Source organism: Sphingobium sp., from assembly GCF_033795625.1.
In the GTDB taxonomy this organism is placed as follows: domain Bacteria; phylum Pseudomonadota; class Alphaproteobacteria; order Sphingomonadales; family Sphingomonadaceae; genus Sphingobium.
Map to the genome: position 1 here is coordinate 1 of NZ_JARYGI010000019.1, position 54,224 is coordinate 54,224.

Consider the following 54,224-nt stretch of genomic DNA (forward strand, 5'->3'; position numbering starts at 1 on the left):
CCAGCGATTGGCCAAGATCCCGGGTGTTGGACCGATCGGCGCTTCCTTTCTGATGATGAAGACGCCCGATCCGCGGCTGTTCAAGTCCGGGCGCGATTTTGCGGCCTGGATGGGGCTTACGCCTAAAGATCATTCGACCGCTGGCAAGACCAGGCTTGGGGGCATCACGCGGGCCGGCGATGAGTTGCTCAGAAGCACACTGATCGTCGGAGCGACCGCGGTCATTGGCCATGTTCGCCGGACGCGGGGCCGGAACGCCTCTCCCTGGCTCCTGGGCTTGCTCGATCGGAAAAAGCCGAAGCTTGTAGCGGTGGCTCTCGCTAACAAAATCGCTCGGATCGCGTGGAAGATGATGGTGAGTGGCGAGCAGTATCGTCGAAGCACTACGCGGGCAGTTCAGGCCGTCGCAGCGTGAAAGGAATCAGCCAGGCACGATGAGCAAATCCTAGACGCTATCGTGTTGGCCTGATGCCGGATCTTGCAAGAAACGAGTAGATGGTGTGATCGATCGATCCAAGGCCCAAGACAATCCGTAACCGGCAATGGCCTTCTAGGCCGCGGCAGTGTTAGGAGCTTGTGCTGCGGAAACCATCTTGGCCAGTGGTCCTCAGTGACCGCAACAAAAGGCCGGACATATGATCGCAATCGATCCGATCAAATTATCCTCTCAGCCTCTTGCAAGAGGGAGCCGTCCACATATGCCGGTTGGCGCCCTCAAGGAATATCTGCGAGTCGAGACGGCGGCGGAGGATGCGTTGCTGGAGCGGTTGCTGCGCGCGGCGGCGGACCTGTGCGAGCGGTTCGTCGGGCAGTGGCTGATGCAGCGGGACGCGGAGGATGTGGTGCCGGTCTCCGCCGCCTGGGTGCGGCTGGAGGCCCGGCCGGTGGTGGTTATCGAGAGCGTGATGGGCGTGCCCGCGGAGGGGGCGGAGTTTGCGCTGCCGGTGGGGGCCTATGCGGTGGATATCGACCGGAATGGCGACGGCTGGGTGCGGGTGACTGTGCAGGGGTCTGCGGGGCGCGTGAGGGTGCGGTATCGCGCTGGACTTGCGGCGGAGGTGGAGGCGGTGCCGCAGGGGCTGCGGCATGGCATCATGCGGATGGCGGCGGAAATGCATGTGCAGCGGGAGGGCGACGCGGCGGTGCCGCCTGCCGCTGTGACGGCTTTGTGGCGGCCCTGGCGGCGGATGCGGCTCTCTTGAAGGGGCTGGTCGAGCGGGGCGTGGCCCTGGGCGAGCGGGCGGCGGCGCGACGGCGGGAGATGGTGCTGGCGGAGGCGCGGGCGGTGCCGGGCGTTACTGCTTCGGTCGAGGGCGAGGACGTGGTGATCGAGGGGCGGGCGCTGCTGGGCCGCTGGGTCGAGGATGTCCGGCTGCGGTATATCGGGAGGGGCGGATGAGCGCGGAGATGGCGGTGCGCGCGGGCGTGCTGGCGGCGTTGCGGGAGGATGCGGCTTTGGCGGCCATGCTGAACGGGGTGTGGGATGGTGCTCCGGTGAAGGCGAGCGCGCCGTTCGCGGTGGTCGGCGAGTGTCTGGGGAGCGAGTGGGGGACCAAGGATCACGCCGGGCGTGAGGTGCGGATTGGCCTCACGGTGCAGGACCGGTGTGAGGGCGGCGAAGGGCTGGCGGAGATGCTGGCTTTGGCGGATGCGGCGGTGAAGCGAGTTGTCGTGCCGGGGTATGAGGTGGGGACTGTGGCGGTGCTGCGCTCGCGGATCGTGCGGGGGCGGGAGGATGGCTGGCGGGCTGTGGTGGATTATCGGGTGCGGGTTTTGGCAGGGTAGATTTGGTGGGCCGATTTGCGCTCCTTCTTCCCCGTTCGTGCTGAGTAGAGCCTGAGCTTGTCGAAGGCTCGTATCGAAGCATCATGCGCAGCGCTTGATCCTTCGATACGCCATTTCGACTTTGCTCAATGGCTACTCAGGACGAACGGATGTTGTTCGAGCGGGGCGGCTCCCTCAACTCGGCTTGCTGGCGTCGTCATAGTCGCTGCCGAAGCGGTCGAGATAATCCTTGATCTGTTCGTCGGCGTCGGCGGTGGCGTCTTTCTCGTTCATGCCGTCCTTCTTGTCCGACGCGATGATCGCGGCGCGGAAGGCGGTTTCCTTGGCGGCGCAATTGTCCTTCAGCGCGACCTTATAGTCGGCGGACGGCATCTTGCGGTCGAGCGCGTCGGTCATGAACGCGGCGAGGCAGCCGGCGAAATCCTGGCGCGTCTTCGCCATCGAGTCTGCGGGGGCCCCTGCGAGCATCACCATCAGTGCGGATGAAAAAGCGAGCATTTCGGGGGTCCTCTCCGTGCACGTGCGGCCTTTGGGGCCGATGTTTCTAGAAAGGAAGTTTGCGACATGGCAGTGGAAAAGGGAAGCGCATTTTTGCTGAAGGTGGGCAATGGCGGGAGCCCGATCGCCTATGCGACGGTGGCCGGTTTGCGCACGACGCAGATGTCGGTCAGCGGCGAGGCCGTCAACATCACCAGCAAGGATAGCGGCGGGTGGCGGGAGCTGCTTTCGGGCGCGGGCATCCGGGCGGTGAGCGTGTCGGCGGCGGGGCTGTTTACTGGCTCGGCGGCGGAGGTGCGGCTGCGCAATCATGTGCTGGCGGGCACCATCGACGATTATGAGCTGAGCTTCGAGAGTGGCGAGCGGATGCGGGGGCGGTTCCTGATCACGCGGCTGGACTATGCCGGGGACTATAATTCGGAGCGCAATTATACGCTGAGCCTGGAGAGCAGCGGGCCGGTGGTGAGCCTGTGAGCGCGGGCTTGGCGAACGGTGCGCGGGGCGAGGCGGTGTTGCTCGTGGGGGAGCATGCGCTGGTGGTGCGGCCGAGCTTTGCGGCGCTGGTGGCGGCGGAGGCGGAACTGGGGCCGCTGTTCGCGCTGGTCGAGCGGGCGGCTGCGGGGGAGTTGCGGTTGGCCGAGATGGCGGGGCTGTTCTGGCACTGCCTGCATGCGCGGCCCGAGGGGCTGACGCGGGAGGATCTGGGAGAAGCTGTGGTGGCGAGCGGCTTGGCGGCGGCGATGCCGGTGCTGCGCTGCGTGTTGCGGCAGGTGCTGGCGGGGCGATGATTTAGGCCTTTTCCTCCGTTTGCCATGAGCTTGTCGAAGGGTTCTGCTGAACGGAGTGAAGTGCCTTCGCCTTCGCTCAGGCTAGCCCTTCGACAAGCTCAGGGCGAACGGAAGAGGGGTGTGCGTATGACTTTCACCGAATGCGCGGTGCGGTTGTCGGGGGTTGTCGCCTGGGCCTTGGGGTGGACGCCGGAGGTGTTTTGGGCCGCCACGCCAGATGAACTGGCGGCGGTGTTTGGGGCGGCCTCGGGTGAGGCTGGTGGGGGGGCTCCGCCGGATGCGGCGACGCTCACGCGGTTGAGGGAGATGTTTCCGGATGGATGAAGAAATCGAGCGGCTCGTGGTGAATGTGCGGGCGGATGTGCAGGGCTTTGCGCGGGATGTGGATGCAATGCGCGGGGGCCTTGAGGGGCCGCTGGCGGCGGGGGCTGAGCGCGCGGGGAAGGCGATCGAGAGCGGGCTGCTGCGTGCGGTGCGGACGGGGAAGTTCGGGTTCGAGGATCTGCGGCGGGCGGCTTTGGGCGTGCTGGACGAGATTGCGCGCAGTTCGCTGCAGGCGGGGATCGGCGCGATTGGCGGCGGGGGAACAAGCGGATTGCTGGGGATCGGGGCTTCGTTGCTGGGGGGCGTGCTGGGCCTGCCGGGGCGGGCGACGGGCGGGCCGGTGGCGCCGGGGCGCGGCTATCTGGTGGGCGAGCGGGGGCCGGAGGTTTTCGTGCCGACAAGTAGCGGGCAGGTCGTGGCGGCAGGTTCCGGCGGGGCGCGGGAGGTTCGGGTGGTCGTGAACGTGACGGGCGCTGGCGGCGATGCGCCGAAGGCTCTGGCGCGGAGTGCGCGGCAGGTGGCGAAGGCGGTGCGTGGGGCTTTGGGCGACTGAGCCGTCCATCCGTTCGCTCAGCCCGAACGGGAATAGAGCGCTGGTATTTTACTGCGGTCGCTCGGACCGTGAGTTGAGGATTTCTCATGCAATATTGGTTGGCGGATGGGCGGCGGGGGCAGGACTCCGGCGTGGTGAAGCGGTTTGCGCCGGCATTCTGGACCGTGAACTTCCCGCGGCCGATGATGGCGAGCGTCGTGACGACCGCGGCGGACGCCTTGCGCGTGGACGCGGTGTTCTATGGGTCGGGGGATCTGGCGGGGCTGATCTGGGACGCGGAGGACAAGTGGGATCATCCTTTGCTTAGCTATGCGACGGATCGGGATTTTCGAGACTGCGTGCTGCGGTTTCGCTGGCGCAGTTCGGGAGTGCGGCGGCTGGATGAGACGCATGGGGCGACGCTGACGATCGAAGGGCGGGATGCTTCCGGGGCGGCGCGTAGCTGGTATGTGCGGTTGTGGAACTATGCTAGCGATGGTCCGGAAGATGCTGAGATCGTGCTGGATTTCTCTGCGATCGATGGTGGTTTCCTGTTGCCGGGGGAGGCTGATCCGGTCTGGGCCGGGGATGTGGACCGGATGTTCATCTCCATCGTGCCGCCGGATTATGATGCGGGGGATACGGCCTTTGCTGCGCCGGTCGAGGGGTGGGTGGAGGTCAGCGCCATCACCTGCGTCGGGGCGGGGTCGGTGCTGGAGATCGGCGACGTCATGGTGCCCGAGCATGGGCTGAGTATCGCGACGGGCTATGACGATTGCTTCAACCAGACGCCGGAGCGGGTGCTGCGGCAGGCACTGGCGCTGGGGTATCGCGGGGACATCAATCATTATGTGGGGATGAGCCATTACTTCGCTCTGGCGCGGAGTGGGAGTGACTGGCTGGCCGGTGGCGGGCTGAATGCAGCGTGTGTAGCTTGGCATCGGGACTTCGCAATGCGTGCCAAGGTATTGGATTTTGGGGTGATCTGGTCGCTGTCTTATGAGTTGCTGGATGCGCATTGTCCGGCAGGCTGGAAGCAACGTGCGGAGAATGGCGATCCGGCGCTGACGGGGTGGGTGCCGCCTTCGACATTGCTGTCTCCCGCGCAGCCGCAAGCGATGGCGTACTTGCAAGGGGCGGCGGCGGCATTTGCCGGGATCGCGGTTGAGGCTGGGTTGGCGGTCAAGTTTCAGGTGGGAGAGCCCTGGTGGTGGGTGATGCCTGCCGACGGGCGGATCTGCCTGTATGACGATGCGGCGCGGGCGGCTTTTGGGGCGGGGCCGGTGTCGATCCCGGACGTGCGGGGCGAGAAGACGGCGGCGCAGAAGGCTTTGCTGGATGCGGCGGGGGTGCTGTTGGCGGCGTCTACGGCGGCCTTGTGTGACGCCGTGCGGGCGGTGGCGCCGGGGGCGGTGACGCATTTGCTGGCCTATCTGCCGACCATCCTCGATCCCGACGCGCCGGAGGCCAAGCGCGCCAATCTGCCGGTGGGGTGCGCCTCGCCTGCGTTCGATGTGTTGCAGCTTGAGGATTATGACTGGGTGACGGAGGGGCGCTCCGCCTTGACGGTGCGGGGCTTGGCGGAGGCTTCGGCGCGGCTGGGCTATCCGGTGGGCGAGCAGCACTACCTCGCCGGATTCGTGCTGCGGGCGGAGGACGCGCCTGTGCAGTGGGCGCGGATCGCGGCGGCGGCGGGCGCTTCGGTGGCGCGGGGGAGTGCGGCGACGTTCGTGTGGGCGCTGCCGCAGGTGGCGCGGGATGGCTTTACGGCTTTCAGGATCGATGGGGAGGATGAGATGCAAGCCTTTGACGATGTGCTGTTTCCTCTTGCGATCGGGCGAGAGGCGAGCGTGTCGCCCGCCTTTTCCACGCAGACGGTGGAGAGCCTGTCCGGGCATGAGCGGCGGAGCAGCGACTGGGCGGATGCGCGGCTGTCGTTCGATGTGGGTCCGGGTGTGAGGTCCGAGGCAGATGTGATGGAACTGATTGCATTTTTCCGGGCGCGGCGGGGGGCGGCGCGGGGGTTCCGCTTTGCAGATCCCTTCGATGATCGATCGGGGAGTGGCGGGCCGCTCGACCAGTTTCTTGGGGTTGGCGACGGGGCGGTGAGCGCGTTTCAGCTTTGCAAATATTATGGAGAAGGCGCGGAGGCGCAGCAGCGGGTGATTACGCGGCCGGTGGCGGGGACGATCCGGCTGGCGGTGGATGGGGTCGAGGTGCTGTCGGGCTGGGCGCATGTCGCGCTAGGGGTGATCGCGTTCGATGTGGCTCCGGTGGCGGGGGCGGCCCTCACGGCGGGGTTTCGGTTCGATGTGCCGGTGCGCTTTGCGGAGGATCGGCTGGATGTGAGCCGGGCGACCTTTGCGGCGGGGGACGTGCCTTCGGTGCCGCTGGTGGAGCTCAGGGCATGAGTGTTGCCGAGGTGTTGGGGCAGGAGTTGGCGGCTCTGGCGTTTTGCTGGCGGTTGGAGCGGCGGGATGGGGTGACGATCGGGCTGACCAGCCATGACCGGGACTTGCGCGTGGGCGGCGTCACCTATCGGGCGGCGCCGGGGCTGGTGCCGTCGGCGGTGCGGCAGGGGTCTTCGTTCGACATCGACAGCATGGATGTGCGCGGCGCGCTGTCGAGTGACGCCATTACGGCGCGGGATCTGGAAGCGGGGCGCTGGGACGGGGCGGCGGTGGCTTTCTTCCTGACGGAGTGGACGGCTCCGGGGGCTTTGTGGCTGGCGCTGTCGGAGGGCGAGATCGGCGCGGTGGAGCGGGAGGGGGATGCCTTTACGGCCGAGCTTGTCGGGCGGGCCGCGGTGCTGGGCGGACCGGTCGCGCCGGAGACTACGCCGGACTGCCGGGCGGCGCTGGGCGATCGGGACTGCCGGGTTGATTTGGCGAAGCATCGGCGGGTGGTGCGGGTGAGCGGGGTTTCGGGGGAGGACGTGGCGGTGGTTGGCGGGGTTGCGGCGGAGGCGTTTGCCTTTGGGTCGCTGCGGTGGCTGACGGGGGCGAATGCGGGGATTTCGCAGGCGGTGGTGGCGAATGATGCTGCGGGCGTGACGTTGGCGGATGCGCCGACTTTTGCGGTGGAGGCGGGGGCGTTGGCGCTGCTGACCGAAGGGTGCGACCGGCGGATGGCGACCTGTTTCGGGCGGTTCGGGAACGCCGCGAACTTTCGGGGCGAGCCCTATCTGCCGGGGAATGATCTGCTGACGCGCTATCCGGGAGGTTGAGGGCGGCACATCGGTTCGGGGGTCAAGGTCATGAAAAGAAGCGAGAAGATCGTGCGGGCGGCGCGCGAGATGGTGGGTGCGCCGTTCCGTTTGCAGGGGCGCTCGAGCGAGACGGGATTGGATTGCGTGGGTCTGGTAGCGTGCGCCTATCGGGCGGCCGGGCATCGGGGCGTGGCTCCGGAGGATTATGCCTTGCGTGGCGGGGATGTGGCGCGGTTCTCCGGCTGGTTGCACGCCGCGGGACTGCGGCGGGTGCGGATCTGCAAGCCGGGCGACGTGGTGCTGGTGCAGGCGGGCGCGGTGCAGTTTCATGTGATGCTGAAGGTGCCGGGCGGGTTCGTTCACGCCCATGCCGGGCTGCGGCGCGTGGTGGAGATGCCGGGGGAAGCGCTCTGGCCGGTGGTGGGGTGCTGGCGGTGGGGGCGATGACGTATTGGGAGGCTGAGACATGGCGACATTGATCCTGGGTGCGGTGGGGACGGTGCTTGGCGGGCCGATCGGGGGTGCGATCGGGGCGTTGGCGGGGCGCGCGTTCGATTCTGCCGTGCTGCTGAAGCCCAAGGGGCGGCGGGGGCCGCGGCTGCAGGATCTGCAGTTGCAGACGTCGAGCTATGGCAGCCAGATCCCGAAGCTGTTCGGCACTATGCGGGTCGCAGGGACGGTGATCTGGGCGACGGACTTGCAGGAGAGCAGCGCGCGCAACGGCGGCGGCAAGGGGCAGCCCAGCGTCACGACCTACAGCTATTCGGCGAGTTTCGCGGTGGCCTTGTCGGCGAGGGCGGTGCTGTCGGTGGGGCGGATCTGGGCCGACGGGAACTTGCTGCGCGGGAGTGCGGGGGACTTCAAAACGGAGCTGGGCGCGTTCCGGCTGCATCACGGCGGTGCGGATCAGGCCGTCGATCCGCTGATTGCGGCGGCGGAAGGGATCGGCGTGACGCCTGCGCATCGCGGCATGGCTTATGCGGTGTTCGAGGATTTGGCGCTGGGGGATTTCGGCAATCGCATACCGTCGCTGACGTTCGAGGTGGTGGCCGATGAGGGGGCCGTGACGACTGGCGCGATCGCGGCGGCGGTGAGTGATGGGGGACTGGGCGGCGTCGGTGGGTTGGTCGGCGGCTATGCGGCGAGCGGCGATGATGTGGCGAGCGCCTTGCAGCCTCTGGTGGAGGCGCAGGGGCTGGTGCTGGCGGACGCGGGGCTGGGCTATCCGCAGGCGGCGGGAGCGGTGGCGCGGGGAAGTCTGGCGGCGCGCATCAATGGCGACGCGCAGCTTGCCGTGAAGGCGGCGCGCGATCCGGCGGGCGATGTGCCGCTGCGGCTGTCGGTGCGGCATTATGAGCCCGAGCGGGATTATCAGGCGGGGATACAGACGGCGGTGCGGCCGGGGGTCGGGCGGGCTCTGCGGTCGCTTGAGGTGCCTGCTGCGCTGGCGGCTGGCGAGGCGAAGGGGTTGGCGCAGGTGCGGCTGGGCGATGCTTGGCGAGGGAGGTCGCGGCTGGAGCTGAGCTGTGGGTGGGACGCTCTTGTGCATCGGCCGGGAAGTGTCGTTGCGGTGGAGGGTCTTTCCGGCCTGTGGCGTGTGGTGACGCTGGAGTGGGAGGCGATGGGCGTGCGGCTGGAACTGCGCGGCTGGCGGGGCGGGGAGGTCGTGCCGGTGCCTGCTTCGGCGGGGAGTGCGGTGAGGCAGCCGGATGCGCCGCATGGGGCCACGGTGCTGATGATTGCGGACTTGCCGGTGCTCACGGACAGTGCGCCGGGCGAGGCTGTGGTCGTGGTGGCCGCTGCGGGCGCTTCGGCGGGGTGGCGCAAGGCGGCCTTGTTTACCGTGGAGGCGGGGAGCGGGGCCGCTATGCCGATGGGCGGGACGGCCGGGGCGGCGGTGATGGGGACGGTCGTGGTGCCGCCCGAAGATGCGTCAGCGGCGGTGTTCGATCTGGCCTCTTTTGTCGACGTGCAGTTGCTGTCTCCGGGCGAGAGCCTGTCGAGCGTGGATGAGGGCGCGTTGCTGCGGGGTGCGAATATGTGCCTGCTCGGGCGGGAGCTGATCCAGTTCGGGTCGGCGAGCGCCATTGGGCCGGGCTTGTTCCGACTGCAACGGCTGTTGCGCGGGCGGCGGGGGACGGAATGGGCGATGCGCGGCCATGTCGCGGGCGAGGCGTTCCTGTTGCTGGACGCCGAGCGGCTGGCTCCGGTGCCGCAGGCGGCGGCGCACCCGGGGACGACATGCAAGGTGATCGGCATCGGCATCGGCGACGCAGTGCCTGCCGAGGCGGAACTGGAATTGACCGGAGAGGCGTTGATACCGCTGGCGCCCGTACATCTGTCGGTCGCGAGCGATGGTGCGGGCGGCGTGGCGATCCGCTGGATACGCCGCAGCCGTGCCGGATGGGCATGGAACGATGGCGTCGATGCGCCGCTGGGCGAGGAGCAGGAGCGCTATCTGGTCGAGCTGCTGGACGGCGAAACCGTGGTGCGGTCGGTTGAGGTGGCGGTTCCGGAGTGGAGCTATAGCGCAGCGATGGCAATGGAGGACAGTGCGGCCGGGCCGCTTTCGGTGTCGGTGCGGCAGGTCGGGACGTACCGGCTGGGGCGGGGGACGCGGGTTGCGTTCGACGTCTGAACATCCATAGAGAAGAAGGAGTGCACGATGGCCGACGGAATGACCGATCGCCTGGCCTTGCCGCTGTTGATGGCAGGGCAGGCGCAGAAGGAAGTGACGCATAACGAGGCGCTGACGCGGCTGGACATCGTCAGCGCGTCTGCGGTCGAAAGCGCGGATCTGGCGGTGCCTCCGCTCAGTCCGGCACCGGGGCAATGCTGGATCGTGGCGGCGGGTGCGACGGGAGCCTGGGCAGGTCGCGAGGGCGAGGTTGCGGGGTGGACCGGCGGCGGCTGGCGCTTCGTGCAGCCTCGCGAGGGCATGGAGACGTGGGTCGCCGACCGGGGCTGCGCGATGCGCTGGAGCGAGCCGGGCTGGCAGGAGGGGGCCGTACGCGCCGACGGACTTTACCAGAACGGCGTCCGCGTCGTTGGCGGCAGGAGTACGGCTATCGCAGACCCGGCGGGTGGGGGAACCGTGGACGCGCAGGGCAGGATCGCCATCGAGGCAATACTCGACGCGTTGCGCGAACACGGGCTGATCGCCGCGAGCGCGTGAAAAGCGCGGCTTTGAGGCACCGTTCCGTCAAGAGAACAAAAAAAATTGATGTGGCTGAATCATTAGTAACATGCGTGTTTTCAACGAATTCGGAGGATGCACTCGGCTGTAAAACTGCGGCATTTTGGCAACAGTTTCGCTGATTGCGCACTTGCCATGCAACTTTCCCCCAGCTAGACGGTTTCCGCAGTCCTTCGTGACCATTTTGAAAGGGGAATAATATGCGGAAGCTTGCCCTCGCAGCAGCACTCGCTACCACCGCCTTGGCTACACCAGCCATGGCGCGTGACGACGCCTGGTACATCGGCGTAGATGCCGGCGCCATGATCGTTGAAGACATCGATCTGAAGATCATCAACCCAGTTGCAACCGCCAACTACAACACCGGCTACGATGTCGATGGCGTAATCGGTTACGACTTCGGTGGTTTCCGCCTTGAATCGGAAGTCGCGTTCAAGCGCGCCTACACCGACGTGGTGAGCTACGCTAATGGCGTTCAGAGCACGCGCGGCAACGTTCGTTCGCTGAGCTTCATGGTCAACGGTTTGCTGGACTTCGGTGCAGACGACGGCCTGCAGGGCTTCGTCGGCGGCGGTGTCGGCGTTGCCCGCACCTACCTCTACACGCTGACGACCGACGATTCGGACACTGGCTTCGCATGGCAGGCTCTGGCCGGCGTGCGCTATCCGCTGACCGACAAGCTCGACCTGTCGCTGAAGTATCGCTTCTACAACGCGGTTGACCTCGGCTACATCACGACCAGCACGGAAGGCGGCAACGCGCTTAATTCCGACGTCGATGCAAAGCTGCGTACGCACAGCTTGCTCGCAGGTCTGACCTACAACTTCGGCGAACCGGCTGCACCTCCGCCGCCCCCGCCGCCGCCTCCGCCGCCTCCCCCGCCGCCGCCTCCGCCGCCCCCGGCAGTGGAATGCACGCCTGGACCGTACATCGTGTTCTTCGAATGGGATAAGTCCGACATCACGCCTGATGCCGCGACCATCCTGGACAACGCGGTATCGGCCTACAGCAACTGCGGTTCGGCTCAGGTCATGCTGGCAGGTCACGCCGATAAGTCGGGTTCGCCCTCTTACAACGTGGGTCTGTCGCAGCGCCGTAACGACGCGGTCAAGGCATACCTGGCTTCGAAGGGCATTCCTGACGGCGTCATCTCCAGCGAAGCGTTCGGTGAAAGCCGTCCGCGCGTCGAAACCGCCGATGGCGTTCGCGAGCTGCAGAACCGTCGCGTGGAAATCACCTACGGTCCGGGTTCGGGCCAGTAAGGGTTGCCATCGGCCCCTTGGGGTTGATGCAAATGAGGGGCTGGTCGCAAGACCGGCCCCTTTCTTTTTGAGTCCTGGCGTCGGCAGGTCGAGCGGTCCGCCTTGTGGCCTAGCTGAGTTCATGGTGAGCGGGCTTGCGTCGCCGTGATGCGTCTCGCGGGGCGGAGGCCAGGGGATCTGATGCTCATCCCTCCGTCCAGCGGCCGTCGATGCTTTCAAATCGGCCGGGGCGGCGTTTCAAGGCGTGACAAACCTATTCGGGAGAGCAACAAAGCGGCACGCTCGGCGTTTAGATCGGGTCCAGCTTCAAGAAGGTAACGCGCCATGAAAACTTCCTTCCTCCTCTCGTCCGCCGCCCTGTTGGCGAGCGTGTCCGCCTGCTCCATGTCGGGCGAGTCTCCATCTCCCGCAGCTTCGGGCGGGATGCCGACGGCGAAAGCGACGTTGCTGGACGCGACGGGTGCGAGCCGCGGCACGGCGCAGATCGTGCAATCAGCGGAAGGATTGAAGGTCTCGATCAACGCGACTGGGCTGACGCCGGGCGTCCATGCCGCTCATGTGCATATGACAGGCGCGTGTACGGCGCCGGACTTTGCGAGCGCCGGGGGGCACTGGAACCCGACTGCCCGGCAGCATGGCATGCAGAACCCTATGGGCAGTCATATGGGCGACATGCCGAACATGACCGTGGGCGCCGACGGAAGGGGATCGCTGAGCTACACGATCCCTGGCGCGACGCTGGCGAGCGGCACCACGCCGCTGCTGGATACCGATGGCGCGGCAGTTGTGGTTCATGCCGATCCCGACGATTACAAGAGCGATCCGGCGGGCAAGGCTGGCGGGCGGATCGCCTGCGGAGTAGTGACACCGTCCTGATCCAGGCTACGCGCCTTAGTCGGTGAGCGGATAACGTTCGGCCAGGTGATAGACTGCGCCCTCGCGGCCGAGGATGCTTTTATACAGGCCGAACTCTTTCGCGGTGAAGCTGGGGCCGGCGTAGCCCGCATTGGCGGCGAGGTAGCTGTCGACTGGCGGCGCGTGGCGGCCGAAGCGGGCCAGCGTGATGTGCGGCAGATAGGCGCGGCCTTCGGGCGGGAGGCCGACCGAAATGCAGGCGCGGTCGATCTTCCGATGCAGCGCCGCGAGCGGTTCACGCCGCGTGACGCCCGCCCACAGAGCATCGACATTGCCGCGGCGGTCGAACGTGCCGATGCCCTGCGGGGCGAGCGTCATGGGCGGGGCGGCAACACGCGCCAATGCCGCCGCGACATCGCTCGCGCCGTGACGGTCCACTTCGCCGATGAAGCGCACAGTGATGTGCAACTGGTCATCGTCCTGCCAACGCGCGCCGATCAGGCCGTGCATCAGTGTCTCAAGATGCTGGCGCACGGTGGCAGGCGGGCGGATGGCGACGAAGAGGCGCGGCATGGAAGCAGGCTATGGCATTGGCTGGCGAGGGGAAAGCGGCTTTTGGTTGATCGGCGATAAGTTGAGCGACGTCTGGTCCAGCCCTCGCGGCGATAGGCGCGGGCAGTTCAATCCTCCACAAACATTGCTGGGTTATTGCTAAGCGCTTTATTTGAGGCTTTCGACCGACACCGTCCGGTTTTCCTTGAATAAAGCCGCCGCCATCCGATATTATGGAGCATGTCGGCAGTATTGCCGATCCAAAGGAGACGATTTAAAATGGCTAACTGGTCTGATCCCCGGACGCCGGACACCGGTTTTCGCACGGGCTTCGGTGCTGGCGTCGAGACACGCGGCGCTGCGTTCGACGCGGGGCTGCGGTCCTATATGCTGTCCGTTTACAACTACATGGCAAGTGGTGTGCTGCTGACGGGTATCGTCGCGCTGCTGTTTTCGTGGGGTGGGCAGGCTTCGCCCGCGTACCAGATCATGGCGGGCCCCGGTATCCTGAAGTACGTCATCATGTTCTCGCCGCTGATCTTCGTGATGGTGCTGAGCTTCGGCATCAACCGGCTGTCCACGGCGACCGCGCAGATGCTCTTCTGGGCCTATGCGGCTGTGATGGGCCTGTCGCTCTCGACGATCTTCCTGGTCTATACCGGCACGTCGATCGCGCAGACCTTCTTCGCGACGGCAGCGGCTTTTGCCGGGCTTAGCCTGTTTGGCTACACCACGAAGAAGGACCTGTCGGGCTTCGGCACGTTCCTTATCATGGGTGTGGTCGGCCTGCTGGTGGCCTCGCTGGTCAACATCTTCCTGAAGTCGAGCGTCATGGACCTCGCCATCAGCGCCATCGGCGTGCTGCTGTTCGCGGGCCTGACGGCTTACGACACGCAGAAGATCAAGAGCATGTACGCACAGGTCGCGGGCACGGACTTCATGGGCAAGTCGGTGGTGATGGGCGCGCTGACGCTGTACCTCGACTTCATCAACATGTTCATGTTCCTGCTGCGTTTTATGGGCAATCGCGACTGATCGCGGCTGACATCCAAGCATAGGGAGACCCGGCGGAGCGATCCGCCGGGTTTTCTTTTTATGTGCGGGCGTCAGCCCTCCGCCACCGGGACCAGGATGGTGATCGTCGTGCCCTTCCCGACGATGCTGGTGATGTCGAGGCGGCCACGATGGCGTTCGACGATGTGCTTGACGATGGCGAGGCCGAGGCCCGTGCCGCCCATGGCGCGACTGCGGCCGGAATCGATGCGGTAGAAGCGCTCGGTCAGGCGGGGGAGGTGATCGGGCGCGATGCCGTCGCCTTCATCGGCTACGGTGAGGCGCACCATGCCGGAGGAGCCGGGCGTCAGCGCGACGGTGATCGGCGTCCCCGGACGCCCATATTTGGCGGCATTGCCCACCAGATTGTGCAGCAGCTGTGACAATTGCGCGCGGTCGCCCTGAACCAGCGGCACGGCGCCGTCGATATGAGCGACGACTTCCTGCCCGCGCTGGCCATGGCTGTCGCGGAAGACCGCAACGACTTCGGCAGCCAGCTCGCGCAGGTCCACGGCGGCGTCAGGCGTGCGGTACTTCTCCGCCTCGATGCGGGAGAGGGACATCAGGTCCTCGACCAGGCGCTGCATGCGGCGGGCTTCGCCGTCCATGATGCGCAGAAAGCGGCTGCGCGTTTCCGCGTCCTCGCCCGCCGTGGGATCGGTGAGCGTCTCGATGAAGCCGATGATCGCGGCAAGCGGCGTGCGCAATTCGTGACTGGCGTTGGCGACGAAATCGACGCGCATCCTCTCCGCGGCATAGCTGCCGGTGCGGTCCATCAGATACACGAGACGGCGGTTTTCGGGGATGCCGCCGCCCGGTGGCGACGTGAGCGGCGCGATCCGCATCTCCCAGCGCTGTTCGCGGGTTCCAAGGCCGACGAGATTGATCGAGATCGGCTCGACCAGCGCGCCGGGACTGGCGAGGCGCTCGGCAGCGGCGGGATGGCGGATGGCGATGCGGACATCTTCGCCGACGATGTGCGTACCGAGCAGGCGCAGGGCAGCGCGGTTGGCGCGGGCGACCTTGCCACGGGCGGCGACCAGCACGGGTTCGGCGATCCCCTCCAGCAAGGCGTCGAAATCCGGGCTGGCGAGGATGTCGTTGCCTTCGCCGGGAGCCGGATCGCCTATGGTGGTGGCGGTCGGCGGAGGCGCGCGGTCCGCGACGATGAACAGGGCCAGCAGGCCCGCCGCCACCGAGATGGCGGCGCTTTGCCAGTTGCCGCCGAACAGAAGCGTACCCGCAGCGCCCGCCGCGATCACGACAGCGGCGACGATGATCTGGAGCAGGCTGGTGCGATTCATGGTTACTGGCCTAGATTATTCGGGCGATTGCTGCGATGAATAATCGCGATGAGCGACGAAGAAGCACAGATCGAGGGTGCGCAGCCCGAAGCCGCTGAGGCGGCCGGGGGGCTGCCGGTGCCGTCGCGTCGCCAGCTTCTGATCGGTGGCACGGTAGCGGCTTCGGCCATCGTGTCGATCCGTCCGGCGCTGGCGCAGACGGCAGCTTCTGTGCTCAATTGCCAGATTCCGGTGCCGGACCCTTCGCGTGCGAACAGCTATGTTTCTGCGGAGGGTGCCTTGGTGCCGGTGGGGACCAACGGCGCGTTTCCGGGGCCGGCGCGGCCATTCTCCGGCGAGGATGTGAAGGCGGCGCTGGGCGGCAGGCGGTTGCCGGGCACGACCTACGAGCAGAGCCGCGCATATCTCAACTACATCAGGCGGCTGCAGTCGGGGACCAGTGGGTTCACCTGCTACGCGTCGCTTCAGATGCCGCGTTAGGGCGCTGGCGCTTTTTTAACGCGGGCGGTGTAGGGCTGGGGCACGATGACCCGTCCTGCCCTTTATCGCGCCGAACCGGCCATCGATCTCCTCATTCGTACGCTCGACGATATTACCCTGATCTATCATCGACGGTCGGGGCAGACGCATATGGTGATGAGCCCGGTGCCGGAAATCCTGGCGGCTGTGGGTGCTGGCACGGTCGGCGCGGGGGAGGTGCTGGCGGCGCTGGCGCGTGATTTCGACATGGGGGACGCCGAAGAGGCTCTGGCGGCAATCGAGGTGCATCTGGACGAGATGGCAGCGCTCGGGCTGGTGCATCGGATATGAGGTACGCGATCGGCCTGCGGATTGGGCCCGCCAGTTTTCGGGTCGGGTCGGCCTGGGAAGCGCCGATTGCGCAACTGGCGCGGTTGTATAGGGATTATCCTGCGCCAGAGGACGGGATTGCGGATTTTACCGTGCGGCTGGAGCCGGCAAAGCCGTGGCGGCGGTTCGTGCGGCCTTCTGTGTTCATCACCGGAGATCATGGGCTGGCCGATGCTGCGCCGATGGCTTTGGCGCATGGGCTGCTGGCGGCGGAAATGGGGATGAATTTGCAGATGGCGCTGGGCTGGCGGCGGCATCTGCTGCTGCATGCGTCCTGCGTGGAGAAGGACGGACGGGCGCTGGTGATGACAGGGGAGTCCGGGTCGGGCAAGTCGACTTTGGCGGCTCTGCTGGGCGAGCGCGGCTGGCGGCTGATGGGGGACGAGTTCGCGCTGCTGGATCTGGTGACGGGAGAGGTGTTCGCCTTTCCGCGTCTGATTTCGCTGAAGAACGCGGCGATCGCAGTGATGGAGGCTGAGGTCGAGGCTGGCCGGTTCGGGCCTTTGCTGAAGGCTACGGCGAAGGGGGGTATCCGGCATCTGGTGCCGCGTGGCGATGCGGTGGCGCGTATGAACGAAGGCGCGGTGCCTGCCTTGCTGCTGTTCCCGCGGTTTGGTTTCACGCCCGAGGTGCGCGGGGTGGGGCAAGGCGAAGTGTTCATGCGGCTTACGCAGGCTTCGACCAACTACACGGCGCTTGGGGAAGCGGGGTTTCTGGCGCTTAGCCGGTTCGTGGGAGAGGTGCCTGCGTGGGCTATCGATTTTTCGAGCGGAGATGAGGCGATTGCGCTGGTGGAGCGGCTGTGGGGGGATGTTGCGTGAGCGCCATGCTGCTCATCCGTGCCTTGCGTGATCCGGATTCTATAGCAAGTCTCTCCGGCGATGCGTGGAACGGACTGATCGCGGCGGCGCGGGCGGAGCGGCTAATCGGGACGCTGGCGTTTCGGCTGGAGGGCATTGCTGTGCCGGATGCGGTGCTGCCCATCCTTGACGATGCGCGGGCGGAGGCGGCGCGGGAGCGCGCCCTGACGCTTTGGGAGGCGGATCGGGCGCGGGTGGCGCTGGCGCATCTGGGGGTGCCGGTCGTGCTGCTGAAGGGAACGGCCTACGCGGCGGCGGGCCTGTCGGCGGGGCGCGGGCGCTTTATCGGGGATCTCGATATTCTGGTGCCGCGGGATGCGCTGGATGACGTCGAGGCGGCGTTGCTGGCGGCGGGGTGGGAGTGGGTGAAGCCCGATCCCTATGACGACGCCTATTACCGGCAGTGGATGCACGAACTGCCGCCGCTGATCCATCGCGAGCGGGACCGGATGATCGACGTGCATCACACCATCCTGCCGCTGACGGCGCGGCAGACTCCTGATGCGGCCGCGATGCTGGCGGATAGCGTGATGCTGGAAGACGGTTTGCGGGTGCTCTCGGCGGAGGACCGGATATGTCATGCGGCGGCGCATATGCTGGCGGATGGCGACCTTGCGGGCGGCCTGCGGAATTTATGGGATATAGACTGCCTGCTGGCGGAGTTGCCCGAGGGTGCGCAGTTACAGGAGCGGGCGGCGCGGCATGGACTGCGCGCGCATGTCCGCCAAGCGGTGCGGCTGGCGGCGCATGTCTATGGCGCGGGGGCGGCTTTGCGGGTGGCGGATCGGATGATCGTGGCGCGATTGCTGGCGCGGAACGGGTGGGGGCAGGAGACGCGCAAGATTCTGCGGTTCGGGTTTTATCTGCGGTCGCACTGGCTACGGATGCCGCCGGGGATGCTGGCGCGACATCTGTTCACGAAATGGCGCAAAGGGCATCGGCCGGGTTGAGGCGAGTCAGTTTCGCCGGTTTCTGAAAGCTGCCACGCGGTCGGCGAATTCCTCGCGAGCGAAGGCGTCGCGGAACAGGGCGAGGGTTTCGCTGTCGTCGTCGGCCTGGCCGTCCAGGATGCGGCGGACAATGGCTTTGGTGGCGCGTACTGAGTGCTGGGCGTTGATGGCAATGGTTTCGGCAATGGCCAAGGCGCGGGCCAGCGGGTCTTCGGCGATTTCCTCGATCAGGCCGATGCTCAGCGCTTCGGGTGCGTCGATCAGGGCGGCGCTGAAGAGCAGGCGCTTGGCTTGGCCGGGGCCGACCAGATCCACCAGCAGCTTCGTATCGAACAGCGAATAGACGATGCCGAGCTTAGCGGGCGTGATGCCGAGGCGCGCGTGCGGCGCGGCGATGCGGATGTCGCAGGCCATGGCGAGGCCGCAGCCGCCGCCTATGCAGTCGCCGTCGATGGCGGCGATGACGGGCTTGGACGCGTGGGCGAGCGCTGCGTGGCTGGCGCGGATTGCCGTCTGGTTAACGGCGCGCCATTCCTCGCTGGTGCTGTGATCCGCAAACTCTCCGATGTCTGCGCCCGCACAGAAGAAGCCGGGCGTGGCGGAGGTGAGGATCAGCACCTTGATGCCGTCATCGCGCATCGCCTGATCGACGAGCGCCGGAAGAGCGGCCCACATTGCCTGGCTCATCGCGTTGCGTTTGTTCGGGCGGTCGATGAGGAGGCGCGCGACCGCACCCTCCGTTTCGAGGCGCAGGGTCATGTGGGCCAGCTTTCCAGGGCCGGCAGCAATTCGTCGAAATGGTGGATGACGGCGTCGGCTTCCAGGGCTTCTATCGGGCCTTCGAGAAAGCCGAAACCGACTGCGATGCTGGCGATGCGGGCGTTGCGCGCGCCCGCTATGTCGTTGATGGTGTCGCCGACGAACGCCGTGCGGCCGCCGCCTGCGCGGGCGATCATCTCATGAATCGGGGCGGGGTCGGGCTTGGCGATACCGACCGTGTCTCCGCCGATGATCGTGGCGAAGCGGTCGGAGAGGCCGATCTGCTCCATCAGCGGCACGGCGAACCGCTCGGCCTTGTTGGTGCAGATGGCGAGCTTTATCCCGCGCGCCGCCAGTGCATCTAGGGCAGCGACGCAGCCAGGATAGGGGATCGAATGGATCGCCAGGTTCTGCTGATAGTAATCGAGCAGGACCGGGAGACGATCGTCCAGGAGCGCCGGCGTGCATTCTCCCGAAGCCGTCAGCGCGCGCTCCAGCATCACCCGCGCGCCGCGCCCGACGAAGGGGCGGATCGCATCGGCCGGAAAGGCGGGGCGGCCGATCTGCGTGATGGCGTGGTTCACCGCCGCGGCAAGGTCTCCGCTGGTGTCGAGCAGGGTGCCGTCGAGGTCGAAGCCGACGATGTCGAAAGGAATGTCTGCCATAGGCGCTGCCCATGCCCGTTGCGCTGTGGCCATTGCAAGCCAAACATGGCAGGGAAGATGGTGATATTAGATAGTACACCTACCGCCGTTCGTGCTGAGTAGGGCTGAGCGAAGCCGAAGACCTGTATCGAAGCATTTGCGCTGCACTGATCCTTCGATACACCACTTCGGCAAGCTCAGTGGCTACTCAGGACGAACGGGTTGATCTAAATGCAGGATTGCCGACTTTGACACGCCCTATCGCCGCCATCATCCTTGCCGCCGGGCAGGGGACTCGCATGAAATCCGCGAAGCACAAGGTGCTGCACCCTGTAGCGGGACGGCCGATGCTGTTGCATCTGCTGGCCAGCCTGTCGGACTTGAAGCCCGAGCGGCAGGTCGTGGTGGTCGGCGCGGGGCGTGAGCAGGTCGAGGCGGCAGTCGCGGGGAGCGGAGTCGCCATCGCAGTGCAGGGCGAGCAGCTTGGCACCGGACATGCCGTGGCGCAGGCGCATGATGCGCTGGCCGGGTTCGTGGGCGATGTGCTGATCCTGTATGGCGATGTGCCGCTGATCAGCAGCGCGACGATGCGAGCCTTGCTGGACCGGCTGAACCGGGGCGACGATCCGCGGGCGGTGGTGTTGGGCTTCCGGCCGGAGGAGCCGGGCGCTTATGGCCGGATCATCGCGGACGGACAGGGCATCATCGAGAAGATGGTCGAGTATAAGGATGCGACCGAGGCGGAGCGGGCGGTGACGCTGTGCAATTCGGGGCTGATGGCGACGCGGTCGACGGACCTGTTCGTGCTGCTGGACAAGATCGACAATGCCAATGCGGCGGGCGAATATTATCTGCCGGACATCATCATGCTGCCGGGGCAGAAAAGCGCGGTGGTGGAGACGGACTCCTTTGAGGTGGCGGGCGTAAACAGCCGGATCGAGCTGGCGCAGGTCGAGGCGGCATGGCAGGCGCAGCGGCGGATCGCGGCGATGCGGGATGGGGTGACGCTGGTGGCGCCCGAGACAGTGTTCTTCGCCCACGACACTGTGCTGGGCCGCGATGTCGTGGTGGAGCCGCATGTGGTGTTCGGGCCGGGTGTGGTGGTGGAGGACGATGTCACGATCCACGCCTTCTCGCACCTGGAGGGAGCCACGGTGCGGCGCGGGGCGGAGATCGGGCCTTATGCGCGACTGCGGCCCGCTGCGGACATTGGCGTCAACGCCAAGGTCGGGAATTTCGTCGAGGTGAAGAAGGCGACGTTGGGCGAAGGCGCGAAGGCCAATCACCTGTCCTATATCGGCGACGCGAACGTGGGCGCCGGTGCGAATATCGGTGCGGGGACGATCACCTGCAATTATGACGGATATCTGAAATATCGAACGGAGATCGGCGCGGGGGCGTTCATTGGGTCGAACAGCGCACTGGTCGCGCCGGTTTCGATTGGCGCGGGAGCCATCGTCGGCGCCGGATCGGTGGTGACGCGGGATGTGGCTGCGGGTGATCTGGCGCTGGCGCGAGGGAGCCAAGAAGCGCGGTCCGGATGGGCGACAGCGTTCCGGGTGAAAATGGCGGCTAAGAAGGCAGCGAAGTAAATGTGCGGAATTATCGGGATTGTCGGGGCGGACGATGTTGCGGATCGGCTGGTCGATGGGCTGAAGCGGCTGGAATATCGCGGCTATGACAGCGCGGGCGTCGCGACCATCCATGACAACGCGATCGAGCGGCGACGGGCGGAAGGCAAGCTGCTGAACCTCGTGCGCGAATTGCGGGACGAGCCTCTGCCGGGCGTCACCGGGATCGCGCATACCCGCTGGGCGACGCATGGCGCGCCGACGACGAGCAACGCGCATCCGCATGCGACCAACGAAGTCGCGCTTGTACACAATGGCATCATCGAAAATTTCAAGACGCTGCGTGACGAGCTGATCGCGCGCGGGCGGCAGTTCGATAGCGAGACGGACACCGAAGTCGTTGCGCATCTTGTGAGCGAGCAAGTCGAACAGGGCCTCCACCCGCGCGAGGCGGTGGCGGCAGTGCTGCCGAGGCTGCATGGGGCGTTTGCATTGGCGATCCTGTTTCGCCGCTATCCCGACCTGTTGATCGGGGCGCGGCTGGGGTCGCCGTTGGTGGTGGGTTATGGGGATGGAGAGACCTATCTCGGGTCGGATGCGCTGGCCTTGGCACCGTTGACGCAGCGTATCGCCTATCTGGAAGAGGGCGACTGGGTGGTGATCACTCGTGAGGGGTCGGAGATCTTCGACGCGGCGAATAATCCGGTCGAGCGGGCGGTGACGATTTCCGGCGTGTCGGGCGCGCTGATCGACAAGGGCAATCATCGCCACTTCATGCAGAAGGAGATCTATGAGCAGCCGGTCGTGGTGGCGCAGACACTGCGCTCTTATCTGCGGCGGATGGAGAACCAGGTGTCGCTGCCCGACATGGACTTCGACCTGGGCGGCGTGAAGCGCATCACCATCGTGGCGTGCGGGACCAGCTATTATGCGGGGCTTGTGGCGAAATACTGGTTCGAGAAGTTCGCGCGCATCCCGGTGGATATCGATGTGGCGAGCGAGTTCCGGTATCGCGATCCGGTGCTGGAGAAGGGCGGGCTCGCGCTGTTCATCAGCCAGTCGGGCGAGACGGCGGACACGCTGGCGGCGCTGCGCCATGCCAAGGCGGGGGGGCAGATCATCGCAGTCGTGGTCAACGTGCCGACCAGCTCAATGGCGCGGGAGGCGGACCTGCTGCTGCCGACGCATGCAGGGCCGGAGATCGGGGTGGCGTCGACCAAGGCATTTACCTGTCAGCTTGCGGTGCTGGCGGCATTGGCGGCGAATCTGGCGCGGGCGGCCGGGCGACTGACGCCTAAGGAGGAGGCCGACATCGTCTGGCACTTGTCCGAAGCGCCCGCCGCGATGAATCAGGCGCTGAACCACGATACCGAGATCGAGGCGATGGCGCACCTGATCGCGCCGGCGCGGGACGTGCTGTATCTGGGGCGCGGGCCGGACTATCCGATGGCGCTGGAAGGGGCGCTGAAGCTGAAGGAAATCAGCTACATCCATGCCGAGGGCTATGCGGCGGGCGAGATGAAGCACGGACCTATCGCGCTGATCGACGATGCCGTGCCGGTGATCGTGATCGCGCCTTCGGGGCCGCTGTTCGAAAAGACCGTCAGCAACATGCAGGAAGTGCAGGCGCGCGGCGGCAAGGTCGTGTTGATCTCCGACGCGGAAGGCATAGCTCAGGCAGGCGAAAACTGCATGGCGACCATCGAAATGCCCAAGGTGCATCCGCTGATCGCGCCTCTAGTCTATGCCGTGCCGGTGCAATTACTGGCGTATCACGTGGCGGTACTGAAGGGTACGGACGTGGATCAACCGCGTAACTTGGCGAAGTCCGTTACGGTAGAGTAACGGGAGGAAACGCCAGCCGGTTTAACTGACCAACGCTCGCGCGATCGAAGTCTTCGTGTAACGAGCAGGGCGATGTTACAAGCAGTTCTAGGTAGCGGGGGTAACGAAACAACAGCATCAGGGGGATGCTGCAGGATGCGACGAGCGGCCGTTCGATATCCTGACCACCGATCACCTGATGACGGAATGTCCGGCGGCGAACTCGCGCGGAAGGTCAAGGCGCGCTGGCCGGACCTCCGCGTGCTGCCGGCGTCTGGCTATGCGGAGGAAGACGTGGAGCCGGCACTGCCGCGGATCAACAAGCCCTTCCGGCAGGTCGAGCTCGCAGATGTCTTGGCGAAGATGAGGTAGATCGTCAGTCGATCCGGGTAACGCTGACGGTCTGGGATTCCAGCGTGGCGTTACCGAACGCAGTCATGAAGGCGATGTCGGTGGCGTCGCGCCCAACCGCCATGCGCACCATGCCTTCGCGTGGAGCAAGGCCCGTTGCGTCCACGATATGCCATCCCTTGTCCAGCCAGACTTCTACCACCGCATGGAAATCGGGAGGATCGAGCCGCCACGCGTAGACTGAGGCCACTCTGGCCGGGATGTCGTGGGCGCGGACGATGGCGGCGGTCAGATGCGCGAAGTCGCGGCAGACACCCTGCCGTGAGAGGAACGTGTCGGCGGCCGTTGTCGTCACGTCGGAGCTGCCGCAGACGTAACGGATGTGATTGCGTACCCACTCGGCGGCTGCGTTGACGAAGTCGCCGCCCTGCAGCCTGCCGAATTCCTGATGCGCAAAGCTGTAGAGACGGTCGGCCTCGCAATAACGGCTGGGCCACAGGAACGGCACGACCTCGGACGGGAGCGCCGCGAGGGGGGAGGCCGGAAGGCCAACGACAGTGCTGGGCGGGCGCTCGACTTCCATCGTCGCACGATAGTTGGCGTTGAACGCGCCGATGCCCGTCCTCGTCCAGGTGCGGCGTCCTACGCGGTTGCCGCCGGGAATGGTGGAAAGCGGGCCGGCGCCGGTCACGGTCATCCGGTCCTCGATGATGCGCTGGTCCGGCAGATGGGCCGCTTCGATGGCGAGCAGCACATCGGTCGGCTCGCTGAAACGATAATTGAGGTCTGCTTCGATCTGCAGGCGCATTAGGGTCTTTCAGGAACGAGGAACGCCCGCAGGGATGCGCGAGAGCATCCCTGAAGCGCTGGACGGCGAGGTTGGTTCCGGTCAGGCGGCGAGCATTGGTTTTAGATAATGGCCGGTGAAGCTGGCTTTGGTGGCCGCGACTTTCTCGGGCGTCCCTTCGGCCACGACCATGCCGCCCTTCACGCCACCTTCGGGACCCATGTCGATGATCCAGTCGGCGGTCTTGATGACGTCGAGGTTATGTTCGATCACGACGACGCTGTTGCCCTGATCGACGAGCGCGTGCAGCACTTCGAGCAGTTTGCGGACATCATCGAAATGGAGGCCGGTCGTGGGTTCATCGAGGATGTAGAGCGTGTTGCCCGTGGCCCGCCGGGAGAGTTCCTTGGCGAGCTTGACGCGCTGCGCCTCACCGCCGGAGAGGGTGGTCGCCTGCTGGCCGACCTTGACGTAGCCAAGCCCGACTTCGACCAGCATCGCCATCTTGTCGCGGATCGGGGGCACCGCCTTGAAGAACTCGACCGCGTCCTCCACCGTCATGTCCAGCACGTCGGCAATGGACTTGCCCTTGAACTTTACTTCGAGCGTCTCGCGATTGTAGCGCTGGCCATGGCAGACGTCGCAGGTGACGTACACGTCCGGCAGGAAGTGCATCTCGATCTTGATGAGGCCATCGCCCTGACAGGCTTCGCAGCGGCCGCCCTTGACGTTGAAGCTGAAGCGGCCGGGTTTGTAGCCGCGTGCCTGGGATTCGGGGAGCCCGGCGAACCAGTCGCGGATATTGGTGAAGCTGCCGGTGTAGGTCGCAGGGTTGGAGCGTGGTGTGCGGCCGATGGGCGACTGGTCGATGTCGATGACCTTGTCGCAATATTCCAGGCCCGTCACCTTGTCATGCGCGCCCGCGATGATGCGCGCGCCGTTCAGCGCGCGGGCCGAGGCGGCATAGAGCGTGTCGATGGTGAAGCTCGACTTGCCCGAGCCCGATACCCCGGTGATGCAAGTGAAGGTGCCGAGCGGGATCGACGCCGTGACGCCGCGCAAGTTGTTCGCCCGCGCGTTGTGGACGGTCAGCTTCTTGCCCGATCCCTTGCGGCGCTTCTGCGGCACATCGATCTTCCGGGTGCCGTTCAGATAGTCGGCGGTGACGCTGTCACTGTGCGCCAGCAGTTCGGCGAGCGTGCCCTGTGCGACGATCGCCCCGCCGTGCACGCCCGCGCCGGGGCCCATGTCTACGATGTAATCCGCCGAACGAATGGCATCCTCGTCATGCTCGACGACAATGACCGTGTTGCCGAGATCGCGTAGCCGACGCAGCGTTATCAGGAGCCTGTCGTTGTCGCGCTGGTGCAGGCCGATGCTGGGCTCGTCCAGTACGTAAAGCACGCCGGACAGGCCCGAACCGATCTGGCTGGCGAGGCGAATGCGTTGGGATTCGCCGCCCGAGAGCGTGCCGCTGGTGCGATCGAGGTTGATGTAATCGAGCCCGACATTGTTGAGGAAGCCGAGGCGGTCGACGATTTCCTTCAGGATGGCTTTCGCGATCTGGTTCTGCTGGTCGGTCAATTGGGCAGGCAGGGTGCTGAAGAACCCCAGGGCATCGACCACGCTGCGCCGCGTGGATATGGAGATGTCCTCCCCGGCAATCTTGACCGCGCGCGCTTCGGGTTTCAGGCGCGCACCGTGACAGGTCTCGCACGGCTGCGCGGTCTGGTATTTGGACAGCTCCTCACGCATCCAGGCGCTTTCGGTCTGTAGCATCCGGCGATTGAGATTGCCGATGACGCCCTCGAACGGCTTCTTGACGTCATAGGATTTGCGGCCATCCTGAAAGCGCAGCGTGACAGGCTTGCCGCCGGTGCCATGCAGGATGATGAGCTGCACTTCGCCGGGCAGGTCGTGCCAGGGCGTGTCGAGCGAAAAACCGAATTCGCGGGCGAGCGAACTCAGCACCTGCATATAATAAGGGCTCGGCGGATTGGACTTCGCCCAAGGGACGATCGCGCCTTTCTTGAGGCTGAGATTCTCGTTCGGCACGACGAGCTGGCTGTCGAACAGCAGCTTTTCGCCCAAGCCGTCGCAGGCGGGGCAGGCGCCCTGTGGAGCATTGAAGGAGAAGAGCCGCGGCTCGATTTCCGATATGGTGAAGCCGCTGACGGGACAGGCGAATTTTTCGGAGAAGACAACGCGGTTCGCCGGGATGCCGGTGTTCTTCATCTTGCCCGCGGCCTGCGCTTCGTCCTCGCGGCCCGGCACGGTGCCTTCAGCCAGGTCGATATAGGCGAGGCCGTCGGCCAGCTTCAGCGCGGTTTCGAAGCTTTCGGCGAGGCGCGTCTGAATGTCGTCGCGAACCGCGATCCGGTCGACAACGACTTCGATGTCATGCTTCAATTTCTTGTCGAGCGCGGGCGCGTCCTGGATCTCGTACATTTCGCCGTCGATGCGAACGCGCGTGAAGCCGGCCTTCTGCCATTCAGCCAGTTCCTTGCGGTATTCGCCTTTGCGACCGCGCACGACCGGCGCCAGAAGATAGAAGCGCGTCCCCTCCGGCAACTGCATTACGCGGTCGACCATCTGGCTGACGGTCTGCGCGCTGATCGGCAGGCCCGTGACGGGCGAATAGGGAATGCCGACGCGCGCCCAGAGCAGGCGCATATAGTCGTAGATTTCCGTCACAGTCGCGACCGTGGAGCGCGGATTGCGGCTGGTCGTCTTCTGTTCGATGCTGATTGCCGGGGAGAGCCCGTCGATATGCTCGACATCGGGCTTCTGCATCATCTCCAGGAACTGGCGCGCATAGGCGGATAGCGACTCGACATAGCGGCGCTGCCCCTCGGCATAGATGGTGTCGAAGGCGAGCGATGATTTGCCTGACCCCGAAAGACCCGTGATGACGATAAGGCTGTCGCGCGGCAGGTCGACATCAACGCCCTTGAGATTGTGTTCACGTGCGCCACGCACGGAAATATGAGTCAGCATGGGCCGCTTTGTTCCATATTTGTTCAGGGGAGGCAAGGGGGAGCGCGTGTTTACTGCAGGAGATATGGGAGAGCCAGACGGGATCGACAAGATCAGCGGCTTACGACGCTTTGCTGCGGCTCCTGATTTTTAAAAGCGCGTAGAAAGCTTCGAAAAGCTTCAAGCAACTAAATTACGCCGGTCCGCTCAAAGGAGGATTTATTCCGAATACACTAACATGCCGTAGCGTCATATTATAAGGCTTTTGGGCTGTACGGATCGTTTCGCCCCGTATAGTAGCGCCATCAACTGATGTGGATGTCGTTGGCCGACTCCCATGCCACGGTCGTCGAACGAGACGCCGGATACAGGCCGCGACAGGTTAGAAGATTGGGAAGCGAGCAGGTTTCGCTTCCAACAGATTTAGAGATCCTGACGTGCCCGACAGCATTTGCAGGATACGCCCCCGGTCATTCCCTTGCACCGGGGGCGTTTTCATGTCCGGCGCTGGGCCTCTCAAATTACGCTACGGAAACAGTGATCGTTACGCACGTCGTTCGTCGTCGCGCCTATGGTGTTTGTCGACGCGGTTGTCGTCCGCCGACGCTGCGGGATGCCTGTCGAACGTCGCAGGCTCTCAGAACCGCTCTGGCCTATAGCGAACAGGCAGGACGGAACGAAGCGATCCCCTGGATCGACGGACCGTTCGCCCAGGACCGCTTTGCCGCCCCCAAACGGGCAGACCAGTCCAGGCCACAAGGTTCATGTTTTTAGGAGACTTTCGATGCGTATCTCTACCACTTCCAAGGGAATTACTGCCGCTCTTGTTGCCGCTGCCACGCTGATCGCCGGCGCTCCGGCTTTTGCGGAACCTTTCGTTTCGAATGGCCGGACTGCCGAAGTTCGGTATGGCGACCTCGATCTGTCGCAGCCTGCCGGTCAGGCCGAACTGAAGCGCCGGTTGAACAACGCTGCATTCCGCGTTTGTGCATTAAATCCCCAGGACGAAATGGCAGCCTGCCGCAAGATTGCCCTTCGTCATGTGTCGGAACCGATTAAGACTGCCATTGCCCGGGCGGAAACCCGCTCCCGCTATGCGGATGCCACGCCGACGAAGGCTATTGCCGGAAATTGAGCCAGGCCAAGCACCAGCAGAGCCTCCGATGTGTAACCATCGGAGGCTCTTGGCTGTACGACGATGGCGATCACGCCTTTTCTTTGGCTTCCGCGATCAGGGCGTTATCTATTTCCTTTGCGCAAACGTAAGCGGCGCGCGCGCGCAGGCGTTCGGCATAGGCTTCGAAAGATGGCCGTGCCGGCATCGAACCGAATGCCAGGCCCCAATCCACTTGCGATCCGACATACACGTCCGCCGCCGTGAAGCGGTCGCCGCAAATCCACTGGCTACCTGCAATCGCCCGTTCAAGGCCGTCCATCGCCGTGTCGAAGCTGCCATAGCCCAACATCATACTGCGTTCCGCTGGCGCATCCCACTGCATGGAACGGTTCGTCACGGCTGACTCCACGGGCCCGGCGGCGAAGAACATCCATCGGTAATAGTCTGCCCGGTCATCGGGAGAGGGGGCGAGCCCCGCTTCTGGAAACGCATCAGCGAGATAGGCGCAGATTGCCGCGGCTTCCGTCACCACCTTTCCACGATGCACGATGGCCGGAATCTTGCCCATCGGGTTGATGGCGAGATAGTCCGGCGCCTTCATCGAGGTGCCGTAGTCGAGGATCACCTGCTCATAGGGTGCGCCGACTTCCTCCAGCATCCAGCGGGCGATCTGCCCGCGTGACATCGGGTTGGTGTAAAAGGTGATGGTGTCAGCCATGCCGTGCTCCTCTCGAGTCCCTGTTTGGGAACATATCACGAACATGTAATCGTGCAACGTTTTTGGGGCTAACAACGAAGACACTATCGAAGGGGAAGTCGAAACGACATCCTTCGATACGCCATTCGACTGCGCTCAATGGCTACTCAGGACGAACGGCGAAGATTGGCGGCGCCGATTCGACCGCCCAACAAAAAGGGCGACCCGCGGGCCGCCCTCTCCGTTTCAATATTGCTACGGCTTACTTCGCCTTCACTGTCGCCGCTGGCTTGCCACCCTTCTTCCCCTTTTTCGGGGCGGCGGGGATGATCTCGAAGGCCAGCGCATCGTCCTTCAACCGGACATGCACTTCACCGCCGTGGACCAGCTTTCCGAACAGAAGTTCCTCGGCGAGGGGCTGCTTGATCTTCTCCTGCATCAGTCGGCCCATCGGACGCGCGCCGTACAGCTTGTCGTAGCCGCGCTGCGTGAGCCAGGTCTTCGCCTCGTCGTCCAGGGTGATGTGGACTTCGCGGTCGGCCAGTTGCAGTTCCAGTTGCAGGACAAACTTGTCGACCACGCGGGCGACGACTTCGGTCGGCAGGTAGCTGAACGGCACGATCGCATCCAGGCGGTTGCGGAACTCCGGCGTGAACAGCTTCTTCACTGCTTCCTCGCCGACATCGTCGCGCGTTAGGGTGCCGAAGCCGATGCCTTCCTTCTCCATGTCCGACGCACCGGCGTTGGTGGTCATGATCAGGATGACGTTGCGGAAGTCCACAGTCTTGCCGTGGTGATCGGTCAGGCGGCCATTATCCATCACCTGCAACAGGATGTTGAACAGGTCAGGATGCGCCTTCTCGATCTCGTCCAGCAGCAGCACGCAATGCGGATTCTGGTCGATGGCGTCGGTCAGCAGACCGCCCTGATCATAGCCGACATAGCCCGGAGGCGCACCGATCAGGCGGCTGACCGAGTGGCGTTCCATATATTCGGACATGTCGAACCGCTGGAGCGGAATGCCGAGCAACGTCGCCAACTGCCGTGCCACTTCCGTCTTGCCGACGCCCGTGGGGCCGGAGAACAGATAGTTGCCGATCGGCTTGTCCGGATCGCGCAGGCCAGCACGGCTGAGCTTGATCGCGGAGGACAGCACTTCGATAGCTTTCTCCTGCCCGAAGACGACGCGCTTCAAGTCGGTCGACAGCGTTTCCAGCACGCTCTTGTCGTCGGACGATACCGTCTTGGGAGGAATGCGCGCCATCGTCGCGATGACGGCCTCGATCTCCTTGGGCGTGATCGTCTTCTTCCGCTTCGACGGGATCACCAGCATCTGCATCGCGCCGACTTCGTCGATCACGTCGATCGCCTTGTCGGGCAGCTTGCGGTCGTTGATGTACCGGGCCGAAAGCTCCACCGCCGCCTTGATCGCGTCGGGGGTGTATTTGACGTGATGGTGATCCTCGAACGCGCTGCGCAGACCGGCGAGAATCTTGATGGTGTCCTCGACCGTCGGTTCATTGACGTCGATCTTCTGGAACCGGCGCAGCAGGGCGCGGTCCTTTTCGAAGTGGTTGCGGAACTCCTTGTAGGTGGTCGAACCGATGCACCGGATCGTACCGCCCGACAGAGCGGGCTTCAGCAGGTTCGACGCATCCATCGCCCCGCCGCTGGTCGCGCCAGCGCCGATGACGGTGTGGATCTCGTCGATGAAGAGAACCGCGTGCGGCATCTTCTCCAGCTCGTTGACGACCGCCTTCAGCCGCTCTTCGAAGTCGCCGCGATAGCGGGTCCCGGCCAGCAACGCGCCCATGTCGAGCGAGTAGATGACGGCTTCCTTGAGCACTTCGGGCACTTCGCCCTCGACGATCTTGCGGGCCAGGCCTTCCGCGATTGCGGTCTTGCCGACGCCGGGATCGCCGACATAGAGCGGGTTGTTCTTCGACCGGCGGCAGAGGATCTGGATCGTACGGTCGACTTCCGGGCCCCGGCCGATCAGCGGATCGACCTTGCCGTTCTTCGCCTTCTCGTTCAAGTTGACGGTGAACTGGTCGAGCGCACTGTCCTTCTTGCCCTTGGCATCCTGCTTCTTGTCGTCGTCCACTGCGCCCTTGACCTCTCGCGGTTCGGGCGCGGCAGTACCTTTGCCGACCCCATGGCTGAGAAAACTAACCGCATCCAAGCGGCTCATGTCCTGCTGCTGCAGGAAATACACGGCATAGCTTTCGCGTTCCGAGAACAGAGCAACAAGCACGTTAGCGCCCGTCACTTCATCCTTGCCGGAGGACTGCACGTGCAGGATCGCGCGCTGGACGACGCGCTGGAAGCCGCTGGTGGGGGACGGGTCGGTCGCCCCTTCCACTTTCAGGCTGTCGAGTTCGGTATCGAGATATTGCGTGACCGCATCACCCAGCTCGCCGACATCCACGCCGCAGGCCTGCATGACCTTGGAAGCATGTTCATCGTCGATCAGCGCCAACAACAGATGCTCAAGCGTCGCATATTCATGGCGACGCTCGGACGCATGGGTGAGCGCATTGTGCAGCGTGGTTTCTAGCGCAGCGGCGAAAGAAGGCATTTGACGTTACTCCTGGGCCCAAAGAACGGGCGTGTCTGACCCTATGTCGGCATGATGTGCGGGACGATCAAGAGCGGGGCGAATTGCGGGTGTCCGTCCCGCGATCTTCAGGGCGTGTCCCACACCGCTTGGCTGCGTCCTTTCGCGTGCTTGCCGAAAGGGGCGGCCAGGCCGGCGCACGATCATTTCTTGAAGAATGCCTCGGCGCTTGCCTTGTGATTAACGGCGTAGTCGCGTCGCTGCTGCGTTCGGACGATCTCCGCTTTCAGCGCTTCGTTGCGCGCGTCGAGTTCGGCGACCGAAAATGGATCGAGGTCCTGCCGGGTGAGGGCAGTCAGGATGTCATCGGCCTTGCGCGGCTGATATTCTTCCATGTCCATATGGGGGAATGTTGACCCTAATCCCTAGTCTGTCAATAAGGACGGCGAACTGCTCGTCCTGTTTTTTGCGGCGGCGCAGCATTTGTCGAAGGACAGCAGCATATGGCAACCGAACCGGCCCAATCGCAACCGCTTACTCAAGATATGATGGCGGTGGCGATCCCCGTGCCGGGCGGGCCGGAAGCGCTGGTGCCGGAGCGGCGGGCCGTGCCGGTGCCTGGCGAAGGCGAGGTGCTGATCCGCGTGGCGGCGGCGGGCGTCAATCGCCCCGACGTGCTGCAACGGCTGGGAAGATATCCGCCGCCGCCGGGCGCTTCGGACATTCCGGGGCTGGAGGTTGCGGGGACGATCGTGGCGGTCGGACCAGCTGTGGATGCGGCGCTGGCGGGGCAGGCGGTCTGCGCGCTTGTTGCGGGCGGGGGCTATGCGGAATACGCGGTCGCGCCTGCGGTGCAATGTTTGCCGGTGCCGGAGGGCTATGACATCGTCGAGGCGGCGGCGCTGCCCGAGACGTTGTTTACCGTGTGGACCAATTTGTTCGAGCGCGCTTATGTCGTCACGGGCGACACCGTGCTGGTGCATGGCGGCACCAGCGGCATAGCGACCATGGCGATCCGGCTGTGCAACCTGTTCGGCATCCGGATCATCGTGACCTGCGGGTCGGACGGGAAATGCCAGGCGGCGCGGGATTGGGGCGCGGATCACGCCATCAACTATCGCGACGCCGATTTCGTGGCGGAGGTGAAGCGCATCACCGACGGCGCGGGCGTGCAGGCAGTGCTGGACATGGTGGGCGGCGATTACCTGCCGCGCAATCTGGCCTGCCTTGCGCCGGATGGGCGGCATGTGTCGATCGCGGTGCTGGGCGGGGCAAAGGCGGAGATATTCATCCCGCAGATCATGCAGAATCGCCTCACGCTGACCGGATCGACGCTGCGAGCGCGGTCGGTGGCGTTCAAGGGGCTGGTTGCGGATGAGCTGTCTCGGACGGTGTGGCCGTTCGTTGCGGAGGGGCGGTTGCGTCCGGCTATGGATAAGACCTTTCCGTTGAAGGATGCCGCCGCGGCACATGCGCGGATGGAGGCCGGGGACCATGTGGGCAAGATCGTGCTGGTGGTGGTGTGACGTAGTTCTCCACTCCGCCGTTCGGGCTGAGCTTGTCGAAGCCTTGCACTGAACGAAGTGAAGTATGCTTCGCTATCGCTCAGCAGAACCTTCGACTTCGCTCAGGGCGAACGGGATCTCGATTATAAGTGTCGATGCGGGTGACGGCGAGCGTAACACCTTCGTAACACTTCACCTCAAAGTGTAACAGAATGAAGCTATTGCCTGTGCTCCAGGGACATCAATCCTGGGAGTTCGCATGGACACGATCACTCGCCTGCCGTTCCTGGCCGACTTCGACGAGGGCCACAGCTTCGACCTGAATGTGCCGGAGGCCGATGTCGAGAGCCGCCGGAAATATCGGGCGATCTGGATTTCCGACATCCATCTCGGCACGCGCGGATGCAATGCGGGGATGCTCATCGACTTCCTCGACAATGTGGACAGCGACACCATGTATCTGGTGGGCGACATCATCGACGGCTGGCGGCTGAAGAAGAAATTCTACTGGCCCGCGACGCATAACGATATCGTCTGGCGGATCATGAAGCGGGCCAAGCGTGGCACGCGGGTCGTGTATATCCCCGGCAACCATGACGAGATGTTCCGCCAGTTCACCGGCCTCAACTTCGGTGGCGTGGAAATAAGGCGCAAGGCGATCCACGAGACGGCGGACGGGCGCAAGCTGCTGGTGCTGCATGGCGACGAATTCGACACGATCATGCTGGCGCACCGCTGGCTGGCCTTCGTCGGTGACGCTGCCTATCACGCGCTGATGAGCCTCAACATCGTCGTCAACAAGGTGCGCAACTGGTTCGACTTGCCCTACTGGTCGCTCTCCAAAATGGCCAAGCACAAGGTCAAGAACGCGGTGGAGTTCATCTCCAAGTTCGAGGAAGTCGTCGCGCGTGAAGCGGGGACACGCGGCGTGGATGGCGTGGTGTGCGGCCATATCCACAATGCCGAAATCCGCGAGATTGCGGGTGTCGCCTATTATAATGATGGCGATTGGGTGGAAGGCTGCACCGCGCTGGTCGAGCATATGGACGGGCGCATGGAAGTGCTGCACTGGGCGGACGAGATCGCCGCGCGCGAAGCTGCCAAGGCTGCGGCTGCCCTGCCTGACAAGGAGTTGCTCGCGGCATGAAGCCTGACGGGTCCCAGCGCATCGTGATCGTCACCGACGCCTGGGCGCCGCAGGTCAATGGCGTCGTGCGGACGTTGCAGTCAGTGAGCATGGAGTTGCGGGCGATGGGGCATCAGGTCCATGTGATCTCGCCCGATCAGTTCGGTTCGATTCCGTGTCCGACCTATCCCGAGATACGGCTGGCGATGGCACGGGGCCGAACGATCGGGCGCACCATAGCGGACTTCCGGGCCGATGCGGTGCATCTGGCGACGGAGGGGCCATTGTGCCTTGCCGCGCGACGCTGGTGCCTGCGGAACAAGGTGCCGTTCACGACTGCCTATCATACGCATTTCCCCGATTATGTCGCCAAGCGCACCGGCCTGCCCGCGGCGTGGTTCTGGCGCTATATCCGCTGGTTCCACGGGCCTGCGCAGGCCGTGCTGGTGTCCACGCGATCTGTGCGGGAGCAGTTGCGCGCACATGGCATCCCCCAGGTGCGGCCGTGGGGCAGGGGTGTGGACCAGACGGGCTTTGGGCCGGACGTGCCGCCGCACCCGGCGATGAAGGGCTTGCCCGGACCGATCCAGCTTTATGTGGGCCGGATTGCTGTCGAGAAGAATATCGAGGCGTTCCTGCAAAGCAAGCATCCCGGAACCAAGGTAGTCATCGGCGACGGCCCTGCGCGGGCGGCGCTGGAGCATGGCTTTCCGGATGCGGTATTTCTGGGCGCTTTGTCGGGCGCTGCGCTGGCGGGCGCCTATGCCGCTGCGGACGTCTTCGTGTTCCCCAGTCGCACCGATACGTTCGGGCTGGTGATGATCGAGGCGCTTGCCTGCGGTACGCCCGTCGCAGCCTATCCCGTCACTGGCCCCGTCGATATCGTGACGCCGGAGACGGGTGGCCTCTCCGAAACGCTGGAGGACGCCATTGCCTTGGCGCTAACCCGGAACCGGGGGGCCTGCGCCGCTTATGGCCGCAGCTTTACTTGGGAAGTCAGTGCGCAGCAGTTCGTGGCCGGGCTCCACCCGGTCAAGCCGGACGCGCTTCTGGACGCGGCATAGGGACCAGACGCTTTCCCTTGCCGTCGCGGCAGCTTTGGATTACATCTGGAACTCTACAGGCCGTCCCCTAGGGGCGGCCCTTATTGTTTGCAGTTCCGGAGAGCCTTTCGTGTCCCAGCCGCTCATGCCCCACGCGACCGCCAGTTGGCTGGTCGACAATACCGCCCTCAGCTTCGACCAGATCGCGGAGTTTTGCGGCCTTCACATCCTGGAAATCCAGGCGATTGCCGACGATACGGCGGCGACCAAGTATACCGGCCGCGATCCGGTGCGCGCGCATGAACTGACGATGGAGGAAATCCACAAGGGCGAAGCGAACCCCGACTATCGCCTGAAGATCCAGAAAGGCCCCGAGCCTGTCCGCCGCACCAAGGGGCCGCGCTACACGCCGGTTTCCAAGCGTCAGGACAAGCCCGATGGCATCGCGTGGATCATCCGCAACCATCCCGAGATTTCCGATGGCGCGATCAGCAACCTGATCGGAACGACCCGCACCACGATCCAGGCGATCCGCGAACGCAGCCACTGGAACATCGCCAACATCACGCCGAAAGATCCGGTCACGCTTGGCCTGTGTTCGCAGCGGGAGCTGGATGCGCTGGTATCCAAGGCCGCGAAGAAGGCCGGCATCGAAGCGCCAACGGACTCGCGTCTGGATGGCGACCGCGCCGCGCTGATCGAGGAACTGCGCCGCGAGCGTGACGACAATGTGCGCCGCGCTGAAGACGCGCTGAACGCCGAATCCGCGGCGCAGGCCGAGGGCGCGTTCATCAACGAAGCGGCCGCACTGATCGACCCGTTCCGCAGCAAGGACGAAGCATAAGCGTCTGAGGGCGACCTGAACCGGGCGCCCCGTGAACAAAGTGTAGAGATCGAAGAGGGCGCGGTGCCGTTACGGCATTGCGCCCTCTTCGCATGTCACTGGATTCATGCTGCTGCCGGTGGTTCTGCCGGGATTGTCAGGCATGAAATCTCCACTTACACCTGTGTAAATGGAGAGAGAAAACATCATCTGGAACCGGCATTACAGCCACCCCGTCAAGTGGGACCAGACGTTCCCGCCGCTGTCGCTGACCGACATGTTCCTGAACAGCGCCATGGCCCATCCACAGGCCAACCTCATCGACTTTCTGGGCCGCAAATACAGCTATGCCGAATGTCTTGACGGGGTCCGCCGGGTAGCGTGCGGATTGCAGGCCATGGGTGTCAGGAAGGGCGACCGGGTCGGGCTCTATCTCCCAAATGTGCCGCATTATGTCGCGGCTTATTATGGCGCGATGATGGCCGGGGCGATCGTCGTCAACTTCTCGCCGCTCTACACCGCCGCGGAACTCGCGCATCAGGTGGAGGATAGCGGCACCATGATATTGTTCACGCTTTCCGCCAGGGCGTTGCTGCCGACCGCGCTGGAGGTGCTGGAGACCAGCAGCCTGGAAAAGCTGGTCGTGGGGTCGATTGCGGGGGCGCTGCCCGCAGCCAAGTCGATCTTCTACCGCATGTTCAAGAAGGCCGAAATCATCGAGCGGCCACATAATCCAGGGGTCGTCGCCTTCTCCAGGCTCATCGCCAACAAAGGCGAATGCGTGGTCGCGCCGATCGATCCCGTGGAGGATGTCGCGCTGCTGCAATATACCGGCGGCACTACCGGCGTGCCGAAGGGTGCGATGCTGACGCACCAGAATTTGAGCGCCAATGCCCGGCAGGTGCAGGCGCTCGATCCGGGATCGGAGGAGCCCGACCGGATTATCGGCGTGCTGCCTTTCTTCCATGTCTTCGCCAACACCTGCACGCTCAATCGCACGGTGCTGATGGGCGGCGAGATCGTGATGCTGCCCCGGTTCGAGGCCGTGCAGGTGCTCGCCGCGATCCAGCGCACGAAGGCGACATCGCTGCCCGGCGTGCCGACCATGTATCAGGCGCTGCTCGATCACCCCGCCATTCGCAACATAGATTTCTCTTCGCTGCGGGTGTGTATTTCAGGCGGCGCGCCGCTGCCGCTGGAGGTCAAGCAGCGGTTCGAGACCGCGACCGGAGCGAAGTTGGTGGAGGGCTACGGGCTGACGGAGAGCAGCCCGGTCGTCTGCTCCAATCCTTATGAGGGGCTGAACAAGACCGGGACGGTCGGGCAGCCGGTTCCAGGTACATGGGTCAAGGTAGTGGATCGCGAGGACCCGACCCGGCCGCCGCCGGAGGGCGAGCCAGGTGAGCTGCTGTTTTCCGGGCCGCAGATCATGAAAGGCTATTGGCGGAGGCCCGATGCGGATGCCGAGGTGTTCGTGGACGGATGGCTGCGCACCGGCGATATCGGCGTGATCGACGAGGATGGCTATGTGAAGATCGTCGACCGGCTGAAGGACATGATCGCGGTCGGCGGTTTCAAGGTTTTTCCGAGCCAGATCGAAGCGATCCTGTATCACCATCCGGCAGTCAAGGAAGCCCTGGTGATCGGCATACCGGACAGCTATCGCGGCGAGATGCCCAAGGCGTTCGTGACGTTGCAGGACGGTGCGCCGGCCATTGACGGTGACGAACTGAAGACATGGCTGAACCCGCAGCTTGGCAAGCACGAGCGGGTCGCAGCAGTGGAGGTGCGCGCTTCGCTCCCAAAGACGCTGGTCGGCAAGCTATCGCGAAAGGAACTCGTCGCGGAGGAGCGGGTCAAGGCAGCCGCCGCGGGCGTCGCCTGACGCTTGCGCCGGGGCCTCGCGAACCTATTTAGGATAACGACCCCCAGTTTCTTTCAAGGACATTGCATGGCGCAGGAAATCGCAACGCTCGCCGGAGGCTGCTTCTGGTGCACGGAGGCTGTCTACGCCCGCCTGAAAGGCGTGTCGTCTGTGACGAGCGGCTACATCGGCGGGAGCGTGGCCGATCCGACCTATGAGCAGGTGTGCAGCGGGCGGACGGGGCATGCGGAGGCCATCCGCGTGGTCTTCGATCCCGATGTGATCAGCTATGGCGATTTGCTTGATATCCATTTTGCGACCCACGATCCGACGACCCTGAACCGGCAGGGCAACGACATCGGTACGCAATATCGTTCGGCGATTTTCCCCCATTCACCAGAGCAGGAAGCGGAGGCCAAGGCTGCCATCGCGCGGGCGCAGGCCGATCAACGCGACCCCATCGTCACGACCATAGAGCCGCTGGCGGAATGGTATCCGGCTGAGGATTATCATCAGCAATATTGGGACCGCGTGGGCACGCAGAACCCCTATTGCATGGCCGTCATCCCGCCCAAGCTGCAGAAACTCCAGAAAAAGTTCGCCGAGCGGCTGGAGGCGTAAATCCGGTCTGGTGCGGTTCAGCTTGTTCGTGGCATGGAGGGGGACGACGCATCGCATTGCCGTGCGCAGCAGGTTTCAGGGGATTTTCAATGCCGCACCATAGCCGTTCATATCTTGCCCTATTGGCGCCAGTGGTTCTGCTGACTCTGCCCGGCTGCGTGGCGCGGACTGCGGCGAACATCGTCACCATGCCGGTACGGGCGGGTGCGCAGGCCGCCGACTGGGCGACGACGAGCCAGGATGAGTCCGACCGCAATTACGGCCGCGAGATGCGCAAGAAGGAAGAGCGCGAAGGCAAGGAGCGGAAAAAGGCGGACAAGGAACGCCGCCGCGCCTGCGAGGATGCAGGCTATCACAACTGCGATTGATGCCGGTCAGGCAGCGGCGCGCTTCAGCCGATCGTTGATGGCGAGGCCAACCCCCTCGTTCGGTATCGGGGCGACGGCGATGCGGTTCGCGGTGCTGGCGTCGGCCAGATGCAATGCGGCGAAGATGTTCGAGGCCGCTTCCTTCAAATCTGCTTCCGGGCTGAGATTGTAATGACACGGCATCAGTCCGAAGCCGATCAGATACTCGTCACGCTCGGCCTTTAGCGCGTTGAGGCGAACGGGCTTGCCGGGCGCATAGTGGCTCTCGAGCTGGCCGGGTGCTTCGATGCCTTCGAGGGGCACATGATGCCCGGCGGTTTCGATGGGAAGGCCCGATGCGTCCTCCAGCATCGCCGCAGTGACAGATCCAGGGCGGAGCAGGCGGACGCGCATTTCTTCGGGCGCGGCGATGGTGGACTCCACGCCTTCGCTGGTGGGGCCGGCGTCGAGGATCATCCGGACTCTTCCGCCAAGGCTGGCGAGCACATGCTCCGCGCGCGTGGGGCTGATCGCGCCGCTGCGATTGGCGGAGGGCGCGGCGAGGGGTTTTCCGCTCTCCCGGATGAGGCTCAGCATCGCCGGATGCGCGGGCATGCGCAGGGCGATGGTGGGCAGCCCTGCCGTAACCCGCGGGGCGATGCCGCTGTCGGGGCGCAGGGGCAGTACTAAAGTAAGCGGGCCGGGCCAGAATGCGTCCGCCAGTTTTTGCGCGCTGGGGCCAAAGAGCGCGATGCGTTCCGCCATGTCCCGGTCGGAGACATGGACGATGAGCGGATTGAACCCCGGCCGTCCCTTTGCAGCGTAGATCGCCGCCACGGCCTGATCGTCGGTGGCGTCTGCGGCCAGTCCGTAGACCGTCTCAGTGGGAACGGCGACGGGTTCTCCCGCGCGGATCAGCGTCGCGGCTTCGCGGAGGGCTGCCGTATCATAACGGCAGATGCGCGTGATGAATTGGGAATTGGGAATGGTCACGGCCTCGCGCTATACCTTCGGCAACATCGCGTTAGAAGCGTAAAGCGTCAAAACCGTTACGCTTGCCGTGCGGCATTGCCGTGGATAAAGCCGCGGCCATGACCGATCCTGCTCTTTCCCGCATCGCCGACGCTCTGGAAGCCATTGCGCGCCATGTCACGCCTGCCAGTGAAGCGGCAGTCGATCTGACCGCGGCGCCTGCCTATCATTGGGACGGTAGTGTTATCCGGGCAGTAGATGCCTTCGCGCCTGTCGACTTCGATTTGCTGGCGGGGATCGACGCGCAGAAATCCTCGCTGCTGGAAAACAGCCGCCGCCATGCCGCAGGGCTCCCGGCGCATGACGTGCTGCTGTGGGGCGCGCGAGGGACGGGCAAGTCGGCGACCGTTGCAGCCTCCGTGGCGCGGTTGCAGCGAGAGGGCATGGATGTAGCGCTGGCGCAATGTGCCACCGATAGCCTGGCGAGCCTGCCCGCCTTGTTCCATTTGCTGCGGGGAACGTCGCGGCCGTTCATCCTGTTTCTCGACGATCTGGGGTTCGATGATGCGGGCGGGGACGCGCGGGCGTTGCGCTCGCTGCTGGAGGGCGGGGCGACGGCGCGGCCCGCCAATGTGCGGCTCTATGTGACGTCCAACCGCCGCCATATCGTGCCGCGCTACCTGCAGGAGCAGGACGATCCGATCAACATGCGCGATGTGGTGGACGACAAGATGGCGCTGGCCGATCGCTTTGGCCTCAGCCTTGGCTTCCACAATCTGGATCAGGACGCTTATGTCGCGATCGTGCGCGGCTATGCAACGCGATTCGGGCTCAGCTTCGAGGCTCTGGACGCCGTGCAATGGGCGACGCAGCGGGGTAGCCGATCAGGCCGCGTCGCGTGGCAATATGTGGTCGAGCTGGCGGGCCGGGCGGGGAAACGCCTTAGCTGAGCGCTACCTGGCGACGCGCCAAATCACGCCGCCGACATCGTCGCTGACCAGCAGTGCGCCGCTCTTGTCCAGCAGCACGTCGACGGGACGACCGCGCGCATTTCCATCCTTGTCGAGAAAGCCGGTGAGCACATCGACGGGCTTGCCGTTCGCCTGCCCATCGGCAGTGAAGGGCACGAACATGACCTTGTAGCCAGACGCGGGCTTGCGGTTCCAGCTACCGTGCAGGCCGACGAATGCGCCGCGATCGAAGGGCGCCCCAAGCGCGGAGCCAGTGGCGAAGCTGAGCCCCAAGGCCGCGACATGGTTGCCCAGCGCATAGTCCGGGCGATGCGTGTATTCGCGCAGTTCCGGGCGCTCCGGCTGCACGCGGCGGTCCTCATAGCCGCCCCAGTAATTCCAGGGCCAGCCGTAGAAGCCGCCGAACTCCACACGCGTCAGATAGTCGGGGACGAGATCGCTGCCCAGCATATCGCGCTCGTTCACCACCGCCCACAACTCACGCGTCGTCGGCTCCCAGGCCATGCCAACAGGGTTACGCAGGCCGCTCGCGAAGATGCGATAGCCCCCCTTCTGCAGGTTCACTTCCAGGATGTTGGCGCGATTGGCTTCGGCGTCGAGGCCGTTTTCCCCGATGTTGCTGTTCGATCCGACCGCGACATAGAGCAATGTGCCGTCGGGATTGGCGAGCAGGTTCTTGGTCCAGTGCATATTCGGCGCACCAGCGGGCAGGTTCATGATCTTGCGGCCCTTGGCGACGATCTTCGTCTCGCCGGTCCGGTAGGGGAAGGCCATCAGCGCATCGGTGTTGGCGACGTAGAGCGTCTCGCCGACCAGCGCCATGCCATAGGGCGATTTGAGGCCCGTCAGGAACGCCGTCTTCACGTCCGCCCTGCCGTCGCCATTGGTATCCCGCAGCAGGGAAATGCGGTTCGGCGAGGGGCCGCCTGCTCCGGCCTTGCTCATCATCCAGCCCATGATGCGGTCCTTGATGCCCGTGGGTTTAGTCGCCGGGCCTCTGGTTTCTGCGACCAGAACGTCGCCATTGGGCAAGCGGATGATGGAACGCGGATGCTCCAGTCCTTCGGCGAAGCGAACGACCTTCATGCCCTTGGCGGGGACGGGGGCCTCTCCGGCTTTCCAGCCGACGACATCGGCGATTTTGACCGTCGGGATCATCTCGCGCCGGGCGACCGTGAAAGCGGGGTCGCGGCCGACATCCTGACCGGCACTCAACTGGGCCGTGTCACCGCGCGCAAGGTACAGAACACCACCCACCGCAACGGCGAGTATGACGAGCAGCAACAGCCAATATCTTTTCATGACGATGATCTAGGTCGATGACACGGCAGCCGCAAGCGCTCCCCGCAGAAATCGGTCTATTCGCCGCGTTCGCGCAGCCATAGCAGCACGGCGATGATTACCCCGACGCCGATGCCGCCGAGCAGGCCGATGGAGGGCTGCCCCAGGGCACCGCCGCCGATGGCGCCAACCAGCGCGAGCAGTGCGATAATGGCGCCGGCGCCAGTGGGATTAGTCTTCTTCGGGGTTGTCATGCGGTGCCTTTGCCATGGTTCATTATGGGACGCCATCCGTTTCGGCGTGACACATCTGTGCCGAAATGGCATTTGGCTAACGCATCGTTGACCACCATGTTGCGCAGCATTGCGTGACTGCGGCTTTCTGGCACGGCTCTTGAGAGAAGAAGCGCGCATGATCGGCCGGGTTCCTTGGGCGACATGCGGGGGACTTCATGCAGACACCTTTCCTAGTTGACCGCGCCAGTGTGGACGATGCCGCGGATCTGATCGCCGCCTATGGCGACCATGCCGCCTGCGAAGCCGTGGCGCGCGCCGGGCGGAGCCGTGACCTTGGCAACCATATCCACTTCTGCCGCTGGCGCCAGATCGAACGGCTGATCCTGTTGCTGTCGGTCGAAGCGCCGCTGGGCACCATTCACTAGACGCTAGAGTTTCAGCCCCGCCGTTTCGTCGAGTCCCGCAAGGATGTTGAGGTTCTGGACCGCTGCGCCCGCCGCGCCCTTGCCGAGATTGTCGAGGGCGGCGACCAGCCGCACCTGCGTACCGCTGGCGTTGCCGAAGACGAACAGGTCGAGGCGGTCGCTGCCTGCGCAGCGCTCTATGGCCAGCGTGGCGCTGTCATAGTCGTCCACGACATGCACCACCGAGGATGCGGCATAGGCGTCGCGCAGGGCTGAGCGCAGGGCCTCGGCGGATGGCGCGCCCGATATCGCGCCGATGGGAAGCGGCACGTCCACGATCATTCCACGATAGAGCGGCACGACCGAAGGCGCGAAGACAGGCGCGTTCGTCAGACCGCAATGGGCCTGCATTTCCGGCACATGTTTGTGCGAGAGAGTGAGGGCGTAAGTCGAATAGGCGGGAATGGGGCGACCGCCTTCATAATCTGCGATCATCGCCTTGCCGCCGCCGGAATAGCCTGACGCGGCATTGCACGTCAGCGGCCAGTCCTCCGAAATCAGTCCGGCGCGCACCAGCGGCGCGACAAGGGCGATAAAACCCGTCGAATAGCAGCCCGGATTGCTGACACGCCTGGCCGCGGCAAAGGCTTCACGACCGGCAATTTCCGGAAAGCCATAGACCCAGCCCGGCGCGACGCGATGCGCAGTCGAGGCGTCGATCACCTTCGTGCGGTCGTTGTCGATCAGCGAGACGGCCCCGCGCGCGGCGTCGTCGGGCAGGCAGAGGATCACGATGTCCGCATCGTTCAGCGCGGACTTGCGGGCCGAAGCCTCCTTGCGTTGCTCATCGGACAGAGTGATTAGGGAAAGCTCCGGGCGATCGGCCAGCCGCTCGCGGATTTCCAGGCCGGTCGTGCCTGCGCCGCCATCGATGAAAACATGGGTGGTCATGAGTCGATCCTCCGCCGTGCGAGAACAGGTTGATCGTGATCCGGCTTCAGGCGGGCTATTACGTCCGCCAACGGCTCGATAACCGTCGCCATCCAAAAGGCATTCGCGTGTAGCATTTGCGTCTCGTCCACCATCACGCCGACATGGCCGGGGAAGAAAACAAGGTCGCCGCGTTGCAGGGCGGCACCGTCGGGCAGGGGATTGCCGATGCCTTCGCGTTGCAGATCCGTATCCCGAGGCACTGCACGGCCACATTGTCCGAGTGCTGTCTGGACCAGTCCCGAGCAATCCACGCCCTGATATCCGCGCCCGCCCCAAATGTAGGGCTGGCCGATGTAGCGCTCAGCCACGGCGACCCAGTCGGTCTCCGCGGTCTCCACCGCGGCGGCTTGGCGGCTGTGCACATATCCTTCGGCGCAGTGGAGGAAGGCGTCCTCACTCGTTGCCGGGAACAGGGAGCCACGCGGCCACGCATCGACGATGCGCGACTTGATATCGGGTTCGGCAAAGACCGGGGCCAATGCCGCGGTCACGCGATGAGTCGCGATCTCCCGCACGTCCAGCGCCTCGCGCCGGACATAGCCGACATAGCCATCATGGCCGCAGAAGCCCCATGCCCATTCGGCATTGACGTCCAGAACATGGAAGATTTCGCCGCGTAGTAGTTGCGAGACGCATTCGGCGGATAGGGATTTGCCCGCGCGGACCGGCGTGCCGGGCGCAACGCAGCTCATCTCGGCAGCCTGTGCATAATGGGCAGAGAACAGCACGCCCGCGAGCGACACGTCGGCAAGGTCGCTGCGGATGGCGTGGATGCGCTTGTCGAGGACCGCCGAGCGGCCCTGCAGCCGGAACCTCGTACGATCCGTCTTAGTGGCCGCTGCCCTTTTCGCGATGCTTTTCATCCCGGCCCGTTCCGGCGATGAATCCATTGAATCCGTCAAGAAAATCTGCCCCTTTCGGCGTCCGCGCGACAAAGATGTTCCGTCGGTCGGTCACGTCGCGTTCGCGGCGCAGATAGCTTAGAGCAGACAGCTTGTTAAGAGCACGTGTAATCACCGGCTTCGACACGTTGAGAGCCTCGGCCAATCCGCGTACTGTGTGGGGGCCGGGTTCCACATAGACCATCATCATTAGCGCCATTTGCCGGTTAGTCAGGTCCGGCTCACCCGAACGGACATAATCGACCAGGGTGTGCATCCATTTGTCGAGCATCGGCGGCGTCCGGCGTTCGGCAAGGGCGGGGTCTTGAGGGGGTGCCTGAACATTCATGACCTCCCAACGCGCCACATGAAATCCGGTTGCGTAACGGACCGGCAGCTACGGTTATTTACGTTAACTTTGTTGATCATATCGGGATTGCAGCATGGCGAAGGCCGCGCGCAGTCCCAGAGCCTCGCCGCCCTTGGGGCGTCCGGGCTTCGAAGCGGGTCGCCAGGCGAAGGTGTCGAAATGCGCCCAGGGCAGCCCGTCGGGAACAAATTTCTGCAGGAACAATGCGGCTGTGATCGAGCCTGCAAATCCCCCTTCACCTGCGTTGTTGATGTCCGCCACATCAGATTTCAGCATGTCCGCATAGGCGCTCCACAGCGGTAGCCGCCAGAGCGGGTCGTCGGTGCTGGCGCCTGTCTGCTCAAGGTCACGGGCGAGGGCGTCGTCATTCGAAAACAGGGCAGGGAGATCCGGTCCCAGAGCCACCCGCGCGGCGCCCGTCAGCGTTGCAAAATCGAGGATCAGTTCGGGCGCGCCCTCGACCGCTTTCGCAAGGGCATCGCCAAGGACCAGTCTCCCTTCCGCGTCGGTGTTGCCGATCTCCACGGAAATGCCCTTGCGTGAAGCGAGAATGTCGCCGGGGCGGAAGGCGTTGCCGCTGATGGCGTTCTCGACGGCGGGCACCAGCACATGAAGATGTACGGGAAGGCGGCTCGCCATCACCAATCGCGCAAGGGCCAGTGCGTGAGCAGCCCCGCCCATATCCTTCTTCATCAGCCGCATGCCCGACGAGGGCTTGATGTCGAGGCCACCGCTGTCGAAGCAAACGCCTTTTCCGACGATTGCCACTTTGGGGTTCTTCGGATCGCCCCAGGTCAGTTCGATCAGGCGCGGCGCGAAGCTGCGGTCGGCGGCGCGCCCTACGGCATGGATCATCGGATATCCCGAGGCGAGCGCGTCGCCCTGCGTTACCTCCATCTTCGCGCCAAAGGCCGAGGCGATGGTCGCGGCGGCAGCTTCCAGATCGGGAGGTCCCATGTCGGCGGCGGGAGTGTTCACCATGTCGCGCACCAGCGCGACGGCTTCCGCCAGCAGGATAGCGGGCTCGATCTGTCGCACGTCCTCCGTCAGCAAGATGCGAGGGCCGACGGGATGCTCGTCCTTGCGATACCGGTCGAAGCGGTACTGCGCGGTGAGCCATCCAAGCATCGCAGCCCCGGCGCGCCTGTCTTTCAGGCGATATGTCCCTGCAGGCAGGACTTCGGCGAGCTTTGCCAGGCACCAGCTCGACAGCTTCTGGGTATCGGCCACGCCTGAGACTATCGACCACTCGTCCGCAGCGTCGCCCGGCAGGATCGCATATTCGAAGCCCTTGCCAGTGAACTTCTGCGCAGCGACTGCCGTGCGGGTGCGTTCGGGCTGCGCACCCAGCCATTCGGGAAAGCTCTTGCTGTCGACGAGCTGGATGGCGCGGGCGGGCTGGCTCTGGTCAGCCTTCAGCAGTTCGGAATAATCGGTCATCGCGACGATGTAGGCCAAACCGCCGACCCAAGAAAGGTGGCTTTTCGCCGCTTTTGCCTATCTACCGACAGATGCGGGGCATTGAATTGGCCAAGCAAAAGCATATCATCACAGCATCAGGCAATAAGTTGGAGAGCCAGATGTTTACGGAAAATCGTCACGATCACGCCGTTCGCACGCGCGCTTACGCACTGGCCGAAAGTGGCCGCTTTCATGCCGTGAGAGAGATCGAGCAGGCGCTCGTCGGCGAAGGCTGGCCCGGCGCGGGGACGGTCCTGCAAAGCGGTTATGTGCGCCAGGCAATTGCGGAGAGGCTGGCATCGCACAGCCACTGATGTCGCATCACCCGCTTGCCCGATTCGCCATGGCGGCAGCGGGGGCGATGCTGGCGCAGTCCTGCTCGCCCCCCACCGTTTCCCATAATGAAGTTCCAACCAACGCTGCCGCTGGCGTCGTCATGGAAGCGCCCAAAGCTGTGCCCCGCCAAGCGGAGGGGAAGCCTTTCGCAGTCGAGGAGAAGACCGAGCTTCTGGAATTCGCCTATCGATATCCGAAGGAAGCCGCCGCAGTGCCTGAAATCGTGGCGCGGTTTGCCGATGATATGAAGCGACTGAAGGATGCGGCTGGGCAGACGGCGCGGGAGGATCGGGAATCTGCAAGGCAGAACGGCTTTCCCTTCCACGCGCACAGTTCTCAAACGACGTGGACGACAAAAGCGGCAACACCGTTGCTCCTGAGCCTGCTGGCGGAGAGCTATTTCTACACGGGTGGTGCGCATGGGATGACGGGCTACAAGACGTTGGTGTGGGACCGGACGAATGGCCGGGAAACCAGCATTGCGACGATGGCCGTATCCGAACAGGCGCTGGCCACGGCGATCGGCACGCGTTTCTGCGCAGCACTGAACAAGGCGCGGGCAGAGAAGCGTGGTGCCCCGGTCACCGATACAGGTGGCGAGTTCGACCGCTGCGTCGACCCGATGAAGCAGGCGCTGGTGCCGGTTTCGACTGACGGCAAGGCAGTCGATCAGTTGCTGGTCGTCATCGGCCCGTATGAAGCGGGCCCCTATTCCGAAGGTAGCTACGAAATCGCGCTGCCGGTAGACGTGGCCATGCTGACCGCGATCAAGCCGGAATATCGCGAGGCGTTCAAAGGGACGTGAGCGGCACCCCGAACAGGTCGTGATCGTCGGCGTCCTCGATCCGGACGTCGATAATGTCGCCCTGTTTCAGCCCTGACGTGTCGCGCAGGAAGACGTTGCCGTCGATCTCCGGCGCGTCGGCCTGGCTGCGGGCTGTGGCGCCGATGCTGCCATCCTCTTCGTCCGGTTCGCCGACTTCATCGATGATGACGGGGAGGATACGGCCGACCTTCGCCTGTAGCTTGGCGGCGGAAATTGCGGCGGTCTTTTCCATGATGCGCTGGTAGCGTTCTTCCTTCACTTCTTCGGGCACGGCGTCGGGCAGGGCATTGGCCGCTGCGCCTTCCACAGGCTCGAACCGGAATGCGCCTACGCGGTCGAGTTGCGCTTCCTCCAGCCAGTTCAGCAGATATTGGAAGTCCGCTTCGGTCTCGCCCGGGAAGCCAACGACGAAGGATGAGCGGATTGCGATATCCGGGCAGATTGCGCGCCATTTGTGAATGCGGTCGAGCACCTTGGCTTCGTTGGCGGGGCGCTTCATCCGGCGCAGCACATCCGGTGCGGCGTGCTGGAACGGAATGTCGAGATAGGGCGTCAGCAGCCCGTCCGCCATCAGCGGGATCACCTGATCCACATGCGGATAGGGGTAGACGTAATGCAGCCGCACCCATGCGCCGAGCGTGCCCAGTTCGCGGGCAAGGTCGGTCATATGCGCGCGCACGTCGCGGCCATGCCATTGCCGCACTTCATGCCGCGTATCGACGCCATAGGCCGAAGTGTCCTGGCTGATGACCAGTAGTTCGCGCGTACCCGCCGCAACCAGCTTCTCCGCCTCGCGCAGCACCGCGTCCACGCGCCGCGAGACGAGATCGCCTCGCAGAGACGGGATGATGCAGAAGGAGCAGCGGTGATTGCAGCCCTCTGAAATCTTTAGATAACTATAGTGGCGCGGCGTAAGCTTCAGCCCGCCCTCCGGCACCAGATCGACGAAGGCGTTGGGCACGGGCGGCGACGCCTCATGCACCGCGTTCACCACATCCTCATATTGATGCGCGCCGGTGATCGCCAGGACGCTCGGGAAGCGGGCGCGGATGAGGTCCGCTTCGTTGCCCATGCAGCCGGTGACGATGACGCGTCCATTCTCCGCGATGGCCTCGCCGATCGCCTCCAGCGACTCCTCCTTGGCGGAGTCGAGAAAGCCGCAGGTGTTGACCAGCACGACGTCCGCGCCCGCATAATCGGGCGACATCTGATAGCCGTCGGAGCGCAATTTGGTCAGGATGCGTTCGCTGTCGACCAGCGCCTTGGGACAGCCGAGCGAAACCATGCCGACCTTGGGCGCGGGGGGGAATGTAGTTGCCATGATCGCGCGCACATAGGGATTCGCGCGCGCAATGTCACGTGCGCAGGGATTATGCTTTCTTGGGAATGCAGTCCGTGCCCGCCGCCTTTATCGACTTGCAGAGCTTTTCCGCGTCCGCCGACGAGCCAAGCGGCCCGACTTGCAGGCGGGTGACTGCGCCGCCCTTGACGTAGAACGGGCGGTACGCGGACAGGCCGCTGACCTTCTTCGAGAGGTTCGACCATAGCGCCGTGGCGCGCGCTTCCTCGCTGAACGCACCGAGCTGGACGCGCCAGTCGCCGCTCGCGGGCGCGGATGAAGGCGCTGTAATGGGTTTCACTGGAGCAGGCTTGGGCTTTGGTGTCGCCGCGGCAACTGCAACGGGTTTCGGCGCCGGAGGCACTGGCACCGCGACAGGCTTGGCGGGGCGAGGCGCGGGCTTGGTTATCGGCGCGGCGGGAGGACTGCCCGTTGCGGCAGCGAGAGTCGCCTTGTTCCTGGTGGCCAGATCCTCGGCTAGGGCCAGGCCCTTCTTGCGCTGATCGGCGGGAATGTAGTTGTTCATCTGCTGCAGGCTCGCATTGGCAGGCGCCAAACCGGATGCCGCCGCCCGGGTCATCAGGGCATAAGCCTGCACCCAGTCCTTGGTCACGAACTCTCCGTTGAAGTAGGCAGTGCCGAGAATATATTGCGCGCGAGGCTCGCCGCGATCCGCGGATTTACGTAAAAAGGGCAGGGCCTCCTGCTGGCGCTTCTGCTGGAACAGCAACAAGCCATAATTGTCTTCTGCGCGGATGTGGCCCTTGGCGGCGGCTTTCCTGAACCATTCCATGGCGATCGGCGTGTCCAGCGGAACGCCGCGGCCCAGCTTGTACGCCTGCCCGATGTTGAACTGCGCGTCCGGGTCGCCCGCATTGGCAAGTGGCCGCCATTCGGCAACGGCCTTGTCGTAATCCCCCTGCGTCCAGGCATCCACGCCTGTCTTCACATCGGCCTGCGCCGCATCGGAAAACAGCATGCCGTCGAGCAGCAACGCAGCACAAGGGGGCGCCAGGGCGACCGCTGCACTCACAATGACATGTCTCATCGTCTATCGCTCCTGCCCACACCCGTCGAAGCGCCTTAGTCGCGAAATATGCTTAATGATTCGTTAGGGCAGCGCCAACATTTTTGACGACCTGCCCCGGACAAGGGCAAGCTGTCGGCAGATTAACCACTTCTTAGGAGCGGATATGCCACTCCTGCCATGAATTCATGGTTCCGGGGGTATTTCGTGCGGGTATTGGCACTGGCATCGCAAAAAGGTGGGTCGGGGAAGACGACGCTTTCGGGGCATCTGGCCGTGCAGGCGCAGCGCGCCGGCTGCGGCCCCGTGGTGCTGATCGACATCGATCCGCAAGGCTCGCTCGCCGACTGGTGGAACGAGCGCGAGGCGGAATATCCGGCCTTTGCGCAGACCACCGTCGCCCGCCTTGCCGCGGACCTCGAAACATTGCGCCTTCAGGGCTTCAAGCTGGCCGTGATCGACACGCCGCCCGCTATCACCATGGCGATCCAGAGCGTTATTTCGGTTGCCGAACTGATCGTGGTGCCGACCCGTCCCAGCCCGCATGACCTGCGTGCGGTCGGCGCGACGGTCGACCTGTGCGAACGCGCGGGCAAGCCGCTGATCTTCGTCGTCAACGCAGCGACTCCCAAGGCCAAGATCACCTCCGAGGCCGCTGTCGCGCTGTCGCAGCATGGTACGGTTGCGCCGGTCACGCTGCATCACCGCGTTGATTATGCCGCGTCGATGATCGACGGCCGTACCGTCATGGAAGTCGATGCCAAGAGCCGCTCCGCGCAGGAAGTCGTGCAGCTTTGGTCCTACGTCCACGACCGGCTGGAGAAGAACTTCCGCCGCACGATATTCTCGGTGCCGCAGAACGGGTCGGTGCAGGCCGGTGCGCTCCGTCCGCTGGGCGGTGGCTTCGGCCGTCGCGTCATCGGTCAATAAGGATGGCGCCGATGCACGAACCCAAGCCATTCGCATCGCTGACGTCGGGCCTGCTTGCCCGAAAGGGCGGCGCCTCCCCGGCCATGCGGCGTCAGGCGATGCTGGGCAGCATGCCCCAGGTCGGCCATCAGCAGGATGACCTTGGCTGGAACGATATGGGCCATGAAGCCCCGCGCTCCAGTGAGCCCGTTGGTCTGACCCCGATGGGCGGCGTGCCGGTCGCGCCGGTACAGGCTCCGATACCCATCGTCGAAAATGCGCCCGTCGTTGAGCAGGCTCCTGTGCCTGCGGTGGTTGAGGCGCGTATAGCCTTGGCCAAGAAGGTCGCGGAGCCCGAACCCGTCGCAAAAGCGCCGGTATCGCGCCAGCAGGGTGCGAAAGCCGCGTTCACGCTCCGCCTCGATCCGGAGCGCCATCTGCGCCTGCGTCTCGCCTGTGCCGTCGCCAATCGCTCCGCGCAGCAGATCGTGACGGACGCGCTTGACGCATATCTTCAGAGCCAGCCGCAGATCGACGCGTTGGCCGAACAGCTGCCGCGCCCCGGCGGCAAGACCAAGTAACGGACAGGCTGGACCCATGAAGAACAAAGCTCTTTTCAACGTCGCGGCATCTTCGGTGCTGTTTGGCGTGACGATGGTGGGCTGCTCGGGCGGTGCATCCATGATGGCGAGTTCGCGTGCTGCAGTCGCTCCGGGCGACAAGCAGGCCGTTGCCTCCGCCGCCGCCGCCGAAAAGGCGCTGGCCAAGCGGGAGGTCGCGGTTGCGATGACGGCCGCCGAAGCTGCCGTTGCTGCAAAGCCAGACATTGCTGCCTATCGCGTCCTGCTGGGGCGCGCTTATCTTGCCGATGGACGCTTTACTTCGGCGGAGACGGCGTTCGGAGATGCTCTTTCGTTGGGCAACACCGATGCGCGCGCGATCGTCAGCCTCGCTTTGGCGAAGGTGGCGCTCGGCAAATCCGAAGAAGCGCGCGATGTGCTGACGGCGCATATGGATAGCGTTCCGGCGGCTGATTACGGTCTCGCAATGGCGATGGCGGGCGATCCGCAGGAGGCGATCCGCATCCTGACCGCTGCCGCGCAGGAACCCGAAGCCACGGCAAAGACGCGGCAGAACCTCGCTTATGCCTATGCGTTAGCTGGCCAGTGGCGCGAAGCCCGGCTGATGGCGGCGCAGGATCTCGATCCTTTGGCCGCAACGCAACGCGTCGTCGCCTGGGCGCAGACCGCAGAGCCGGGCGCGGAGTCGCTGCGCGTGGCCGCGCTCATCGGCACGCAGATGCGTAACGATGATGTTGGCATGCCCGTTCAACTGGCGCTGGCCCCGGCGCCGGTGCAGATGGCTCAGGCCGAGGCCCCGGTGCAGGTATTGACGCCGAACCCCGTCGAGGCCGCGCCCGCCGAAGTCGAAACCGTTGCACAGCCCCAGCCGGTCGAGCAGCCTCGCAAGCTTTTCGCAAAGCTGAGGGTACCGATCATCAAGGCTCCCGCGCTTCCCGCTCACGGCGCAATGGCCACGCGTAAGGCGGCGGTCATGATTCCGGCGGGTGTGTCTGCAGATGGAAAGTGGGTGGTGCAGCTTGGCGCCTTCGACAGCGCGGCCGTTGCAAGGGACCGATGGCAGCGTATGGCGCGCAAGTCCCAGCTTGCAAAGCTTCCGGTATCCTACAGCACGGCTAATGTTCAGGGTCGCCTCTACCATCGCCTTGCAATTGGTGGGTTTGGCGACCGCACATCGGCCTATCAGATGTGCCGCGCGATCCGCAACCAGGGCGGCGCCTGCTTCATCCGCGCCGCAGCGCCCGCGAAGCAATGGGCTGCTGCCGGTAAGCCGAAGCAGTTCGCTTCGCGCTAAATCCTGATTATTTCTGACGTGCCGGGCGGCGGTTCCTCAGAGGAACTGGCCGCCCTTCATGATTCTGCGGACGCGGCCCTGCACCGGGACCTTGTCGAAAGGCGTGTTGCCTGCTGCCGCTTCCATGCGCGTGGAGTCGACCAGCCATGGCGTACCCGGATCGATGAAGATGATGTCGGCCGCGTGACCGAGGGCAAAGCTGCCTGCTTCGACGCCCAGGATCTTGGCGGGGTTCGCGCAGAGCAGCTTCATCAGCGCGTTCATCGTCAGATGCTCCTCACGCACGAGATTGAGCGACAGCGCCAGCAATGTCTCCGCCCCCGCCATGCCTGGGCTGGCGTCGGCGAAGGGCAGGCGCTTGTCCTCGGGGCCGCGCGGGTCGTGGCTGGAGGTGATCACGTCCACCGTGCCGTCAGCGACCGCGCGGATTGCGGCCAGCCGGTCGTCCTCGCTCCTGAGCGGCGGGGAAAGATGCGCGAAGGTGCGGAAGTCAGTGACGGCGATGTCCGACAGGAACAGATAGGCCGGGCTGATCCCGCAGGTGACGCGTAATCCTTCAGCCTTGGTGGCACGTACCAGATCGAAGCCAGCGGCGGTCGTCACCAGCCGGAAATGGATCGCCGCGCCGGTCTCCCGCGCCAGCATGATGTCGCGAGCAATCGCCATCGCTTCGGCGCAGGAAGGGGCGGCTGCGAGGCCCAGCCGTGTTGCCGTTTCGCCTGCCGTCGCGACAGCCTTGCCGGAGAGGCCGCCGTCTTCGGCATGGGCAATCACGGTCAAACCCAGCGCGGAGGCATAGGAGAGCACGCGCAGCATGACCCCCGAGTCGGCGATCCACTGCCGCCCGGTACTCACGGCGCGCGCGCCTGCGGCCTGCATCATGCCGATTTCGGCAAGTTCGGTGCCTTTGAGGCCGCGCGTTGCCGCTGCGATGGGGTGGACCCAGAAGTCGGGCTTGCCGGCGCGCGTGGCTTCGCGGATCAGGCCCACATCGTCGAGCGGCGAGGACTGGTCGGGCATCAGCGCCGCGCGCGTGATGCCGCCGAAGTGGAACGCAGGCTTGTCGGTGCGGAACACGCCGAGGTCGACAAGGCCGGGAGCCACCACGAGACCCTTGGCGTCGATGCGTTCGGCGTCGAGCGGAATGGCGACCTCGCCTGATGCGACGATGCGGTCGTCCTCGATCAGGATGCTGCCGGGCACGACTACGCTGCCATCGGGATCTGCGAGGAGGCCATTGGTGATGGCAAGAATGCGGGTCATGCCCAGCCTTCCACGCCGCGGGCGCTGCGAGTCAGGACGTCGAGGCACGCCATCCGCACCGCTACGCCCATCTCGACCTGCTCGGTGATCGCAGAGCGTTCGGGATGGTCGGCAACGATGCTGCTGATCTCCACCCCCCGGTTCATCGGCCCCGGATGCATCACCAGCGCGTCCGGCTTGGCCCGCGCCAGCCGCTCGGGCGTCAGGCCGTAGAGCATGTGATATTCGCGCGGGGAGGGGATGAACGCGCCATCCATCCGCTCGTTCTGTAGCCGCAGCATCATCACCACGTCCGCGCCGTCCAGCCCCGCGTCCATATCGGTATCAGGCGTTACGCTCATCTGCTCGATGGCGGCGGGCATCAGCGTCGGCGGGGCGATCACCCGCACCTGCGCGCCCAGAGCGCCGAGGCATAATATGTTCGAGCGCGCCACGCGACTGTGCAGCACATC

At 64.6% G+C, this 54,224-nt stretch carries 59 protein-coding genes (1 of these 59 running past the window's edge); 38 read left to right on the top strand and 21 right to left on the bottom strand.

Annotation, left to right across the window (positions count from 1 at the left end; genetic code table 11):
• The 4 genes from QHC67_RS10960 to QHC67_RS10975 form a co-directional block, all read left to right on the top strand.
• A partial coding sequence (locus QHC67_RS10960; RefSeq protein WP_319294241.1) for a transposase occupies positions 1-415 on the top strand: 415 nt, incomplete at its 5' end.
• A gap of 283 nt (positions 416-698) precedes the next feature.
• A complete protein-coding gene (locus QHC67_RS10965) occupies positions 699-1,202 on the top strand; it encodes a head-tail connector protein (protein WP_319294243.1) in 504 nt (167 codons plus the stop codon).
• Positions 1,199-1,399, top strand: a complete 201-nt coding sequence (locus tag QHC67_RS10970) for a hypothetical protein (RefSeq protein WP_319294245.1) — start codon at positions 1,199-1,201, stop codon at positions 1,397-1,399. The genes QHC67_RS10965 and QHC67_RS10970 overlap by 4 nt, the downstream gene beginning before the upstream one ends.
• Complete coding sequence (locus tag QHC67_RS10975) at positions 1,396-1,785, top strand: DUF3168 domain-containing protein (protein ID WP_319294247.1); 390 nt, start codon at positions 1,396-1,398, stop codon at positions 1,783-1,785. Before QHC67_RS10970 ends, QHC67_RS10975 begins: the two co-directional genes overlap by 4 nt.
• Before the next feature lie 174 nt (positions 1,786-1,959).
• Here QHC67_RS10975 and QHC67_RS10980 read toward each other — a convergent pair whose 3' ends face one another.
• Positions 1,960-2,283 (bottom strand): hypothetical protein, encoded by a 324-nt coding sequence (locus QHC67_RS10980; protein ID WP_319294249.1) that lies wholly within the window; start codon positions 2,281-2,283, stop codon positions 1,960-1,962.
• A gap of 66 nt (positions 2,284-2,349) precedes the next feature.
• Between QHC67_RS10980 and QHC67_RS10985 the strand changes: the two genes are divergently transcribed.
• The 11 genes from QHC67_RS10985 (at position 2,350) to QHC67_RS11035 (ending at position 12,469) form a co-directional block, all read left to right on the top strand.
• Positions 2,350-2,757 (top strand): phage tail protein, encoded by a 408-nt coding sequence (locus tag QHC67_RS10985; RefSeq protein ID WP_319294251.1) that lies wholly within the window; start codon positions 2,350-2,352, stop codon positions 2,755-2,757.
• A gap of 8 nt (positions 2,758-2,765) precedes the next feature.
• A complete protein-coding gene (locus QHC67_RS10990; RefSeq protein WP_319294253.1) occupies positions 2,766-3,071 on the top strand; it encodes a GTA-gp10 family protein in 306 nt (101 codons plus the stop codon).
• A 126-nt stretch (positions 3,072-3,197) separates the two neighbouring features.
• Positions 3,198-3,395: a phage tail assembly chaperone gene (locus tag QHC67_RS10995; protein WP_319294368.1), complete on the top strand. Its 198-nt coding sequence runs from the start codon at positions 3,198-3,200 to the stop codon at positions 3,393-3,395.
• Positions 3,388-3,948 carry a tail tape measure protein gene (locus QHC67_RS11000; protein WP_319294255.1) on the top strand — a complete coding sequence of 187 codons (561 nt, stop codon included), beginning with the start codon at positions 3,388-3,390 and terminating at the stop codon, positions 3,946-3,948. The genes QHC67_RS10995 and QHC67_RS11000 overlap by 8 nt, the downstream gene beginning before the upstream one ends.
• 86 nt (positions 3,949-4,034) lie before the next feature.
• Positions 4,035-6,338, top strand: coding sequence for a DUF2460 domain-containing protein (locus tag QHC67_RS11005; protein WP_319294257.1), 2,304 nt, complete (start codon positions 4,035-4,037; stop codon positions 6,336-6,338).
• A complete protein-coding gene (locus tag QHC67_RS11010) occupies positions 6,335-7,153 on the top strand; it encodes a DUF2163 domain-containing protein (RefSeq protein WP_319294259.1) in 819 nt (272 codons plus the stop codon). The genes QHC67_RS11005 and QHC67_RS11010 overlap by 4 nt, the downstream gene beginning before the upstream one ends.
• 30 nt (positions 7,154-7,183) lie before the next feature.
• A complete protein-coding gene (locus QHC67_RS11015; protein ID WP_319294261.1) occupies positions 7,184-7,582 on the top strand; it encodes an NlpC/P60 family protein in 399 nt (132 codons plus the stop codon).
• A gap of 19 nt (positions 7,583-7,601) precedes the next feature.
• Entirely contained in the window at positions 7,602-9,773 is a 2,172-nt protein-coding gene (locus QHC67_RS11020; protein ID WP_319294263.1) for a phage tail protein, read from the top strand.
• Positions 9,774-9,800: 27 nt separating this feature from the next.
• Entirely contained in the window at positions 9,801-10,310 is a 510-nt protein-coding gene (locus tag QHC67_RS11025; protein WP_319294265.1) for a DUF2793 domain-containing protein, read from the top strand.
• 221 nt (positions 10,311-10,531) lie between these two features.
• Complete coding sequence (locus QHC67_RS11030) at positions 10,532-11,593, top strand: OmpA family protein (RefSeq protein WP_319294267.1); 1,062 nt, start codon at positions 10,532-10,534, stop codon at positions 11,591-11,593.
• A 324-nt stretch (positions 11,594-11,917) separates the two neighbouring features.
• On the top strand, positions 11,918-12,469 hold the full coding sequence (locus QHC67_RS11035; RefSeq protein ID WP_319294269.1) for a superoxide dismutase family protein: 552 nt from the start codon (positions 11,918-11,920) through the stop codon (positions 12,467-12,469).
• 15 nt (positions 12,470-12,484) lie between these two features.
• On the opposite strand, the gene thpR is transcribed toward QHC67_RS11035, so the two are convergent.
• Positions 12,485-13,021, bottom strand: coding sequence for an RNA 2',3'-cyclic phosphodiesterase (gene thpR / locus QHC67_RS11040; protein WP_319294271.1), 537 nt, complete (start codon positions 13,019-13,021; stop codon positions 12,485-12,487).
• Between the two features lie 258 nt (positions 13,022-13,279).
• Between thpR and QHC67_RS11045 the strand changes: the two genes are divergently transcribed.
• Positions 13,280-14,035 carry a Bax inhibitor-1/YccA family protein gene (locus QHC67_RS11045; RefSeq protein WP_319294273.1) on the top strand — a complete coding sequence of 252 codons (756 nt, stop codon included), beginning with the start codon at positions 13,280-13,282 and terminating at the stop codon, positions 14,033-14,035.
• 71 nt (positions 14,036-14,106) lie between these two features.
• Here the strand turns inward: QHC67_RS11045 and QHC67_RS11050 are convergent, their stop codons facing one another.
• On the bottom strand, positions 14,107-15,357 hold the full coding sequence (locus QHC67_RS11050; RefSeq protein ID WP_319294275.1) for an ATP-binding protein: 1,251 nt from the start codon (positions 15,355-15,357) through the stop codon (positions 14,107-14,109).
• Positions 15,358-15,405: 48 nt separating this feature from the next.
• Between QHC67_RS11050 and QHC67_RS11055 the strand changes: the two genes are divergently transcribed.
• Genes QHC67_RS11055 through QHC67_RS11070 form a run of 4 tightly spaced genes read left to right on the top strand, consistent with a single transcriptional unit; the run spans position 15,406 to position 18,016 of the window.
• Positions 15,406-15,837 carry a hypothetical protein gene (locus QHC67_RS11055; RefSeq protein ID WP_319294277.1) on the top strand — a complete coding sequence of 144 codons (432 nt, stop codon included), beginning with the start codon at positions 15,406-15,408 and terminating at the stop codon, positions 15,835-15,837.
• Positions 15,838-15,882: 45 nt separating this feature from the next.
• Positions 15,883-16,167, top strand: a complete 285-nt coding sequence (locus QHC67_RS11060) for an HPr-rel-A system PqqD family peptide chaperone (protein ID WP_319294279.1) — start codon at positions 15,883-15,885, stop codon at positions 16,165-16,167.
• The gene (locus QHC67_RS11065) at positions 16,164-17,027 is read left to right on the top strand and encodes an HprK-related kinase A (RefSeq protein ID WP_319294281.1); all 864 of its coding nucleotides are present in this window, start codon (positions 16,164-16,166) and stop codon (positions 17,025-17,027) included. The genes QHC67_RS11060 and QHC67_RS11065 overlap by 4 nt, the downstream gene beginning before the upstream one ends.
• Positions 17,024-18,016 carry a nucleotidyltransferase family protein gene (locus QHC67_RS11070; protein ID WP_319294283.1) on the top strand — a complete coding sequence of 331 codons (993 nt, stop codon included), beginning with the start codon at positions 17,024-17,026 and terminating at the stop codon, positions 18,014-18,016. The genes QHC67_RS11065 and QHC67_RS11070 overlap by 4 nt, the downstream gene beginning before the upstream one ends.
• A 6-nt stretch (positions 18,017-18,022) precedes the next feature.
• Here QHC67_RS11070 and QHC67_RS11075 read toward each other — a convergent pair whose 3' ends face one another.
• Entirely contained in the window at positions 18,023-18,775 is a 753-nt protein-coding gene (locus QHC67_RS11075) for an enoyl-CoA hydratase/isomerase family protein (RefSeq protein ID WP_319294285.1), read from the bottom strand.
• Positions 18,772-19,440 (bottom strand): HAD family hydrolase, encoded by a 669-nt coding sequence (locus QHC67_RS11080; RefSeq protein WP_319294287.1) that lies wholly within the window; start codon positions 19,438-19,440, stop codon positions 18,772-18,774. The genes QHC67_RS11075 and QHC67_RS11080 overlap by 4 nt, the downstream gene beginning before the upstream one ends.
• Before the next feature lie 218 nt (positions 19,441-19,658).
• Between QHC67_RS11080 and glmU the strand changes: the two genes are divergently transcribed.
• The 3 genes from glmU to QHC67_RS11095 all read left to right on the top strand — a co-directional run bounded on the left by glmU (position 19,659) and on the right by QHC67_RS11095 (position 23,186).
• Positions 19,659-21,011 (top strand): bifunctional UDP-N-acetylglucosamine diphosphorylase/glucosamine-1-phosphate N-acetyltransferase GlmU, encoded by a 1,353-nt coding sequence (glmU, locus tag QHC67_RS11085; RefSeq protein WP_319294370.1) that lies wholly within the window; start codon positions 19,659-19,661, stop codon positions 21,009-21,011.
• Positions 21,012-22,835, top strand: a complete 1,824-nt coding sequence (gene glmS, locus QHC67_RS11090; RefSeq protein WP_319294289.1) for a glutamine--fructose-6-phosphate transaminase (isomerizing) — start codon at positions 21,012-21,014, stop codon at positions 22,833-22,835.
• Between the two features lie 186 nt (positions 22,836-23,021).
• Positions 23,022-23,186 carry a hypothetical protein gene (locus QHC67_RS11095; protein WP_319294290.1) on the top strand — a complete coding sequence of 55 codons (165 nt, stop codon included), beginning with the start codon at positions 23,022-23,024 and terminating at the stop codon, positions 23,184-23,186.
• A 4-nt stretch (positions 23,187-23,190) separates the two neighbouring features.
• Here QHC67_RS11095 and QHC67_RS11100 read toward each other — a convergent pair whose 3' ends face one another.
• Together QHC67_RS11100 and uvrA are read right to left on the bottom strand one after the other, a co-directional pair.
• Positions 23,191-23,973 carry a transglutaminase family protein gene (locus QHC67_RS11100; RefSeq protein ID WP_319294292.1) on the bottom strand — a complete coding sequence of 261 codons (783 nt, stop codon included), beginning with the start codon at positions 23,971-23,973 and terminating at the stop codon, positions 23,191-23,193.
• A gap of 81 nt (positions 23,974-24,054) precedes the next feature.
• A complete protein-coding gene (uvrA, locus tag QHC67_RS11105; protein ID WP_319294294.1) occupies positions 24,055-26,949 on the bottom strand; it encodes an excinuclease ABC subunit UvrA in 2,895 nt (964 codons plus the stop codon).
• A gap of 763 nt (positions 26,950-27,712) precedes the next feature.
• Between uvrA and QHC67_RS11110 the strand changes: the two genes are divergently transcribed.
• Positions 27,713-28,063 (top strand): UrcA family protein, encoded by a 351-nt coding sequence (locus tag QHC67_RS11110; RefSeq protein WP_319294296.1) that lies wholly within the window; start codon positions 27,713-27,715, stop codon positions 28,061-28,063.
• 70 nt (positions 28,064-28,133) lie between these two features.
• On the opposite strand, the gene QHC67_RS11115 is transcribed toward QHC67_RS11110, so the two are convergent.
• From QHC67_RS11115 to QHC67_RS11125, 3 genes are all read right to left on the bottom strand, one after another.
• Entirely contained in the window at positions 28,134-28,763 is a 630-nt protein-coding gene (locus QHC67_RS11115) for a glutathione S-transferase family protein (RefSeq protein WP_319294298.1), read from the bottom strand.
• A gap of 241 nt (positions 28,764-29,004) precedes the next feature.
• A complete protein-coding gene (clpA, locus tag QHC67_RS11120) occupies positions 29,005-31,320 on the bottom strand; it encodes an ATP-dependent Clp protease ATP-binding subunit ClpA (RefSeq protein ID WP_319294300.1) in 2,316 nt (771 codons plus the stop codon).
• A 182-nt stretch (positions 31,321-31,502) separates the two neighbouring features.
• Positions 31,503-31,700 (bottom strand): DUF1192 domain-containing protein, encoded by a 198-nt coding sequence (locus QHC67_RS11125; protein ID WP_319294302.1) that lies wholly within the window; start codon positions 31,698-31,700, stop codon positions 31,503-31,505.
• A gap of 102 nt (positions 31,701-31,802) precedes the next feature.
• Here QHC67_RS11125 and QHC67_RS11130 point away from each other — a divergent pair, with 102 nt between their 5' ends.
• From QHC67_RS11130 to QHC67_RS11160, 7 genes are all read left to right on the top strand, one after another.
• Positions 31,803-32,825, top strand: coding sequence for an NAD(P)H-quinone oxidoreductase (locus QHC67_RS11130; protein ID WP_319294304.1), 1,023 nt, complete (start codon positions 31,803-31,805; stop codon positions 32,823-32,825).
• A gap of 238 nt (positions 32,826-33,063) precedes the next feature.
• Positions 33,064-33,951, top strand: coding sequence for a UDP-2,3-diacylglucosamine diphosphatase (locus QHC67_RS11135; protein ID WP_319294307.1), 888 nt, complete (start codon positions 33,064-33,066; stop codon positions 33,949-33,951).
• Positions 33,948-34,994 carry a glycosyltransferase family 1 protein gene (locus QHC67_RS11140; protein WP_319294309.1) on the top strand — a complete coding sequence of 349 codons (1,047 nt, stop codon included), beginning with the start codon at positions 33,948-33,950 and terminating at the stop codon, positions 34,992-34,994. Before QHC67_RS11135 ends, QHC67_RS11140 begins: the two co-directional genes overlap by 4 nt.
• 124 nt (positions 34,995-35,118) lie before the next feature.
• Positions 35,119-35,817 carry a DUF1013 domain-containing protein gene (locus tag QHC67_RS11145; RefSeq protein ID WP_319294372.1) on the top strand — a complete coding sequence of 233 codons (699 nt, stop codon included), beginning with the start codon at positions 35,119-35,121 and terminating at the stop codon, positions 35,815-35,817.
• A gap of 169 nt (positions 35,818-35,986) precedes the next feature.
• Complete coding sequence (locus tag QHC67_RS11150; RefSeq protein ID WP_319294311.1) at positions 35,987-37,681, top strand: long-chain fatty acid--CoA ligase; 1,695 nt, start codon at positions 35,987-35,989, stop codon at positions 37,679-37,681.
• Between the two features lie 66 nt (positions 37,682-37,747).
• Complete coding sequence (gene msrA, locus QHC67_RS11155; protein ID WP_319294312.1) at positions 37,748-38,281, top strand: peptide-methionine (S)-S-oxide reductase MsrA; 534 nt, start codon at positions 37,748-37,750, stop codon at positions 38,279-38,281.
• An 89-nt stretch (positions 38,282-38,370) separates the two neighbouring features.
• Complete coding sequence (locus QHC67_RS11160) at positions 38,371-38,649, top strand: hypothetical protein (RefSeq protein ID WP_319294314.1); 279 nt, start codon at positions 38,371-38,373, stop codon at positions 38,647-38,649.
• A gap of 6 nt (positions 38,650-38,655) precedes the next feature.
• Here QHC67_RS11160 and QHC67_RS11165 read toward each other — a convergent pair whose 3' ends face one another.
• On the bottom strand, positions 38,656-39,621 hold the full coding sequence (locus QHC67_RS11165) for an L-threonylcarbamoyladenylate synthase (RefSeq protein ID WP_319294316.1): 966 nt from the start codon (positions 39,619-39,621) through the stop codon (positions 38,656-38,658).
• Between the two features lie 98 nt (positions 39,622-39,719).
• Here QHC67_RS11165 and QHC67_RS11170 point away from each other — a divergent pair, with 98 nt between their 5' ends.
• The gene (locus QHC67_RS11170) at positions 39,720-40,550 is read left to right on the top strand and encodes an ATP-binding protein (protein ID WP_319294318.1); all 831 of its coding nucleotides are present in this window, start codon (positions 39,720-39,722) and stop codon (positions 40,548-40,550) included.
• Positions 40,551-40,553: 3 nt separating this feature from the next.
• On the opposite strand, the gene QHC67_RS11175 is transcribed toward QHC67_RS11170, so the two are convergent.
• Together QHC67_RS11175 and QHC67_RS11180 are read right to left on the bottom strand one after the other, a co-directional pair.
• Complete coding sequence (locus tag QHC67_RS11175) at positions 40,554-41,873, bottom strand: sorbosone dehydrogenase family protein (protein WP_319294320.1); 1,320 nt, start codon at positions 41,871-41,873, stop codon at positions 40,554-40,556.
• Between the two features lie 56 nt (positions 41,874-41,929).
• Positions 41,930-42,106 carry a hypothetical protein gene (locus tag QHC67_RS11180; protein ID WP_319294322.1) on the bottom strand — a complete coding sequence of 59 codons (177 nt, stop codon included), beginning with the start codon at positions 42,104-42,106 and terminating at the stop codon, positions 41,930-41,932.
• Between the two features lie 197 nt (positions 42,107-42,303).
• Between QHC67_RS11180 and QHC67_RS11185 the strand changes: the two genes are divergently transcribed.
• Positions 42,304-42,513, top strand: a complete 210-nt coding sequence (locus QHC67_RS11185; protein WP_319294324.1) for a hypothetical protein — start codon at positions 42,304-42,306, stop codon at positions 42,511-42,513.
• A 3-nt stretch (positions 42,514-42,516) separates the two neighbouring features.
• Here QHC67_RS11185 and argC read toward each other — a convergent pair whose 3' ends face one another.
• The 4 genes from argC to QHC67_RS11205 form a co-directional block, all read right to left on the bottom strand.
• On the bottom strand, positions 42,517-43,443 hold the full coding sequence (gene argC, locus QHC67_RS11190; RefSeq protein WP_319294326.1) for an N-acetyl-gamma-glutamyl-phosphate reductase: 927 nt from the start codon (positions 43,441-43,443) through the stop codon (positions 42,517-42,519).
• Positions 43,440-44,348, bottom strand: a complete 909-nt coding sequence (locus tag QHC67_RS11195) for a C40 family peptidase (protein ID WP_319294328.1) — start codon at positions 44,346-44,348, stop codon at positions 43,440-43,442. The genes argC and QHC67_RS11195 overlap by 4 nt, the downstream gene beginning before the upstream one ends.
• Positions 44,314-44,715 carry a MarR family transcriptional regulator gene (locus QHC67_RS11200; protein WP_413818527.1) on the bottom strand — a complete coding sequence of 134 codons (402 nt, stop codon included), beginning with the start codon at positions 44,713-44,715 and terminating at the stop codon, positions 44,314-44,316. The genes QHC67_RS11195 and QHC67_RS11200 overlap by 35 nt, the downstream gene beginning before the upstream one ends.
• 63 nt (positions 44,716-44,778) lie before the next feature.
• Positions 44,779-46,176, bottom strand: coding sequence for a leucyl aminopeptidase family protein (locus tag QHC67_RS11205; protein WP_319294373.1), 1,398 nt, complete (start codon positions 46,174-46,176; stop codon positions 44,779-44,781).
• A gap of 140 nt (positions 46,177-46,316) precedes the next feature.
• Here QHC67_RS11205 and QHC67_RS11210 point away from each other — a divergent pair, with 140 nt between their 5' ends.
• Positions 46,317-46,511: a hypothetical protein gene (locus QHC67_RS11210; RefSeq protein WP_319294332.1), complete on the top strand. Its 195-nt coding sequence runs from the start codon at positions 46,317-46,319 to the stop codon at positions 46,509-46,511.
• Entirely contained in the window at positions 46,511-47,338 is an 828-nt protein-coding gene (locus QHC67_RS11215; RefSeq protein WP_319294334.1) for a DUF4163 domain-containing protein, read from the top strand. Before QHC67_RS11210 ends, QHC67_RS11215 begins: the two co-directional genes overlap by 1 nt.
• Here the strand turns inward: QHC67_RS11215 and rimO are convergent.
• On the bottom strand, positions 47,325-48,680 hold the full coding sequence (gene rimO, locus QHC67_RS11220; RefSeq protein ID WP_319294336.1) for a 30S ribosomal protein S12 methylthiotransferase RimO: 1,356 nt from the start codon (positions 48,678-48,680) through the stop codon (positions 47,325-47,327). The two genes, QHC67_RS11215 and rimO, sit on opposite strands and share 14 nt — an antisense overlap.
• A 49-nt stretch (positions 48,681-48,729) precedes the next feature.
• Entirely contained in the window at positions 48,730-49,677 is a 948-nt protein-coding gene (locus tag QHC67_RS11225) for an SPOR domain-containing protein (RefSeq protein ID WP_319294375.1), read from the bottom strand.
• A gap of 255 nt (positions 49,678-49,932) precedes the next feature.
• On the opposite strand from QHC67_RS11225, the gene QHC67_RS11230 reads away from it, so the two are divergent.
• Genes QHC67_RS11230 through QHC67_RS11240 form a run of 3 tightly spaced genes read left to right on the top strand, consistent with a single transcriptional unit; the run spans position 49,933 to position 52,509 of the window.
• The gene (locus tag QHC67_RS11230) at positions 49,933-50,655 is read left to right on the top strand and encodes a ParA family protein (protein WP_319294377.1); all 723 of its coding nucleotides are present in this window, start codon (positions 49,933-49,935) and stop codon (positions 50,653-50,655) included.
• Between the two features lie 11 nt (positions 50,656-50,666).
• The gene (locus tag QHC67_RS11235; protein WP_319294338.1) at positions 50,667-51,215 is read left to right on the top strand and encodes a hypothetical protein; all 549 of its coding nucleotides are present in this window, start codon (positions 50,667-50,669) and stop codon (positions 51,213-51,215) included.
• Between the two features lie 16 nt (positions 51,216-51,231).
• Positions 51,232-52,509, top strand: a complete 1,278-nt coding sequence (locus QHC67_RS11240; RefSeq protein ID WP_319294340.1) for an SPOR domain-containing protein — start codon at positions 51,232-51,234, stop codon at positions 52,507-52,509.
• Between the two features lie 36 nt (positions 52,510-52,545).
• Here QHC67_RS11240 and QHC67_RS11245 read toward each other — a convergent pair whose 3' ends face one another.
• Together QHC67_RS11245 and QHC67_RS11250 are read right to left on the bottom strand one after the other, a co-directional pair.
• The gene (locus QHC67_RS11245) at positions 52,546-53,772 is read right to left on the bottom strand and encodes a dihydroorotase (RefSeq protein ID WP_319294342.1); all 1,227 of its coding nucleotides are present in this window, start codon (positions 53,770-53,772) and stop codon (positions 52,546-52,548) included.
• Positions 53,769-54,224: the final stretch of an aspartate carbamoyltransferase catalytic subunit gene (locus QHC67_RS11250; protein ID WP_319294344.1), read on the bottom strand. 549 nt of this gene lie beyond the right edge of the window; the window shows 456 of its 1,005 coding nt (coding positions 550-1,005); its start codon lies beyond the right edge, outside the window; it ends in the stop codon at positions 53,769-53,771. Before QHC67_RS11250 ends, QHC67_RS11245 begins: the two co-directional genes overlap by 4 nt.

Excerpts from the sequence above, each read along its gene's own strand:
- QHC67_RS10965 (WP_319294243.1), top strand. The coding sequence starts at position 699 with ATGCCGGTTGGCGCCCTCAAGGAATATCTGCGAGTCGAGACGGCGGCG.
- QHC67_RS10975 (WP_319294247.1), top strand. The coding sequence starts at position 1,396 with ATGAGCGCGGAGATGGCGGTGCGCGCGGGCGTGCTGGCGGCGTTGCGG.
- QHC67_RS10980 (WP_319294249.1), bottom strand. The coding sequence starts at position 2,283 with ATGCTCGCTTTTTCATCCGCACTGATGGTGATGCTCGCAGGGGCCCCC.
- QHC67_RS10985 (WP_319294251.1), top strand. The coding sequence starts at position 2,350 with ATGGCAGTGGAAAAGGGAAGCGCATTTTTGCTGAAGGTGGGCAATGGC.
- QHC67_RS10995 (WP_319294368.1), top strand. The coding sequence starts at position 3,198 with ATGACTTTCACCGAATGCGCGGTGCGGTTGTCGGGGGTTGTCGCCTGG.
- QHC67_RS11000 (WP_319294255.1), top strand. The coding sequence starts at position 3,388 with ATGGATGAAGAAATCGAGCGGCTCGTGGTGAATGTGCGGGCGGATGTG.
- QHC67_RS11005 (WP_319294257.1), top strand. The coding sequence starts at position 4,035 with ATGCAATATTGGTTGGCGGATGGGCGGCGGGGGCAGGACTCCGGCGTG.
- QHC67_RS11010 (WP_319294259.1), top strand. The coding sequence starts at position 6,335 with ATGAGTGTTGCCGAGGTGTTGGGGCAGGAGTTGGCGGCTCTGGCGTTT.
- QHC67_RS11015 (WP_319294261.1), top strand. The coding sequence starts at position 7,184 with ATGAAAAGAAGCGAGAAGATCGTGCGGGCGGCGCGCGAGATGGTGGGT.
- QHC67_RS11020 (WP_319294263.1), top strand. The coding sequence starts at position 7,602 with ATGGCGACATTGATCCTGGGTGCGGTGGGGACGGTGCTTGGCGGGCCG.
- QHC67_RS11025 (WP_319294265.1), top strand. The coding sequence starts at position 9,801 with ATGGCCGACGGAATGACCGATCGCCTGGCCTTGCCGCTGTTGATGGCA.
- QHC67_RS11030 (WP_319294267.1), top strand. The coding sequence starts at position 10,532 with ATGCGGAAGCTTGCCCTCGCAGCAGCACTCGCTACCACCGCCTTGGCT.
- QHC67_RS11035 (WP_319294269.1), top strand. The coding sequence starts at position 11,918 with ATGAAAACTTCCTTCCTCCTCTCGTCCGCCGCCCTGTTGGCGAGCGTG.
- thpR (WP_319294271.1), bottom strand. The coding sequence starts at position 13,021 with ATGCCGCGCCTCTTCGTCGCCATCCGCCCGCCTGCCACCGTGCGCCAG.
- QHC67_RS11045 (WP_319294273.1), top strand. The coding sequence starts at position 13,280 with ATGGCTAACTGGTCTGATCCCCGGACGCCGGACACCGGTTTTCGCACG.
- QHC67_RS11050 (WP_319294275.1), bottom strand. The coding sequence starts at position 15,357 with ATGAATCGCACCAGCCTGCTCCAGATCATCGTCGCCGCTGTCGTGATC.
- QHC67_RS11055 (WP_319294277.1), top strand. The coding sequence starts at position 15,406 with ATGAGCGACGAAGAAGCACAGATCGAGGGTGCGCAGCCCGAAGCCGCT.
- QHC67_RS11060 (WP_319294279.1), top strand. The coding sequence starts at position 15,883 with ATGACCCGTCCTGCCCTTTATCGCGCCGAACCGGCCATCGATCTCCTC.
- QHC67_RS11065 (WP_319294281.1), top strand. The coding sequence starts at position 16,164 with ATGAGGTACGCGATCGGCCTGCGGATTGGGCCCGCCAGTTTTCGGGTC.
- QHC67_RS11075 (WP_319294285.1), bottom strand. The coding sequence starts at position 18,775 with ATGACCCTGCGCCTCGAAACGGAGGGTGCGGTCGCGCGCCTCCTCATC.
- QHC67_RS11080 (WP_319294287.1), bottom strand. The coding sequence starts at position 19,440 with ATGGCAGACATTCCTTTCGACATCGTCGGCTTCGACCTCGACGGCACC.
- glmS (WP_319294289.1), top strand. The coding sequence starts at position 21,012 with ATGTGCGGAATTATCGGGATTGTCGGGGCGGACGATGTTGCGGATCGG.
- QHC67_RS11095 (WP_319294290.1), top strand. The coding sequence starts at position 23,022 with ATGTCCGGCGGCGAACTCGCGCGGAAGGTCAAGGCGCGCTGGCCGGAC.
- QHC67_RS11100 (WP_319294292.1), bottom strand. The coding sequence starts at position 23,973 with ATGCGCCTGCAGATCGAAGCAGACCTCAATTATCGTTTCAGCGAGCCG.
- uvrA (WP_319294294.1), bottom strand. The coding sequence starts at position 26,949 with ATGCTGACTCATATTTCCGTGCGTGGCGCACGTGAACACAATCTCAAG.
- QHC67_RS11110 (WP_319294296.1), top strand. The coding sequence starts at position 27,713 with ATGCGTATCTCTACCACTTCCAAGGGAATTACTGCCGCTCTTGTTGCC.
- QHC67_RS11115 (WP_319294298.1), bottom strand. The coding sequence starts at position 28,763 with ATGGCTGACACCATCACCTTTTACACCAACCCGATGTCACGCGGGCAG.
- clpA (WP_319294300.1), bottom strand. The coding sequence starts at position 31,320 with ATGCCTTCTTTCGCCGCTGCGCTAGAAACCACGCTGCACAATGCGCTC.
- QHC67_RS11125 (WP_319294302.1), bottom strand. The coding sequence starts at position 31,700 with ATGGACATGGAAGAATATCAGCCGCGCAAGGCCGATGACATCCTGACT.
- QHC67_RS11130 (WP_319294304.1), top strand. The coding sequence starts at position 31,803 with ATGGCAACCGAACCGGCCCAATCGCAACCGCTTACTCAAGATATGATG.
- QHC67_RS11135 (WP_319294307.1), top strand. The coding sequence starts at position 33,064 with ATGGACACGATCACTCGCCTGCCGTTCCTGGCCGACTTCGACGAGGGC.
- QHC67_RS11140 (WP_319294309.1), top strand. The coding sequence starts at position 33,948 with ATGAAGCCTGACGGGTCCCAGCGCATCGTGATCGTCACCGACGCCTGG.
- QHC67_RS11145 (WP_319294372.1), top strand. The coding sequence starts at position 35,119 with ATGCCCCACGCGACCGCCAGTTGGCTGGTCGACAATACCGCCCTCAGC.
- QHC67_RS11150 (WP_319294311.1), top strand. The coding sequence starts at position 35,987 with ATGGAGAGAGAAAACATCATCTGGAACCGGCATTACAGCCACCCCGTC.
- msrA (WP_319294312.1), top strand. The coding sequence starts at position 37,748 with ATGGCGCAGGAAATCGCAACGCTCGCCGGAGGCTGCTTCTGGTGCACG.
- QHC67_RS11160 (WP_319294314.1), top strand. The coding sequence starts at position 38,371 with ATGCCGCACCATAGCCGTTCATATCTTGCCCTATTGGCGCCAGTGGTT.
- QHC67_RS11170 (WP_319294318.1), top strand. The coding sequence starts at position 39,720 with ATGACCGATCCTGCTCTTTCCCGCATCGCCGACGCTCTGGAAGCCATT.
- QHC67_RS11175 (WP_319294320.1), bottom strand. The coding sequence starts at position 41,873 with ATGAAAAGATATTGGCTGTTGCTGCTCGTCATACTCGCCGTTGCGGTG.
- QHC67_RS11180 (WP_319294322.1), bottom strand. The coding sequence starts at position 42,106 with ATGACAACCCCGAAGAAGACTAATCCCACTGGCGCCGGCGCCATTATC.
- QHC67_RS11185 (WP_319294324.1), top strand. The coding sequence starts at position 42,304 with ATGCAGACACCTTTCCTAGTTGACCGCGCCAGTGTGGACGATGCCGCG.
- argC (WP_319294326.1), bottom strand. The coding sequence starts at position 43,443 with ATGACCACCCATGTTTTCATCGATGGCGGCGCAGGCACGACCGGCCTG.
- QHC67_RS11195 (WP_319294328.1), bottom strand. The coding sequence starts at position 44,348 with ATGAAAAGCATCGCGAAAAGGGCAGCGGCCACTAAGACGGATCGTACG.
- QHC67_RS11200 (WP_413818527.1), bottom strand. The coding sequence starts at position 44,715 with ATGAATGTTCAGGCACCCCCTCAAGACCCCGCCCTTGCCGAACGCCGG.
- QHC67_RS11205 (WP_319294373.1), bottom strand. The coding sequence starts at position 46,176 with ATGACCGATTATTCCGAACTGCTGAAGGCTGACCAGAGCCAGCCCGCC.
- QHC67_RS11210 (WP_319294332.1), top strand. The coding sequence starts at position 46,317 with ATGTTTACGGAAAATCGTCACGATCACGCCGTTCGCACGCGCGCTTAC.
- QHC67_RS11215 (WP_319294334.1), top strand. The coding sequence starts at position 46,511 with ATGTCGCATCACCCGCTTGCCCGATTCGCCATGGCGGCAGCGGGGGCG.
- rimO (WP_319294336.1), bottom strand. The coding sequence starts at position 48,680 with ATGGCAACTACATTCCCCCCCGCGCCCAAGGTCGGCATGGTTTCGCTC.
- QHC67_RS11225 (WP_319294375.1), bottom strand. The coding sequence starts at position 49,677 with ATGCTGTTTTCCGATGCGGCGCAGGCCGATGTGAAGACAGGCGTGGAT.
- QHC67_RS11235 (WP_319294338.1), top strand. The coding sequence starts at position 50,667 with ATGCACGAACCCAAGCCATTCGCATCGCTGACGTCGGGCCTGCTTGCC.
- QHC67_RS11240 (WP_319294340.1), top strand. The coding sequence starts at position 51,232 with ATGAAGAACAAAGCTCTTTTCAACGTCGCGGCATCTTCGGTGCTGTTT.
- QHC67_RS11245 (WP_319294342.1), bottom strand. The coding sequence starts at position 53,772 with ATGACCCGCATTCTTGCCATCACCAATGGCCTCCTCGCAGATCCCGAT.